Origin of the sequence: uncultured Sphingomonas sp. (genome assembly GCF_913062585.1) — a bacterium.
In the GTDB taxonomy this organism is placed as follows: domain Bacteria; phylum Pseudomonadota; class Alphaproteobacteria; order Sphingomonadales; family Sphingomonadaceae; genus Sphingomonas.
The window spans coordinates 1-54,692 of the sequence record NZ_CAJXWX010000019.1 but is presented as its reverse complement, the minus strand read 5'-3'; the positions used below and the strand labels follow the sequence as shown (position 1 = coordinate 54,692).

Below are 54,692 nucleotides of genomic sequence, written 5' to 3'. Positions count from 1 at the left end.
CGAATCGCGGTGGCCGATCGCGCCGTCGAACAGATAGGTGACGGTCGCCAGGTTGATATGCGGATGCGGCCGCACGTCGATGCCGGAGCCGGGCTGCAGCTGCGCCGGGCCCATCTGGTCGAAGAACAGGAAGGGGCCGACCATCGTCCGCTCCTTGTTGGGCAGCGTCCGGTGCACCTTGAACCCGCCCAGGTCATGGGTGGAGGGCTGCAGGGTGCGCAGCAGGAAATCGTCAAACATACCGTTGCTCCATGGGGGTGGGCTCCGTGGCGTCGAGCAGCTCGATCAGGTCGGTCGGGAAATAGGGTTCGGCATGCGCGGCCAGCTCGTCGCGGGTGAACCAGCGCCAGCTTTGCATGACGCGCTGTTCCAGCACGGTGTGGCCCGCGCCGTTCACCTCATGCGCGTCGATGTCGACGCGGAAATAGCGTTCGTCGGCCTCGACCTCGACCCCCTCGATGGTGCGGAATTCGACCTGCCGCCGCGCCACCTGCGGCCCGCAATCGCGGTCGAGCCCGGTTTCCTCCCACAGCTCGCGGCGGGCGGCATCCTCGTAGCTTTCGCCCGGATCGACCGCGCCGCCGGGCGTGCACCAGAAGGGCGGGCGGTCATCGGGGGTGAAGCGGAACATCAGGGTCCGCCCGGCCGCATCGACCAGCAAGATGCGGGCGGCAGGGCGGGGTATACGGGTCATGCGGCATCAAGCTCCGGGTAATGGCGGAAAATTCCGTCTTCGTTGAACGCCTGTCGGCGGTCGCTGTCCAGATAGGCGGCGATGCCGGGCAGCGTCTTTACCCGGTGGTGCAAGCCGATCAGCCCGGGATAATCCCCCTCGACCGCCGCCATCCGCTTGGGGAACATGTAGCGCAGGCCCGCCACCAGCTGGAACAGCGAGGTATCGACCGGCGACCAGCGCCCGCCTACCATCCAGTCGCGGTTCCCAAGCGCATCCTCGAAATAGCCTAGGAATTTGGGGAGCCGCTCCTCGCGGAACTGCGCGGCGGCGCGGGCGGCCTCGGGCTTCTGCTCGTGATAATAGGCGCCGGTCGCGACCGGGTGATGGACGTTGTGGACCTCGGCCACCATGTCGGTGATCGTCAGTTGCAGCTGGTGGAGCCAGACGCGCTCGCCCTCGGGCGCCAGGTCGTGCCGCTCGGTCAGCCAGTGGAGGATATTGGCGACCTGCGCGATCGCCTGTCCCCCGGCGCGCAAATAAGGCGGCGCGAAGGGCGGGCGGCTGCCCTTGCGCATGTCGGTGAGCAGTGCCTCCGCCCCCTCCTCCACGCCCCGGTCACGGTAAGGCAGACCTGCGGCCTCCAGCACCAGCCGGACGAACTCGCCGCGTCCCGGCAGGCCGGGCCAGTACCAGAGGTCATAGGGCATGGGCTTATTCTCCGGGCGCCTTCGCGCTGATCGCCAGCGCGTGGATACGCTCCGACAACAGATCGGCGAGCGCGTGGTTCACCATGCGCTGGCGGGCGACGCGCGACTGACCGGCGAAAGCGGGCGATTCGACGATCACGCGGAAATGGCTCTCGCCGGTGCCGTCATCGCCCAGATGCCCCCGGTGCATCGCGCTTTCGTTGATGACGTCGAGATGGGTGGGCGACAACGCCGCGGTCAGGCGGGCGGCGATCTGGTCGGCGATCGGGGCGGTGGTGATATCGGTCATGCCCCCTATATAGACGGTTTTTCGGGACAAGCGGATACAGTGACTCGTCGGTCGAGCAGCGACACCTCCAAGGACAAGCCCGGCGCGCGTTTCCATGGCCGCGTCGAGAATACGGGCCGCGCTTGCGATCATGCCGGGTGCGCCGAGGCGGGCGAGTTCCGCGCGCCCCCGCCCGAAGGGGCGCGCAGCGGCGACGGGCCGGGCCAGTTCCGCTGGTTCTGCCTGGAACATGTCCGCGCGTTCAACAGCCGCTATAATTTCTTCGACGGCATGAGCGCGGACGAGATCCACCGCGCCCAACGCCCCTATGCGGGCTGGGAGCGCGAGACGCGGGCCTTTGCGCAAGGCGGCACCGATCCGGGTCCGCGCTGGGCCGATTTCTCCGATCCCCTCGACGCGATCGCCGCCCGCTATCGCCGCGAGGCCGCGCCGGAGCGTTCGGATGGCAAGCCGCTGTCGGGGCAGGATCGCGAAAGCCTGAAGGTGCTGGGGCTGGAGGCGAACGCCGATCGCGGCGCGCTGCGGCGGCGCTATAGCGAACTGGTGCGGCGCTATCACCCTGACCGCAATGGCGGCGACCGGAGCCAGGAGGTGCGGCTACAGAAGGTGATCGCGGCGTATCAGCAACTGCGTCAGGCGCCGGCATTTGCGTAACTCCCATTCCTCCCCTGCAAGGGGAGGAATCTGGTTACTTCCGCGGACCCACCAATCCGAATCGCGCACCCTGCGGGTCCAGCGCCGACAGCGAGTAGTCGCCGCCTGGAATTTCCATCGGCCCGAACTCGACCGTGCCGCCATGCTCGGCCACCCGCGCCGCCGCCACGTCGATGTCATCCACCGCGAAATAGAAGCGCCACCCCGGCGTTCCCCCCGGCGGACAGCCCATCAGCGCGCCCAGCACCACCGGACCATCGGCCAGGAAGCGATATTCGCCCAGCTCGCCCATCGGCATGCCGCCCTGATGCGCCCAGCCGAAATGCCGCCCGAAAAAGGCCAGCGCGCGGTCGGGATCGCTGGCGATCCGCTCGTTCCACACGACATGGCCGACCGCGGTGCCGGTGCCATGCTCGACAAAGGCGCGCGACGGCTGGTCGCCCTCCGTCGCCATGATGTAGAAGGGCGCGCCCGGCGGATCGGTGACCAGCGCCATCCGCCCCACCCCTTCCACGCTCCAGGCGGGCATCAGGACCGATCCGCCATCCTCGACGATGGTGGCGATCGATTCGTCGACATCGACGACCGGCAGATAGCCGAGCCAGACCGGCCCGCCCGGCGAGCCCTCGGGCCGCTGGATCAGGCCGCCGATCGTCTCGCCTTCCGGAGTCGCCAGGATGCGATAGTCGATGCCGGGCATCCCGCTGTCGCCGATCTGCCAGCCAATCAGCCGCGCGTAAAAATCCTGCGCCGCCACGGCATCGTCGGTCAGCAATTCATACCAGATGAAATTCGCCATGTCGCCCATCCCCCGTGACGCGGCGCGGCCGTTCAGGGCGGGGGACCGCCTCTTGCCCACCGATTCGCAACGGGCAGGATGACCCCGAAACACGGCCGCCGCAATCGCGTGAACCGATGCTTCCTGACGATCACCGCCATTGAGTAGGGAGCCGCGCTTGGCTTAAGGCGTTGAGCGACGAGACGAGGGCCTGATGACCAACATCCCGAATACGCTTCCCGACAGCCGCGACACGACGATTCTCGATGCACCCGACAAGATGGTGTCGGTGCGCGACCTGTTCGGCATCGACACCGATATGGAGGTGCCCGCCTTCTCCGAAGCCGATGAGCGCGTCCCCGATCTCGATCCCGCCTATGTGTTCGATCCCGACACGACGCTGGCGATCCTGGCCGGTTTCGCGCACAACCGCCGCGTGATGGTGCAGGGCTATCACGGCACCGGCAAGTCGAGCCATATCGAACAGGTGGCCGCGCGGCTGAACTGGCCGTGCATCCGCATCAACCTGGACGCGCATATCAGCCGGATCGACCTGATCGGCCGCGACGCGATCGTCCTGAAGGACGGGCAGCAGGTGACCGAGTTCCGCGAGGGGCTCCTGCCCTGGGCGCTGCAGACGCCGACCGCGCTGGTCTTCGACGAATATGATGCGGGTCGCCCCGACGTGATGTTCGTGATCCAGCGCGTGCTGGAGACTGAGGGCAAGCTGACCCTGCTCGACCAGAATCGCGTCATCCGCCCGAACAAGTGGTTCCGCCTGTTCGCTACCGCCAACACGGTGGGTCTCGGCGACACGAGCGGGCTGTATCATGGCACGCAGCAGATCAACCAGGGCCAGATGGACCGCTGGAACATCGTGGTCACGCTCAACTATCTGCCCGCCGCGACCGAGGCGCAGATCGTGCTCGCCAAGTCGGGCGAGTATGACAAGCCCGACGGCAAGCAACTGGTCGAGAACATGGTCCGCGTCGCCGACATGACCCGCAAGGGTTTCATCAACGGCGACATCTCGACCGTCATGAGCCCGCGCACGGTCATCACCTGGGCGCAGAACACGCTGATCTTCAACAACGATCCGGGCTTCGCCTTCCGCCTGTCGTTCCTCAACAAGTGCGACGAGAATGAGCGCGCGCTGGTCGCGGAATATTATCAGCGCGTGTTCGGCAAGGACCTGCCCGAAAGCGTCGTCGGCCGCGCCTGATCCCGATGGCGAACGACACACCCCTCGACCGGTTCAAGGCGGTTCTCGGCGGCACGGCGCGCACCATCGCGCAGGAGCCGGAGGTGGAGCTGGCCTTCACCGCCGATGCGCCCGCGCAATCGGGCAAGCATATCCGCGTGCCGATGCCCGGCCGCGCGCTGCCGCCCGAGCAGGTGGCGGAGGCGCGCGGCTTTGCCGACGCCTTCGCGCTGCGGCTGAAGCTGCACGACACCGCGCTCCATGCGAAGGCCGCGCCGGTCGAGGCAGTGGCGCGTGCCGTGTACGACGCGGTCGAGACGGCGCGGATCGAGGCGCTAGGCGCGCGCGGCTATGCCGGGATCGGCGACAATCTGGCCCATGCGCTCGACGTCCGGCTGCGCTCCGACCCGTTGACGCGGGCGCGCAACCGGGACGAGGTACCGTTGTCGACCGCGCTCGGCCTGATCCTGCGCGAGCGGATGACGGGACGTCCCTCGCCTGCCGAAACCGCGCCCGCCTTGGCGCTGGTCCGCGACTGGCTGGAGGGCGCGACCGATCTCGACGCGCTGGCGGGCGCAATGGACGACCAGAAGACGTTCCAGTCGCTGACCGCCAAGATGCTCGCCGATCTCGAACTCGCCGAGCCCCCCGCCGAACCCGATCAGGCCGATGAGGGCGGCGACGATGAGCAGGGCGAGGACGAGCAGCAGCAGGACGAGAGCGACGAGGATAACGACGAACAGGGCCAGGGCGAAGGCGAGGTCGAGGCGCGCGCCGAGAAGCGCGACTCGGACAATGAGGACGGCGAGTCGCAGGAGCAGAGCCAGGAAGCCTTTGACGATCTCGACGGCGAACCCGGCGAGGATGGCGACGAGGGCAGCCAGCCGACCCGCCCCAACCGCCAGCTGAACGATCTGGCATCGCAATTCGACTATAAGCCCTGGACCACCCAGTTCGATGAAGTCGTCGCCGCGGGCGAGCTGTGCGACGCGGACGAACTGGCGCGGCTTCGCGGCTATCTCGACCAGCAGCTCGCGCATCTGCAATCGGCGGTGTCGAAGCTCGCCAACCGGCTGCAACGCCGGCTGATGGCGCAGCAGTCGCGTTCCTGGGACTTCGACCAGGAAGAGGGCATTCTCGACGCCGCAAGGCTGGCGCGCGTGGTGGTCAATCCCGGCCTGTCGCTGTCCTACAAGATCGAGCGGGACACCGATTTCCGCGATACCGTCGTCACCCTTCTGATCGACAATTCGGGGTCGATGCGCGGGCGGCCGATCGGGATCGCGGCCATCTCCGCCGACATCCTCGCCCGCACGCTGGAGCGGTGCGGGGTGAAGACCGAGATCCTGGGCTTCACCACCCGCGCCTGGAAGGGCGGGCAGAGCCGCGAAACCTGGCTCGCCGCCGGACGCCCGCCGCAGCCCGGACGGCTGAACGACATCCGCCATATCGTCTATAAACAGGCCGACGAGCCGTGGCGGCGCGCGCGCAACAATCTCGGCCTGATGATGCGCGAAGGGCTGCTCAAGGAGAATATCGACGGCGAGGCGCTGATGTGGGCGCATAGCCGGTTGATCGCGCGGCCCGAGGAGCGGCGCATCCTGATGGTCATCTCCGACGGCGCGCCGGTCGACGATTCCACCCTGTCGGTCAATTCGGGCAGCTATCTGGAACGGCACCTGCGCCAGGTGATCGGCTGGATCGAGAGCAAGAGCCCGGTCGAGCTGATCGCGATCGGCATCGGCCATGACGTGACGCGCTATTATGCCCGCGCGGTGACGATCATGGATGCCGAGCAGCTGGGCGGCACGATCATCGAGCAGCTGGCCAGCCTGTTCGACACCGAATGAGCCGGATCGCGGCCCCGGCGGAGGGCTTTGTCGGCCCGGTCAAACGGTCGATCACGATCGCGGGCCATGCGACCTCGATCAGCCTGGAGCCGGTATTCTGGACCGCGCTGGAGGATGCGGCGGTGGCGCACGCCCTGCCGCTGTCGGCGCTGGTGGCGGAGATCGACGCGCTACGGATCGTGGCGGAGGATCCGCCCAATCTGGCGAGTGCGATCCGGTCCTGGCTGTTCCTGCGGCGCTAACTGCGGTTGCGCAGAGGCGCGTACAAGTCACCTCCCCCCCCCTCCGTTCAGCCTGAGCGCAGTCGAAGGCCAAGGGATGACTATTGTCCTTGGGGCGAAGGCAGGGCGTGGGCTTCGACTTCGCTCAGCCTGAACGGAGGGGGGGCAAGACGCCCCTCCCCGATTGACGCCGCCGCCCAGCTCCGGCACGGCACCCCGTCTGTTCGGGGTTTGTGTGGCCGGAATTTCGCATCGCGACCGGGGATTGCGGGTCCATCGCTGGCTGGGGCTGGCGATCGGGCTGTTCGCCGTCCTGCTGGCGCTGTCGGGCATGATCCTCGCCTGTGCGCCGCTGATCGAGCGGATCGCCGCTCCGGCGCGCTACCGGGTCAGCGGCGATGGCAGGATCGCCGCGAGCGCCTATGTCGAGGCCGCGCATCGCCGCCTGCGCCCCGGCGAGCGGATCGCGACGCTCTCGCTGGAGCAAGGCGCGTCGCCCGTCATGGTCACGCTGGACCGTGGCGGCGATCATGCCCGGCGACTGTTGTTCCTGGACCCGCCGACCGCCCGCGTGCTGGCGAGCGGATGGCGTGACGGCGGCGTGATCGGCGCGGTCCGGCGGGTGCATGACGGGCTGTTTCTGGGCGGACACGGCCGCTGGATCGTCGGCGTCGCAGGACTGGGCGTGATGCTCGCCAGCCTGACCGGGTTCTGGCCGCTTATGAAGCGCCGACCTCCCAAGGCCAAAACCAGGCGTCCCACGCACAAGGGGGAGCGAGCGGCGACATGGCATCGGCGCGTCGGGCTGTGGTCCGCCATTCCGGTGCTGGCGATGATGGGGAGTGGCGTGGCGCTGGCCTTTTCCGGCGGCCCGACAATCACCGCCGCCGCCCCGCCGCTTGCCCGGCCCGCCCTGTCGGTGGAGCGCGTCGTGACCAGTGCACGCCCCTGGTCGCGCGGCACGCTGATGGTGATCGACTGGCCGACCGAGCGGTCGCCCGACTGGACGCTGCACTATAGGGGCGCGAACCCGATGCTGGTGAAGGTCGCCGACGACAGCGCCACCGCACTCGCAGCACCCGGTCAGGCTGCGCCGGCGATGCTCTCCTGGGCCCGGCGCCTGCATGACGGGCCGGCCATCACTGGGCCCTGGCGGGTGCTTGTCGGGCTGATCGGTCTGCTGGCGCTATGGACGGCGGGCGGCGGGCTGATCGCTTACGCTGTCCGCCCGGCGGTCAGACGCGCTCGGCGTTGAGCAGATCGGCCGCGTCCAGGCCCAGCAGGTCGATATGGTCGCGGATGCGCGGCCACTGCGCCGTCAGGAACGTCTCCCGCTCGGCCGCGCGCAGGCGATCGGCGGCGCCCGGCATCACGAACATGCCGACCCCGCGCCGCACCTCGACATAGCCATCGTCCTGAAAGCTCTGATAGGCCTTGGCGACGGTCAGCGGGTTCGCGCCCTGCTCGGCGGCTAGCGCGCGGACCGAGGGCAGCTGGTCCCCCGTCCGATAGGTGCCGTTGAGGATGCCGGCCGCGATCGTGCCGCGCAGGCGGATGTAAACCGGGCTGTCGTCGCCGCTAAGAGCTGTCATGCCGAGTTAATACAGCATGGGCAGCGCGATGTCGAGCCGCTATCGCGATAACGTTTGCAGCATTGTCGCGCGCAACGCTCGCCTCATCCGTTCCAGGTCGACACGATCCGATCCATATCGGGACGCGGCCGCTCGTCGAGCGGACGGCCGGGCGTGCCGAGGAAGACGAAGCCCACGATCCGCTCCGGCGCGGCGCCGAACGCGTCGCGCACGGCATCCGAAAAGGCGGGCCAGCCGGTCAGCCAGCCGCCCGCATAGCCCATCGCATGGGCGGCATGGAGCAGGTTCATGCACGCCGCGCCCGCCGACAATTCCTGTTCCCACAGCGGAATATGGCTGTCGGTGCGGGGGGAAGACAGGACGACGACCAGCGACGGCGCCTGATGCGCGAACTGCTCCAGCGCGGCGATCTCGGTGGCACCCGCCTGCGGCCGCTCGGCGCGGTAGGCGGTGGTGATGACCTCCGCCAGTCGGCCGCGTGCCTCGGCGGACACGATCACGAAGCGCCACGGGGCCAGCTTGCCATGGTCGGGCGTACGCGCTGCGATCGTCAGCATCTCCGCCAGTTCGGCGGCATCCGGGCCCGGCGCGATCAGGTCGCGCGGCTTGCCCGAACGGCGGGTCGTCAGCAGCGAAAGCGGGGTCGAGCGGTCGTTGAAAGCCATGTCGGTCATGGCTTCGATCCTTACGTCGTCGCGCATGATATTTACAGTCGCGGCTTTGGCGTTAGGTTACTGAACCATTACGCCCCCGCGTGCGCCGTCCGGTCGCACCGGGGGCGATCCCGATGGAGTGAACGCCAATATGGCGAGTGCGTATGAGGCCGCCGCGCGCGGCAAGACGGTTTTGGGGCATCCCCGAGGCCTGTTCCTGTTGTTCTTCACCGAGATGTGGGAGCGTTTTTCCTTCTATGGAATGCGCGCCATCCTGGTCTTCTACCTGACCAAGCATTTCCTGTTCACCGACGAACCGGCCTTCGGCATCTACGCCGCCTATATGTCGCTGGTGTATTTCACACCGGTGATCGGCGGCTATCTGGCCGATCGTTATCTGGGGGCAAGGCGCGCGGTGCTGGCGGGCGGGGTCTTCATCGCCTTCGGCCATTTGCTGATTGCCGCGATGGAAGGGCCGAAGGGCACGCAAGGTGTCTACCTCGAAGGCTTCTATCTCGCACTGGCCGCGATCGTAATCGGCACCGGCTTTTTGAAGGCTAATATCTCGGTACTGGTGGGACAGCTTTACGCGCGCGACGACATGCGCCGCGATCCCGCCTTCTCAATCTTCTACATGGGGATCAACGGCGGCGGCGCGCTGGGTCCGATCGTGTGCGGCGTGCTGGGGGAAACCGTCGGCTGGGCCTACGGCTTCGGCGCGGCGGGCGTCGGCATGTTGCTCGGTCTGGTCGCCTTTATCGGGCTGAAGCGCGAACTGCACGGAGCCGGCGAAGCGCCCTCGCTGCCCGCCCTGCGCGCGCCGGTCGTGGCCGGTCTGTCGCGCGAATGGCTCATTTATCTGGGCGGAATCGCCGCGACGCTCGTGACGTGGCAGCTGATCCGGTATCAGGACGCGGTCGGCACGCTGTTGATCGTGTTCGGCATTGGCACCGTGGGCTTCATCCTGTGGCGCGCGGTCTTCACGCTGGAGAAGGTCGACCGGGATCGCATTCTGGCCGCCCTCTTCCTGATCGCGCTCTGCCCGCTCTTCTGGGCCTTGTTCGAGCAGGCGGGTTCGTCGCTCAACGTCTATACCGACCGTTCGGTCGACCGCAGCCTGCTGGGCTGGACGATCCCGGCCTCGGCATTCCAGTCGGTGAATTCGATCTTCATCATCGCGCTGGCACCCGTCTTCGCCGCCGTCTGGACCTTCCTGGCCAAGCGCGGCTGGGAACCGAGTGCGCCGTTCAAGTTCGGCATCGGCCTGGTCGGCGTGGGCGCGGGCTTCCTCGTGCTGGTCGCGGGTGCCGCCCTTTACGCCGGGGCGCCGACGCCGGTGATCTTCGTCATCCTCGTCTATCTGATCCACACCATGGCCGAACTGTGCTTCTCGCCGGTCGGCCTGTCGGCGATGACGCGGCTGTCGCTGCCCAGCATGACGGGCCTCATGATGGGCACCTGGTTCCTGGCGACGGCGGCGGGCAATTTCATCGCCGGGCTGATCGCACAGGCGACCGGCGGCGAGGGCGCGGGGCCGGAAAAGGTGCTCGACGTCTATACCCGGATCGGCTGGTTCTCGATCGGGATCGGCGTGGTCGTGCTGGTTGTGTCGCCCTTCATCGCCAAGCTGATGCATCTCGACCTGCTGAAGGCGGATGCGGCGCTGGCGGGGACCAAGGAACTTGCCGAACCGGCGGCCGCGGGGGTCGATACCCGGCTGGAGCAGAAGCCGCTTTGATGAGTGTGGGGCGGCTGGGAAAATTCCCAACCGCCCCCATCTCCCACCGCCGTTCAGGCTGAGCGAAGTAGAAGCCCACGCCTCAACCTATCCGCGAGCGGAATCCCGTGCACTTCGACTTCGCTCAGTGCGAACGGAGGGTGGGAGTGCGGAAGCCCTCAGAGCCGCGTCATCGCCATCGCCCGCTCGCCGTAACGCGGCCCGGCCGTACCACCGAGCGGGGCGGCTTCGTCCAGCTTGGCCAGTTCCTCCGCCGACAGCGTCAATTCCGCCGCCTTCATCGAATCCTCCAGCGTCGCGCGCCGCTTGGAGCCGGGGATCGGCACGATGTCGTCGCCTTGCGCCAACAGCCAGGCCAGCGCGACCTGCGCCGCGCTGGCCCCATGCGCGGCGGCGATGGTCTTCACTACCTCGACCAGCTTCATATTGCGGTCGAAATTCTCCTCCGAGTAGCGGGGATCGTTCAGCCGATAATCCCCCTCGGGCAGGTCGTCGCGCGAGGTGATCTGCCCGGTCAGGAACCCGCGCCCCAGCGGGCTGTAGGGCACGAAGCCGATGCCCAGCTCGCGTACCACCGGCAGGATGTCCGCCTCGACATCGCGTTCCCACAGCGAATATTCGGACTGGACGGCCGCGATCGGATGGACGGCGGCGGCGCGACGGATCGTCTCGGCGCTCGCCTCCGACAGGCCGAGCCGCCGGACCTTGCCTTGTTCGACCAGGCGGCCCATCGCGCCGATCGTCTCCTCGATCGGCACATTGGGATCGACGCGGTGCTGATAGAAGAGGTCGATCGTCTCGACGCCCAGCCGCTTGAGCGAGCCTTCGCACGAACGCTGGACATTGGCGGGGGTGGAATCGACGCCCGTCATGCCGTTCTCGTCATAACGAAAGCCGAATTTGGTCGCGATGACGACGGCGTCGCGCTTGCCGCGAATGGCGCGGCCGACCAGTTCCTCATTGACCAGCGGGCCATAGATTTCCGCGGTGTCGAACAGGGTCACGCCCAGCTCGATCGCGCGGTGGATGGTCGCGATGCTCTCCGCCTCGTCCGCCTGGCCGTACATGTTCCGGCCGACGCCCGCCATCGGCATACAGCCCAGGCCCAGCGCGGAGACCTCGAATGCGGGGCCGAGAGTGCGATATTTCATGGGATGTCCTTGTCGATCGTGCCGCTCCACCGCGAAACGGTCGCCGTCGCGGCAAGGTCCATGCTGACATTGCCCAGCGTCCGGAAAATGTCCGGAATCGTCTCGACCGCGATGAGCAGCCCCAAAGGCGCGGCGGGCACGCCCAACGCGACGCACACCGGCGCGATCGAGGCGAAGAAGGTGATCTGCGCCGGCAGGCTGGCCGAGCCCAGCGAACACAGGATCGCCGCCACCATCGCCGCGACCACCGCCGCCGGGCCGGGCACGATCCCGAACCAGTCGGCGATATAGAGCGACACGGCCACGTTCATCGCGGGCTGGGTGGCGCGGAACATGGCGACCGCCATGGGCAGGACGAGGCTGGACGTGGCGGGGTCGACGCGCAGGGTTTTTGCCCCCTCGACCATGGCGGGCAGGCTGGCGAGCGAGCTTTGCGTCGAGATGGCGACCGCCTGGGCCGGGGCGAGCGCGCGGGCGAAGCGCGCCAGCGGCACCCGCGCGACCAGCCCGGCCATGGCATAGGCCATCAGCATGACGAGGAAGCCGATGCTGGCGATCGTCACGATATAATGGACCAGCGCGCCGAACGCCGACCCGCCCGCGCTCGCCCCGACGACGAAGGCGAGCGCGAAGACGCCGATCGGGGCCAGCCACAGGACCCAGCCGATCAGGATCAGCATCGCATCGCGAATCGCCGCGAAGAAGCCCAGCAGCTGCGCCCGCCCTGCGTCCTCGATCCGGGTCATGGCAAAGGCGAAGGCCAGGGTGAACAGGATCAGCGACAACAGCGCGTTGTTGGTCGCGGCGGCGAAGATGTTGGTCGGGACGATCCCCGCCAGGCTCTCGCCGATCGGCGGGGTCGGCCCGACCGGCGCGGCATGGGCGAGCGCGGTCTTCAGCGCCTCGGCCGCGCCGCGCGGGATCGGCACGGCATGAAGCAGCACGGGCGTGACGAACGCCGCCATGGTCGCGGTGAGCGTAACGATGGTCAGGAAGGTCGCGATCGCCCGCCCCGCGATCCGCCCGGCCTGCGCCGCCTCCGCGGTCGCCACCACGCCGGTGATCAGCAGCGTGACGACCAGCGGGATGACCGTCATCTGCAACCCGTTCAGCCACAGGGTTCCGACCGGCGCCGCCACCCCGATCCCCCATCCGGCCGCCTGCGGCGACACCGCCGCCACACCGACACCGGCCAGCAGACCGGCGGCCAGACACAATAGGATCAGGGTGGCGCGCGACATGGAAGTTCTTTCGAGCGTTTTGAGCTTTATGAAAGGTCGCGCTAAACGGGGCGCGATCACAAGCGATTTCCGCTTCTAGACCGGCAGGGACTGGGCCGTATGGCAAGAAAATATTTCGGCACCGATGGCATTCGCGGCGCCACCAACGGCGCGGTCATGACGGCCGAGATGGCGATGAAGGTCGGCATGGCCGCCGGCGCCTATTTCCAGCGCGGCGACCACCGCCACCGCGTGGTGATCGGCAAGGATACGCGCCTGTCGGGCTATATGCTCGAATCGGCGCTGGTCGCCGGCTTTACCAGCGTGGGCATGGACGTGGTGATGCTCGGGCCGCTGCCCACGCCCGCGGTCGCGATGCTGACCCATTCGATGCGCGCCGATATCGGCGTGATGATCTCGGCCAGCCACAATCCCTTTGCCGATAACGGCATCAAGCTGTTCGGCCCGGACGGCTACAAGCTGTCCGACGAGGCGGAGGAGTCGATCGAAGCGCTGATCGAGCAGGATGTGCCGCTCGTCCCCTCAGGGAAAATCGGGCGCGCGCGGCGGGTCGACGACGCGGCGGGCCGTTACATCCACTTCGCCAAGTCGACCTTCCCGCAGGCGCTGCGCCTGGACGGCCTGCGCGTCGTGATCGACTGCGCCAACGGGGCCGCCTACAAGGTCGCGCCTGCCGCGCTGTGGGAATTGGGCGCGGACGTGGTCGCGATCGGCGTGACCCCCAACGGCACCAACATCAATGACGGCGTCGGCTCGACCGCGCCGCAGACGCTGGCCGAGACGGTGGTGGCGAGCGGTGCGGACATCGGCATCGCGCTGGACGGCGATGCCGACCGCCTAATCATCGTCGACGAAACCGGCCAGATCGTCGATGGCGACCAGCTGATGGCGATGATCGCGACCAGCTATGCTCGCGAAGGGCGGCTGGCGGGCGGTGGCCTGGTCGCCACCGTCATGTCCAATCTGGGGCTGGAGCGGCATCTGGCCGCGCAAGGGCTTGGCCTGATCCGCACCAAGGTCGGCGACCGCCATGTGCTGGAGGCGATGCGGACGCGCGGTTACAATGTCGGCGGCGAGCAGTCGGGCCATATCATCCTGTCCGACTATGCGCGCACCGGCGACGGGCTGGTCGCCGCCCTCCAGGTGCTGGCCGAGCTGAAGCGCGCGGGCGCCCCCGCCAGCGAGGTGCTGCACCGGTTCGATCCGCTGCCCCAGCTGCTGAAGAATGTCCGCTTCGCAGGCGGCAAGCCGCTGGAGCATGAAAAGGTACAGGGCGTCATCGCCGCCGCCGAGGCGGAACTCGCCGGGCGCGGTCGCCTGGTCATCCGCCCCTCGGGCACCGAGCCGGTGATCCGCGTGATGGCCGAGGGCGAGGACAAGCGCCAGGTCGAAACCCTGGTCGACCGCATCTGCGACGTGGTGCGCGAGGTGGCCGCCTGATGCTGGAGATGCGCCCCGATTGCGAGCGCTGCGGCGCGGACCTGCCGCCGTCACAGGGCGGCGCGTTCATCTGCTCGCTGGAGACGACCTTCTGCGCCGAATGCGCCGACGAACTGGACGAGATCTGCCCCGATTGCGGCGGCGAGCTGCTCGACCGGCCGACCCGCATGGGCCGCGTGCTGAAGGCCAATCCCGCCTCGACGCAAGGCCGTTTTCGCGGCTGATCTCGACCCCGCGTGCCCGCCGCTCTATGCGGGCATCATCACTTTGAAGGAGTTTCCATGCCCCAGCTCGTCCTGATCCGCCACGGCCAGTCCGCCTGGAATCTCGAGAACCGCTTCACCGGCTGGTGGGATGTCGACGTCACCGCGCAGGGCGCGGCCGAGGCGCGCGCGGCGGGTGCGATGATGGCCGAGAAGGGCCTCGACTTCGATCTGACCTTCACCAGCCTTCAGACCCGCGCGATCAAGACGCTGAACCTGGCGCTGGAGACGATGGGCCGCCTCTGGCTGCCGACCGAGAAGCACTGGCGGCTGAACGAGCGCCATTATGGCGGGCTGACCGGCCTGGACAAGGCCGAGACGGCGGCCAAGCATGGCGACGAGCAGGTCAAGATCTGGCGCCGCAGCTTCGACGTGCCCCCGCCCCCGGCGGACGCGGGCGGCGAGTTCGACGTGTCGGGCGACCGCCGCTATGCGGGTATCGACGTGCCCCGGACCGAGAGCCTGAAGGACACGATCGCGCGCGTCCTGCCCTATTGGGAAGAGCGCATCGCCCCCGCGCTGCGCGACGGCAACCGCGTGCTGATCTCGGCGCACGGCAACTCGCTGCGCGCGCTGGTCAAGCATCTGTCGAACATCCCCGACGACGAGATCACGAGCCTGGAAATCCCGACCGCGCAGCCGATCGTCTACGAACTGGCCGACGACCTGACGCCGACGGATCGCTACTATCTGTCGGAACGCTGATGGGGTCTCGGGGTGGTCGGACGCACGGCCACCCCGGGTTTTGCTGCACGCGAAGCGTGTCGCCGTGCTGGGCAGACGTCATCCCTTGGCCTTCGACTTCGCTCAGGCTGAACGGGGTTGGGTGGTTTTGCTCGTTTCCAACCTCCGCGCGTGCTTTCAAATGCGCACAAGTCATTCCCAACGTCCGTTCGGGCTGAGCGAAGTCGAAGCCCACGCCCCACGCTTCGCCAAAAATCGCACAGCCCCTGCCCGAACGCATACGGAAACTTGCCCCCCTCGCCCCGTCCCGCTAGTCACCCGCTTCCCCAAGGCACCGGGGCCAGAGGGGCGAAGGCGGAACAGCGGATATGATGTCGGTCGGGATCATCATGGGGTCCACATCGGACTGGGAAACCATGCGGCACGCCGCCGAGACACTGGAGGCGCTGGGCGTCGCGCACGAAACCCGTGTCGTCTCCGCGCATCGCACGCCGCAGCGTCTGTATGATTATGCCACCACCGCCGCCGATCGCGGGATCAAGGTCATCATCGCGGGCGCGGGCGGGGCGGCGCATCTGCCGGGCATGGCCGCGTCGATGACGCATCTGCCGGTGCTGGGCGTGCCGGTCGAATCCAAGGCGCTGAAGGGCATGGATAGCCTGCTCTCGATCGTCCAGATGCCCGGCGGCATCCCGGTCGGCACGCTCGCCATCGGCAAGGCGGGTGCGATCAATGCCGGTCTTCTCGCCGCGTCGATCCTGTCGCTGTCCGACGAAGACCTCGCCGAGCGGCTGAAGGCGTGGCGCCAGCGCCAGACCGACAGCGTCGCCAACGATCCGCAAGGGTAAGACCAGAATGCTGAAGCCGGGTTCGACGATCGGGATTTTGGGTGGCGGCCAGCTGGGCCGGATGCTGGCGGTGGCCGCCGCGCAGCTGGGCTATCGCACCCATGTGCTGGCCCCCGATGAAGAGAGCGTGGCGGCGCAGACCGCCTCCTCGCTGACCCGTGCCGATTATCACAACACGGTCGTGCTCGCCGATTTCGCCGCCGCCTGCGACGTGGTGACGTACGAGTTCGAGAATGTCGACGTGACGCCGGTCGAATGGTTGGCGGAGCGCCTGCCGGTCCACCCCGCGCCCACCGCCTTGCGCGTCGCGCAGGACCGGATCGCCGAGAAGAGCTTTGTCGAGAAGGTCGGTGGCCGCCCCGCCCCCTGGGCGTCGGTGAACTGCGCCGCCGACCTGACCGCCGCGCTGGAGCGGATCGGCTGCCCCGCGATCCTGAAGACCACCCGCTTCGGCTATGACGGCAAGGGTCAGGCGCTGATCCGCGACATGGCCGACGCGCCCGCCGCCTGGGAGGCGATCGGGGGCCCGGCGGTGTTGGAGGGCTTCATCCATTTCAGCCACGAATTCTCGATCCTGGTGGCGCGCGGGATCGACGGGACGACGGTCCGCTACGACCCGCCGCACAATGTCCACCGCGACGCGATCCTGCGCACCTCCACCCTGCCCGCGCCCGCCGAGATCGCTACCCAGGCCGAGGAGGCGACCGCGCTCGCCATCCGCATCGCCGAGGAGCTGGGCTATGTCGGCGTGCTGGCCTGCGAGTTCTTCGCGACCGAGAACGGCCCCGTCTTCAACGAGATGGCACCCCGCGTCCATAATTCGGGGCATTGGACGATCGAGGGCGCCGAAACCTCGCAGTTCGAGAATCATATCCGCGCGATCTGCGGTCTGCCGCTCGGCGACACGTCGCTGACTGGCGCGCGGGTCGCGATGGAGAACCTGATCGGCGACGACGTCTGGGAAGGCGCGCTGACCGAAAAGGGAACGCACCTCCATCTGTACGGCAAGGCGGAGTCGCGGCCCGGCCGCAAGATGGGGCACATCACGCGGGTGGTGCGCTGATCGGCTGATCCGCGCACCCCGGCCGGACCGTCACGCCCGCGCCCATTCCTCACCTACCCGGCGCAGCACGTCGAGCGGTACGCGGCCGTGGCGCAGGACGGCGGTGTGGAACGCCTTCAGGTCGAACGCCGCGCCCTTCTGCTTCTTCGCCAGATCGCGAATGCCGACGAACACCGAGTGGCCCAGCTTGTAGCTGGCCGCCTGGCCGGGATTGACGCAGTAACGCTCCACCTCGCGCGTGGCGAAGCCCTCCGCCTCGCCCTCGGCCTCGGCGAAATGGCGGATCGCCTGTTCGCGGGTCCAGCGCAGATGGTGGATGCCGGTATCGACGACGCAGCGATTGGCGCGGAACAGCAGGAACTTCAGATAACCCAGCTGCCCGAGCGGATCGTCGTCATACATGCCGATCTCGTCCGCCAACTGCTCGGCATAGAGCGCCCAGCCCTCGCCATAGCCCGAAAAGCCGTTAATCTTGCGGATGAGCGGCAGCCGCGTGTTGGACAGCGCCAGCCCGCCCTCCAGCTGATGGCCCGGCAGCCCTTCGTGATAGACGGTCGTCGCGAGGCAAAATTTGGGCCAGTCGGCGCTGTCCTTCAGGTTGAAATAGACGAGACCCGGACGCGAGCCGTCGATCGCGGGCCCCTGCGCAAAGGCCGCCGCCGCGCCCGCCTCGGTCTGTGGGGGCACGCGGCGCACCTCGAAGCTATAGGGTGGTGTCCGCTCGAACACCTGGGGCAGGCGGGTGCGGATCGCATCCAGCCGTGCATTGCAATAGGCGATGGCGGCGCGCTTGCCCTCGTCGGTATTGGGATAGAGCTGGTCCGGGTTCTTGTAGAGCGCGGCCATGCGCTCGCCCACCGTCCCCCTGCTATATCCCTGTTTCTTCAGCAGCGCGTCGAGCCGCGCGGACAGCATCGCCGCCTGTTCGCGGCCGAAGCGGTGCACTTCGTCGGGCGAGAAGCTGGTGGTCGTGTTCGCCTTCAACGCGACCGGATAATATGCCGGGCCCTGGGGCAGTTTCCACACGCCCGCGTCATGCGTGGCCTTGCTCCGCAGCGTCTTGGCATAGGCGATCTGGCGGTCGAGTGCGGGCAGTATCTCCGCTTCGTAGATCGTCGCCGCTTGCCGAGCATAGCGATCGCCGAGCCGCTTGTCCTTGGTACGGCGGGCAATCGACTGGACGACCAGCGCCTGATCGGCGGGCTGGCGGGTGTTGACCATCTGTTCGAGTGCGAGGTCGAGGATGAAGTCGGGTGGCACCACGCCCTGCCCCGCGTCATGGCGCATCCGGTCGGTCTGCGCGTCCATCTGGCTGGCGAAGGCGCGCAGCCGCATCAGATAGGCATCGGCGTTCCCGGCGGTCGCGATCTTGTGCTTGGTGTCGAGAAAGTCGGGAACCGACTGGTACGCGCCCGACAGCTGCGACACGACATAGGGGCTGGGACCATAGGAACTGCCGCCAAAATCGAACGCCTGCACGGCCTCGGCCGAGCGACGGGTGTAGAGTACCGATTCCAGGTCGATCCGCTCTTCGGGCGACAGGGTCGCGGGGTCGATCGCCGCCAATCGGGTCAGATCGGCCTTGGTCGCCGCCTTCGCCGCGGCGATTCCCGCTGGCGACTGGTCGGAAAGCTTGCTGCGCAGATCGGCATTGGCGCCGGTGTCGAGGCCGAGATTGGTCGCCGCCTCGGGACTGCGGCGGAGCTGTTCCTGGACCAGCGTGTCGAACAGCGCGGTCAGGCGGGTCGCGGGCGTGTTCTGGGCGACGACGCCCTCGCTGCCCGCCGCCACGGCGAGCGCGGCCGAGCCTCCCAGGAAATGCCGCCGGTCAATCATGCTGGTCCCCTTTTTCGGTTTTCGGGGGGCAGCGTAACGGAATCGGACGGGAATTGAAGCGGTTATGTCGTGGGGTTCAGCCCTTGGGCTTCGACTTCGCTCAGCCTGAACGGCGGTTGGGGTGTGGGGCATTTCACCACAGCCGTTCAGGCTGAGCGAAGTCGAAGCCCACGCCTCCCCCCCACGAAAAAGGGCGGTCCGCCATTCGACGCACCGCCCTTCTCCAAACGCACAGCGGGAAATTACCCCGCCCGCGTCCCCGACAACGGGAAGCTGCCGAACGCCCCCGCGCCGACCGAACCGGTCAGTGCGTCGCCATCGGCGGTCGCCTCGCAGTCCAGCGTCATCGGCATGGGCGAGGAGATCGACATCTTCCAGCTGATCGTGTTGCCGGATACGTCGCCTTCGATCTCCATCGACCCCATCTGGCCGCCGCCCGAACCGGTGAAGCGATCGCCCTCGGTCGTGACGGTCAGCGTCATCTCCTGATCGCCCAGCGGCGACTTCACGATGCAGTTCCAGGTCCCGTCGATATCGGCCATCGTCACTCTCCCTTACTGTGCCGCCGGGGCGGGTGCGACGACCGCCGCCGGTTCGATCACCTCGACGGGCAGGCCCAGCGTATCCAGCTGCGGCTTGACCGTCTTGGCATCGCCGACCACCACCCAGACGAACTGCTTCGGGTTCAACGCCGCCTGGATCGACTTGTTCAGCTCCGGCAGGGTCATCGCCTGATAACGCCGGGTGATCGTCGCATAGTAATTGTCCGGACGGTGCAGCAGGTCGTTGGTCTGCATCGCCGACAGGACCGCGTCAGAGGTCTCGAAATTGCCCGACAGCGAACGGATCGCACCGGTGATCGCACGGTCGAACTCGACCTGATCCATCGGCTTGGCGGTCAGGAATTCGGTCACGTCGCTGCGCAGCGCGTCGATCGACGGGCCGGTCTTGTCCGCCTGCACCGGCGCCGACATGATATAGGGCGCCGCGAATTCGGACGTCTGGAACCCGCCGCGCACGCCGTAGGACCAGTGCTTGGTTTCGCGGATGTCGGTGTTGATCCGGCTGAGGAAGCTGCCGCCCAGCGCGTCGTTGGCGGTGTTGACCAGCAACATGTCGTCGGTGCCCTTCAGCGGCGTCGGGGCGCCCGCCATGATCATCGACTGCGGGCTGTCCGGCCGGTCGACCAGCACGATCTTCGGCGCGGACGGCTGGCCCGCGGCGAAATTCTTCACGCCCGCGGTGCCGGTCCCCTTCCAGTCGCCGAAGACGCGGTCGAGCGCCGCCTTCACCTCGGCCAGCGGACGGTCCGAGGTGACAAAGATCTTCGCCTTGTCGGGGCGCAGCCACGCCTGCTGGAATGCGACCAGCTGGTCGCGGGTCATCGCCGCCACCGCATTCGGATCCCCCGCGCCTTGCGCCTTCGCATAAGGGCTGGTCGGACCATAGACGAGCGGCGGCAGGACGCGACCCGCCAGCCCCTGCGGGCTGGTCAGTTCCTGCTTGATGCCCGCCAGCGTCTGCGTCTTCACCCGCGCCAGTTCGGGATCGGGGAAGGCCGGATTACGGACGATATCGGCATAGAGGTCGAGCGCGGGGGCCAGATTGGCGCTGGGCACGTCCAGCCCGACGACCGTGCGGTCGTTCGTCGCGCTCGACCCGATCGAGGCGCCCAGCCGCTCCTGCTCCTCGGCGATCGCGATGGTGTTGCGGTGGGTCGTGCCCTCGTCCAGCATCGACAGGGTCATGCGCTGCGTGCCCAACTTGCCGGGCACGTCGGCGGCGACACCGGCGTCGAACGACATCGCGATCTGCGTCACGGGCACGGCGGTGCGCTGCGCGTAGACCAGCTCGATGCCATTGGCCAGGCGGCTGCGCGCGACGGTCGGGAAGCTCAGCAGCTTGACCTGCCCGACCTCGGGCAGCGCCCCGCGCGTGCCCTTGGCGGGCTGGTCGGGGGCGGCGGGCACGGCGGCGCGCGGCGGCACCTTGGCCTCTTCATAGGCATCGCGCGCACCCGGCACGACGGTCAGCGTATAGGTCGGGCGCGACAGCCACTTGTCGGCCGCCGCCTTCACGGTTGCGGGCGTCTGGGCCGCGATCGCCTCCAGCTGCTTCTTATACTTGCCCGGATCGTTCGAGTAGAGCGCGCCCTCGGCCAGGGCGACGGCCTTGCCGCCGAAGCCGCCGACCGATTCCAGCCCCTGGACGCGGCTCGACACGAAGCGGGTCACGGCACGCTGCACTTCGTCGGCGGTCGGGCCGTTCTTCAGGAAGTCGGCCAGGATCTCCTGCATCCGCTTGTCGACCACCGCCGGGTCGACGCCGGGACGCACGATCGCCATCATGTTGAACATGCCGACCTGCGAGAAGGGCCGGTCGCCCGCCGACACCTGCACCGCCAGCTTCTCCTGCTTGACCAGGATATTGTCGAGCCGCGACGAGGCGAGGCCACCCAGGATCGAGCCCGCCACGACCAGCGAGGCGCTTTCGGGATCGTTCAGCCCGGGCACCGCCCAGTTGCGGCTGATCATGACGGCGGCGACGCGGTCCTTCATCACCTCGTTCACCGGCGCCGGCAGGGTCGGGATGGTGACGGTCGGCAGGAGGCTCTTCGGCCCCGGCTTGATCGCGCCGAAATACTTCTCGACGAGCGGCTTGGCGGTGGCGGCGTCGATGTCGCCCGCCAGCACCAGCACGGCGTTGTTCGGGCCGTAATGGCTCCGGAACCAGTCCTTCACCGTGTCGAGCGACGCGGCGTCCAGATCGGCCATCGAACCGATCGTGGTGTGGCCATAGGGGTGATCGGCCGGGAACAGGCCCTGGATGACCTTATACTGGGTCAGACCGTAAGGCTGGTTGTCGCCCTGGCGCTTCTCGTTCTGGACGACGCCACGCTGTTCATCCAGAACGCCTTGCGTCACCGCGCCGAGCAGATAGCCCATGCGGTCCGACTCCAGGAACAGCGCGCGGTCGAGCGCGGCGGTCGGCACCGTCTCGAAATAATTGGTCCGGTCGAAATAGGTGGTGCCGTTATAGTCGGTCGCACCCACCGACTTGAGCGGCGCGAAGAAGTCGCCCGGCGCATTCTCCGATCCGTTGAACATCAGATGTTCGAAGAGGTGCGCGAAACCGGTCTTGCCCTTGGGCTCATGCTTCGACCCGACATCGTACCACACGCTGACCGCGACGACCGGCGCCTTGCGGTCGGTATGGACGACGACGCGCAGGCCGTTCTTCAGGGTGAAGGTCTGATAGGGGATGTCGACCGCCTTCACGAGGGTCGATACGGGCGCGGGCTTGGCCTGAGAGCTTTGGGGGGCCTTCGGAGCTGCCTGGGCCCAAAGCGCCTGCCCCGGCGCGACGACCGCAAGGGCGGCGGCGCCGGTCAGCGCCACGGACTTGATACGCATATCTCTTGAGTCTCCCCACTCGGTGTATCGCCGGACCATAGCGGGCGCGCGGCGGACTGCAATCCGCGATGACGAACGGAATTCACTCGAAAAATCGCCGAACCCTTTCGCTATCGAAACAGCCATCCCATGTTGCGGATACGAAATTCTACCAGCACCTTGTGTTGCCGAAATGCAACACCATCTGACCTGGAAAGCGACAGGAACCCCAGATGAACCTCGAAAAATTCACCGACCGCGCCAAAGGCTTTCTGCAAGCCGCGCAGACCGTGGCCATCCGCAACAGCCATCAGCGTATCGCCCCCGAACATCTCCTCAAGGCGCTGATCGAGGACGATCAGGGCATGGCGGCCGGCCTGATCCAGGCGGCGGGCGGCGACGCCAAGCGTGTCGAGCGTGAAACCGATACGGCCTTGGCCAAAATCCCGGCCGTCTCCGGCTCGGGCGCGCAGAGCTCGCCCGGCCTCGACAATGATCTGGTCCGCGTGCTCGATCAGGCCGAACAAGTCGCACAGAAAGCGGGCGACAGCTTCGTCACCGTCGAACGTCTGCTGCTCGCCCTCACCCTGGCCTCGACCAATGCGGCGGGCAAGGCGCTGGCGGCGGGCGGTGTGACCCCGCAAGCGCTCAACGGCGCGATCGAGCAACTGCGTCAGGGCCGCACCGCCGATACGGCGGGGGCGGAGGACCGATACGACGCGCTCAAGAAATTCGCCCGCGACCTGACCCAGGTGGCGCGCGACGGCAAGCTCGACCCCGTGATCGGCCGCGACGAGGAAATCCGCCGCACCATCCAGATCCTCGCGCGTCGGACCAAGAACAACCCCGCACTGATCGGTGAGCCCGGCGTCGGCAAGACCGCGATCGCCGAAGGCCTGGCGCTGCGCATCGCCAATGGCGACGTGCCCGACACGCTGAAGGACCGCAAGCTGATGGCGCTCGACATGGGCGCGCTGATCGCAGGTGCGAAATATCGCGGCGAGTTCGAGGAGCGGCTGAAGGGCGTGCTCGACGAGGTGAAGGCCGCCGAGGGCGACATCATCCTGTTCATCGACGAGATGCACACGCTGATCGGCGCAGGGAAAGGCGACGGGGCGATGGACGCCTCCAACCTGCTAAAGCCTGCCCTGGCCCGCGGCGAGTTGCACTGCGTCGGCGCGACCACGCTCGACGAGTATCGCAAGTACGTCGAAAAGGATCCCGCCCTCCAGCGGCGGTTCCAGCCGGTGTTCGTCGGCGAGCCGACGGTCGAGGACACCATCTCGATCCTGCGTGGCCTCAAGGAAAAGTACGAACTCCATCACGGCGTGCGCATCACCGACGGCGCGCTGGTGGCGGCGGCGACCCTGTCGAACCGCTACATCACCGACCGCTTCCTGCCCGACAAGGCGATCGACCTGATGGACGAGGCCGCCAGCCGCATCCGCATGGAGGTGGAGTCCAAGCCCGAGGAGATCGAGACGCTCGACCGCCGCATCCTGCGCCTGAAGATCGAGCGCGAGGGGCTGCGCCGTGAGAGCGACGCCGCCAGCATCGACCGGCTGGAGCATCTGGAGGAGGAACTCGCCAATCTGGAGGAGCAGTCGCACGCGCTGACCCAGCGCTGGCAGGCCGAGAAGGACAAGATCGCGGGCGAGGCCCGCTTAAAGGAACAACTCGACCAGGCGCGGATCGAACTCGACCAGGCGCAGCGTAGCGGTGACCTCGCCAAGGCGGGTGAGCTGTCCTACGGCCGCATCCCGCAGTTGGAGAAGCAACTGGCCGAAGCCCAGTCCGCGACCGAGGGCGCGATGCTGCGCGAGGAAGTCACCGCCGACGATATCGCGGGCGTGGTCAGCCGCTGGACCGGCGTGCCCGTCGACCGGATGATGCAGGGCGAGCGCGAAAAGCTGCTCCGCATGGAGGAGGTGATCGGCAAGCGCGTCATCGGACAGGAGGATGCGGTCCGCGCCGTCTCCACCGCCGTCCGCCGCGCGCGGGCGGGGCTACAGGATCCGAACCGGCCGCTCGGGTCGTTCCTGTTCCTCGGGCCGACGGGTGTGGGCAAGACCGAGTTGACCAAGGCGCTCGCCGAATTCCTGTTCGACGATCCCTCCGCCATGGTGCGCATCGACATGAGCGAGTTCATGGAGAAGCACAGCGTCGCCCGGCTGATCGGCGCCCCTCCCGGCTATGTCGGCTATGAGGAAGGCGGCGTCCTGACCGAGGCGGTGCGGCGGCGGCCCTATCAGGTCGTGCTGTTCGACGAGGTCGAGAAGGCGCATGGCGACGTGTTCAACGTGCTGCTCCAGGTGCTGGACGACGGTCGCCTAACCGATGGCCAGGGGCGGACGGTCGACTTCTCAAACACGCTGATCATCCTGACCTCGAACCTGGGCAGCCAGTATCTGGCCAATGTCGAGGACGGGCAGAGCGTCGAGAGTGTCGAGCCACAGGTGATGGAGATCGTACGCGGCCATTTCCGCCCCGAATTCCTCAACCGGCTGGACGAGATCATCCTGTTCCACCGGCTGGGCCAGAGCCATATGGGGCCGATCGTCGACATCCAGGTCGACCGCGTCGCCAAGCTGCTCAGCGATCGCAAGATCACCCTACACCTGACCGAGGCGGCACGCGAGTGGCTGGGCCGGGTGGGGTACGACCCGGTCTATGGCGCGCGTCCCTTGCGCCGCGCGGTGCAACGCCACCTGCAGGATCCGCTGGCCGAGGAAATCCTGCGCGGGCATGTGAAGGACGGGTCGACCGTCACCGTGGACGAAGGCGACGGCAAGCTGGCGCTGTCGGTCTCCTAACGCCCCCCCTTCCCTCTCCCCTCATGGAGGGGAGAGGGTTGCGCAGACTTGGTCTTTGCAAAAGCAAAGACTTAGTCGGAGCTGGGTGAGGGGTGGGCGCGCGAAGCGCGCGCGAGCCCTTGGGCTCGCTCGCCCCCTCACCCAAGCTGCGCTAGCCAGCAAGCTGGCAAGCTGGCAAGCTGGCAAGCTGGCAAGCTGGCAAGCTGGCAAGCTCCGCTAACCCTCTCCCCTATCCAAGGGAGAGGGAAAGAATAAGCCATCATGAATAGCGATGGGGCGAACGCGACCACGCAGTCTTCGGACATGAAAAAACGGCGGGCATCGCTGCCCGCCGTTTCTTTCGTGTCTGCAACCAGCCTTACAGGTCGATGGTGAAGCTGGTGAAGATATACCGCCCCGCCGCATCATAGATGCCCGGATAGGTGTTGCCGTTGCCGAACGAACCGATCGGCGCAGCCGTCGAGCTGAGGATCGGCGGCGTCTTGTCGAGCAGGTTGTTGGCACCGATGCGCAGCGTGTACTTGTTCTCGATCCGCGCCGAGACGGCGAGGTCGAAATAGTTCTGCGCGGGCACGCGGGCGTCGCGGGCGTAGAAGGAGCCCGCCAGGTCGCTGTCGCCGCTGGTCCGCTCGAAGCGGGTCGGCGACAGGTGACGCCAGGTGCCGGAGATGCCGATACCGTTCGAGTTGTTCCACGACAGCACGGCGCGGTGACGCCACTTGGACTGCGGGAAACCGCACTGCGCGCCGTAGAGACCGGCGCAGTCGAACTCCGCACCGACCTTCGAGGAGGTCAGTTCGTCGACATAGGTGCCGCTGATGCCCGCGCTGAACGTGCCCGCCGTGGCGGTGCGCAGCGTGTAGTTCGCCGACACGTCGATACCGCGGGTCTTGAGCGTCCCGGCATTGACGTTGGTGTCGACGACATAGCCCTGCGGCGTCTGCCACAGCGTGCCGTTGGCGTCGCGACGGATCGCACCGCACAGCGTCGGGTTGCCGGTCTGCAGGCACTGGTTGAGGATCGTGTCGGCACCGATGACGCCGATGATGTCCTTCACCTTGATGCTGAACAAATCGACCGTGGCGGTGAAGCCGCGCAGGAAGCTCGGCTGGAGCACCGCACCGACGGTGAAGGTGTCGGCCGTTTCCGGACGCAGGTTCGGGTTGCCGCCGACCAGGCCGTTATACTGTTCCGACGGATTCGCCGAGATCAGGCCGAAGCGGTTGGCGGGCACGCCGATACGGGCGCACTGGGCGGCGGTGTTGCCGTTGACCAGCCCGTTGACCGCCGCGCCTGCGCAGGGGTCGGTGGCGCCGTCGATCTGGACCGACTGGGCGACGAACAGTTCCTGGATGTTCGGCGCGCGGACGGCGCGGTTGTAACCGCCGCGGAAGGTCAGGTCGCGCACCGGCGCCCAGGTCAGCTGGCCCTTATACGAGCTGACCGAACCGGCCGTGCTGTAGTGCGAGAAGCGATAGCCGCCCTCAAGCGTCAGTTCGTGGAAGAACGGACGATCGGTGACCAGCGGGATCTGGATTTCGCCGAACACTTCCTTGACGTCATACTGACCCGAATTGGGCAGGGTCGGACCGCCCTGACCGGCCAGGTCGCCGCTCTGGAAGGCCTGATCGACTTCGAGGCTCAGCTGCTCCTTGCGATATTCCGCGCCGATCGACAGGCCGATGCCCTCGTCCGACCAGGGCGACTGGATGCCATATTCGCCGCCACGGAAGTTGACCGCGCCGCTGACCACGGTTTCCTTGGTCTGGCCCTGCTGGAAGCCCGCCTGCTGCACATAGTTCAGCGCGGCGGCCGTGATGGGCTGCGCACCGAAGATGTTGAGCGGCACGCAATTGGGGTCCGAACCATCGACCACCGAACGGCAGACCGGGTTGGCGGCCGTGCCGATCACGTCGAGCGCGCGGGTCGTCTTCGACACCGAGAACTCGTTGCGATAGATCAGGTTGTACTTGGTCGTGCCATATTGGCCGTAAGCGTCGTACGAGATGCCGCGATCCAGGTCGCCGCGCACGCCCAGCACGAAGCGGTACGACGTGTGCGTGATGTCCGCCTGGCGACCGCCGCCCTCGACGTTGCGGCGCCCGATCAGGACATTGGCCTTGTTATAGGTCGTGCCGTCCGGGTTGGTGAACGCGATCGGGTTGCCGTTCGCATCCGACACCAGGTTGGTCGCGCGACAGAAGGTCGCGACCTGCAGCGCCGACAGCAACGGGTTGTTGCAGTTCAGCGTCTGGGTGTTGCTGAAGTCGCCCGACGGCGCGATCTGGGCGACCGTGCGGTCGTCCATGAAGTTGAACTCGGCATAGGGCTTCAGCGCGTCGCTGACGTCGTAATGCGCCATGAACCCGGCGGTGAAGCGCTTGTCCGGCCGCTGGTAATAGTTGAGCGGGTTGGCGTTGTAGAGCGTGGTGCCCGGAACCAGCTGGCCTGCCGAGTTCAGCGTGTAGCTGGTCGGCGGTCCGCCCTGGACGGCATCGCCCAGCGTGAAGTTCGCAGGCGCAGCGGTCGCCGAACCGCCGCAGCGATAATCGGCGCCGGTGTTGCCGGCGGGCGCGTTCAGGCTGCAGGCGCTATAGTCGCGGCGGCCCTGGGTGATCGCCTGGATCTCGCGATAGCCCATGTAACCGACGATATGGCCCTTGCCGTCTTCGGTGCCGGTGCCGAGCTTCAGGTTGACGTCGAACTGCTGGCCGTCGGCCACCACGCCGCTGGGCGAGGGATAGCCCGCCGCCGCCGCCAGGCCCTGGAACCGGGCGCTGTCGTTATTGTGGTTGTACAGGCCATAGGACGAGGTGAGGCTGAGGCCCTTATAGTCCGTGTCGAGCACGAAGTTCACGACGCCCGCGACGGCGTCCGAACCATAGACCGACGAGGCACCGCCGGTCAGCACGTCGACGCGCTTGATCAGCGCCTGCGGGATGACGTTGACGTCGGCGGCCGAGCTCTTCGACACCGGATCGCCCGGCATCAGGCGACGGCCGTTGACCAGGACCAGGGTGCGCTGGTCGCCCAGGTTGCGCAGGTTCAGCGTCGCCGTACCGGTCGAGCCGTTCGACACCGACGAGGTCTGGGTCGCGAAGGACTGCGGCAGGGTGTTCAGCACGTCCTCGATACGCGATCCGCCGCGGATCTGGATGTCCTCGGCGGTGACGACCGAGATCGGGCTGGCCGAGGTCAGGTTGGGGTTGGAGATGCGCGAACCGGTGACGACGATGTCGCCGCCCGCGCTGGCCGGCGCCGCGCTCTGGTCGGCGGCCTGATCGGCACCCTGGGTCGCGGGCACGGTGGTCCCGGCATTCTGGTTGGCGGTCGTCTGGTCCTGCGCGAGCGCGGGCGCGCTCAGCAGCATCGACAGCGGCGCCACGGTCGCCATCAAGGCGACACGGCGCTGGCCGATCCACGAATTGGTCATGAACATTACCCCTTTTCCATCTTCCGTGCAGCACGTGGGCCGAACGGGACTCCGTGATCATGAAACATTTTTGTGTTTCATTCCGGAATGTTGCCTGATTGGGGCGAACAGGGACCACTGTAAAGACAGGAAAAACCCTAAAACCCACGACAGGTGCACACCTGTCGCAAAAATGACACTATGTTCAACATATCGGGTTACGAAGTGCCAAAATCACGGCCAGTGACAGGAACCATCATAGGTTATAAACACAACAAATGACATTGTTGCTGTCACAATCGAGTTCACTGCAAGATTGTTACAAGCGCCGTTGGTCCGCACCGCTCGCCGCATGAGAGACCGGGATCTTGATCTCCATTATAAGTGCGCGATGGGACGACCCGCGACGAATTCGATCGGATCGTGCCCGGTCGGCCAGGGGACGTGCCGCTCGGGTATTGACGGAAACCGGGCCGCGATCGCCCGGCAAGGTTTAGGGCATCGGCCCCGTCACCAGCAGCGGGTCGAGCTTGCGCCCACGCCATTGCAGGCTCCAGTGGAGATGCGGCCCCGTCGCGCGGCCGGTGGCGCCGACCGCGCCGATCGGCTGGCCCTGGCGGACATGGTCGCCGACGCGGACGTCGATGCGCGACAGATGCAGGAAGGCGCTGTTCAGCCCCTGCCCATGGTCGAGCATCAGCAAATGGCCTTCCAGCGTGAAGGGGGTTTCGGCCGCCAGGATCACGACGCCATCGGCGGGCGCGCGGACGATGGTACCGGTCGCAGCGGCGATGTCGGTGCCCGAATGATAGCTGCCCGGCTCGCCGCGATAGATACGCTGCGCGCCGAACAGGCCCGAGATGCGGCCCGTCACCGGCCATGTCGGCGCCTGACGCCAGCCGGTCGCATCGGTCGTTAGCGCGCGGGCGGCGCGGATCTGCTCCAGCTCGGATGGGCGCAACCGCTGGAACTCGGGGTCGGGCACGGGATATTTGGGCAGCCGGTCCAGCCGCTCGATCCGCCAGGCGCGCAGCGCGATGGTCAGCAGTTGGCGAAACCGACGGCCATCGGCGAAATTCGCCACCAGTTCGGCCGAGGGCCCGGCATCGCGATCGAACCCGGCAAGAAAGCTGCCGTCCGGGGCCAGCGGCAATGCCTCTCCGTCCAGCGTCACCGACACCGCGCCGGTCGGGGCCTGCCCCCGGATCAATCCGCCCTGGCTCAGCTGGCCGGTCCAGCGAAAGGACGAGGATGGTGGCGCGACCGGCGCTTGAAGGGGAAGCGTCGCCTGTCCGACGGACGAGGCGCAGAGGGTCAGCAGTAGCGCGACGCCGCCCCCGACCCTCATTGCGGGCTCAGCACCTGCGCGGTGGCTTGGGCATCGACATAGGCTTCCTGCCGCTCGGCGCTCCAATATTTCAGGTCTTCCAGCGGAATGCGCCGTCCGGTCACCGCACAGACGACATGATCGCCCGGCGACAGGACGCGAAAACCATTGGCCAGATAATGAAGCCGCGCGGGGCGATCGGTGTTCGTCATCAACATGGGTCTGCCTTGGATGAAAGAAGCCTGGGGATCAAAGAAGCGTGGGCTGGTTCGGCGTGCCCGATTTGGGCTGGGACTGGTCGGCCTTGGGCTCCCGCTTGGGCTTGTCATAGGTTTTGGCGGCGGGGCGCTCAAGTCCACCTCCGTCCACCGCCACGTCCACGGTCCCGTCGCGGAAACGCAGGGTCAGCGTGTCGGCCGCTCGTGCCGCCTCCGCTGAAGACAGCGTCTCGCCGCCCGGCCGTGCGGTGATCCGAGCATAGCCGCGCTCCAGGATACGGTCGGGGTTGAGCGACTGGACCAGCCGCCAGGTCGAGGCCAGCCGGTCGCGCCCACGCTCCACCTGCCGCTCCAGGATGGCGGGGCGCAGCGCGGCGCCTGCGCGGTCCAGCCCGCCGCGCGCCAGCGTCACCCGCCGCTCCAGTCCCCGATCGAGCCGCGCCCCCGCCTCGTCCGCGCGCTGGCGCTGCGGGCCCAGCAGCTGGTCGCGCTTGGGCAGCAGCCGCGCCATGGCGTCCAGCCGCTCGCGCCCGCGCTCGACATAGCGCCGCGCGCAGCGTTCGGCGCGCTGGCCATGCGCGGCGACGGTCAGGCGGATATCGGCGAGCACCGGCACCGCGATCTCGGCCGCCGCCGTGGGGGTGGGGGCGCGGAGGTCGGCGGCATAGTCGCACAAAGTCGTATCGGTCTCATGCCCCACCGCCGAGATGATCGGGATCGAGCATTCGGCCACCGCGCGGACGACGATCTCCTCGTTGAACGACCAGAGATCCTCGATCGAGCCGCCGCCACGTGCGACGATCACCAGATCGGGGCGCGGCACCGGGCCGCCGGGCTGGATCGCATCGAAGCCCCGGATCGCGGCCGCGACCTCCTTCGCTGAGCCCTCGCCCTGCACCTTGACCGGCCAGACGATGACATGGGTGGGGCAGCGATCCTCCAGCCGGTGCAGAATGTCGCGGATCACCGCGCCCGTGGGCGAGGTAACGACGCCGATCACCGGCGGCATGAAGGGCAGTGGCTTCTTGCGATCCCGGTCGAACAACCCCTCGCCCGCCAGTTTCGCCTTCAGCTTTTCGAGCAGCGCCATCAGCGCGCCCGCGCCCGCCAGCTCCATCCGCTCGACGACGATCTGGTATTTGGACCGGCCGGGGAAGGTGGTCAGGCGGCCGGTGGCGATCACCTCCACCCCGTCCTGCGGCTGGAACGGCAAGCTGTTCGCCGCCCCCTTCCACATCACCGCGTCGATGACGGCATTCTCGTCCTTCAGGCTCATATAGACATGGCCCGAGGTGGCGCGCTTATAGCCCGAAATCTCGCCACGCAGGCGGACATGACCGAACTCGCCCTCCACCATCCGCTTCAGCTTCAGGCTGAGTTCGCCGACCGATAGCGCGAGCGCGTTGTCGCCGGCGATCTCCTCGGCTACCAGCCTTGCACTTTCGTCATAGGGATAAGGATCGGGCATGAACGTCCTGCTGCTGGGATCGGGTGGCCGCGAACATGCGCTGGCATGGAAGCTGGCACAGTCGAACGGGTTAGATACGCTCTACGCCGCGCCCGGCAACCCCGGTATCGCGCAGCATGCGACCTGCGTCGCGCTGAACGCGACCGATCACGCCGCCGTGGTGGCGTTCGTGAAGGAGCATGGCATCGGCCTGGTCGTGGTCGGCCCGGAAGCGCCGTTGGTCGACGGCCTGGCCGATTCGCTGCGTGCGGCGGGCGTGCCGGTGTTCGGGCCGAGCAAGGCCGCCGCGCAGCTGGAGGGGTCGAAGGGCTTCACCAAGGATCTGTGCCGCCGCGCCGACATCCCGACCGCCGGCTATGTCCGGGTGAACACGCTGGCTGAGGCGCAAGCCGCGCTCGCCACGACCTTCGGCCTGCCGGTCGTCATCAAGGCCGATGGCCTGGCGGCGGGCAAGGGCGTGACCGTCGCCTTCACCAAGGCCGAGGCCGAGGGCGCGATCACCGACCTGTTCTCGGTGCCCGGCGCCGAAGTGGTGATCGAGGAATTTCTGGAGGGCGAGGAGGCCAGCCTCTTCGTCCTGACCGATGGCGAGGCTTTGCTCCCCTTCGGCTCGGCGCAGGATCACAAGCGCGTCGGCGACGGCGATACCGGCCCCAATACCGGCGGCATGGGCGCCTATAGCCCCGCGCGGGTCCTGACGCCCGAACTGGAGCAACAGGCGATCGACCGGATCGTGCGGCCCACCGTCGATACGCTGCGCGCGGAGGGGACGCCCTTTTCGGGCGTGCTCTATGCCGGGCTGATGCTGACCGAGCAGGGGCCCAAGCTGATCGAATATAATGCCCGTTTCGGCGATCCAGAGTGCCAGGTGCTGATGCTGCGCTTCCAGGGCGATCTGCTGGCGGTGATGCTGGCGGTGGCCGAAGGGCGGCTGGCCGAGCTGCCCGCGCCAGCCTTCTCGGCCGATCCCGCGCTGACCGTGGTGATGGCGGCGTCCGGCTATCCCGGCACGCCCAAGGCGGGCGGCGCGATCGAGGCGATCGACGCGGCCGAGGCGACCGGCGCATTGGTGTTTCAGGCGGGCACGAAGATGGACGGCGAGCAGCTGGTCGCGAGCGGCGGCCGCGTACTTGCCGTCACCGCCAGCGCCCCTACGGTCGGCGAGGCGCAGGCCGCCGCATACCGCGCGGTCGATGCGATCCGCTTCCCCGATGGCTTTTGCCGCCGTGACATCGGCTGGCGCGAGGTCGCGCGCGAAGCCGACGCTACGGGAACCGGGCAGTAACTCCGTCGATTGGGGCCCGACAGTTACGGGCGATCACGGGCAAGGGACAATAGGGTGAAGCGATGAACGATACGACGGCCGCACCGGCGACAAGCCTGATCCCCGATGGCGTGGCGGCGATCACGACCATCCATTTCGTCCTGATCGCCATCGTGGCGATCGCCGCGATCGCGATGATCGTGATCGGCATCGGCCTGAAGCGCCGCCGCACCCATGCCGCCCGGCGGGTGGAGGAGAATGCGCAGGAAGCCGGGATGGCGGTGCGCGAACCCGATGCGGCACCAATCGGCGAGGCGGCGCTGACCGAACCCAAGCCAGCACCCGCCCCGACTCCCGCGCCGAGCCCGGCCCCGACGCCCGTCCCGGCCCCCGTGATGCCGACACCCACGGCGCCCGAGGCGCCGGTCGTCACCGACGAGCCCCTGAACGACGAACCCGTCGCCGCCGCTGCACCGATGACCGCCAGCCCGGCGGCCGAAGCCTCGGCCGCGCCGGTCGATACCGCCCGGCCGGAAGACCAGCCGATCACGCTGCTCAAGGGCCTGGGGCCCAAGCTGACCCAAAAGCTGGCCGAGCATGGCATCACCACGGTCGGTGACCTGGCGGGGTTGAGCGACGCGCAAGCCCAGGCGCTGGATGCGCAGCTCGGGGCCTTTTCGGGCCGCATGGCGCGCGACCGCTGGCTGGAACAGGCGCGGCTCCTGGCGGCGGGGGACCGTGCTGGGTTCGAGGCGGTGTTCGGGCGGCTCTGAGGGAACGCCCGGTCCGCTGGCCGGTTGACGCGGCATGACGACGCTCGATCCCCGAACCACCGCGCTGATCCTGATCGACCTGCAACGGGGTATCCTGCCCTATGCCGGTGGCCCACGCTCGGGCGAAGAGGTGGTCGCGACGGCCAAGACACTGGCCGACCGCTTCCGCGCAAGCGGCGCGCCGGTGGTGCTGGTCCATGTCGGCTTCACGCCGGAGACGATGCCCAGCCAGACTGTCGACCGCCCCAGCCTGCCGGCCGAGGGCACGCCGCCCGCATTCAGCGAACTGGTCCCCGACCTGCGCCAGCCGGGCGATATCGTCGTGCTGAAACATCATTGGGGCGCCTTCACCGGAACCGACATGGACCTGCAACTGCGCCGGCGCGGTGTACGCACCGTGGTGATCGCGGGCATCTCGACCAATATGGGCGTCGAATCGACCGCGCGTTCGGCCTGGGAGTTGTCCTACGACGTGGTCATCGCCGAGGACGCCTGCGCCTCGCGCTCGACCGAGCTGCACGCCTTTGCGATCGAACACATCTTCCCGCTGTTTTCGCGGGTCGTGGCGTCGGGGGATATCGAACTGCCGGCTTGAGTTTACTCACCGCGCCATTCCAGGATCGATAGACATGCCTGCGCGCCCTTCCCTCTCCCCTGGAAAGGGGAGAGGGTTAGCGGAGCTAGCCAGCTCGCTGGCTAGCGTAGCTTGGGTGAGGGGTTGAGCGAGCCGAACGGCTCGCGCGCCCGCAAACGCGGGCGCTTCACCCCTCACCCAGCTTCGACTTGGCCTTTGCTTTCGCAAAGACCAAGTCTGCGCAACCCTCTTCCCTCTATGAGGGGCGAGGGAGGGAAAAGTGTATGCCTCAATATCGCTCGGCCCTATCCTCGCTCCCATCACGATGAAGTCGAGGGCGGCGTGGAGTTCCTATTCGAAGTCCTGATCCAATACGGTGGCGAACTTCTACTACAATTGCTGTTTGAAACGGCGGCCGAAGCGGGCTTGCACAGCATGGCCGAAACGTTCCAGCGGCCCAAAAATCCGCTGATCGCCACCATCGGATTCGCCTTTTGGGGCCTGGTCGCTGGCGGGATCAGCCTGTTGCTATTACCGCATTCGCCCATCGCCGATCCGCAATGGAGGCGCATCAATCTGATCGTCACGCCGATCGTCGCGGCTGGCGCCATGGCCGTGATTGGCTATGTCCGGCGGCGCAAGGGAAGCCGCCTCGTCCGGCTCGACCGGTTTGGCTATGCCTATGTCTTCGCACTCGTCATGGCGCTGGTCCGGTATCGCTGGGCGGGATAACGCTCCCGCCTCGGCCTCAAGCCTCGCTGACCAACAGCTTGTCGATCCGCCGCCCGTCGAGGTCGACCACCTCGAAGCGCCAGCCCTGTTCGACGAAGCTCTCGCCCTCGCCCGGCAGGTGGCGGAACACCGCCAGCGCGAGCCCTGCGACGGTCGCGTAGTCGCGGTCGTCCGGCAGGTCGATGCCCAGCCGATCGGCCAGCGCGTCCGCCGCCATGGTGCCCGCCACCAGCAGCGAGCCGTCGTCGCGCTCGACGACCGAGGGCGCCTCGCCGGGATCGGCGTCGGAGGCGAATTCGCCCGCGATCGCGGCCAGCAGGTCGGCCGGGGTCACGATCCCCTCGAAATGGCCATATTCGTCATGGATCAGCGCCATCGGCACCTCGGCCTGGCGCAGCGCCAGCAACACGTCCATCGCGTCGATCCGGTCGATCACGACGGGGGCCTTGCGCATCAGATGCTTCAGGTCGAGCGGCTCGCCCCGGAACAGCGCCATGGCGATGTCGCGCGCCTGAACTACGCCGACCACCGCATCGATCGAGCCCTCCCCCACCGGCAGGCGGGTGCGCGGGCTTTCCAGCAGCTTGGCGCGGATCGCTTCGTCGTCCAGCGTGCAGTCGAGCCAGTCGATCTCGGTGCGCGGCGTCATCACCTCGCGCACCGGCCGGTCGGCCAGCCGCACGACGCCCGAGATGATCGAGCGTTCATGCTCCTCGATCACGCCCGACTTCGACGCCTCGGCGACGATCAGGTGCAGTTCCTCGGCCGTCACCTGATCCTCATTGTCGCGGTTCAGGCCGAGCAGCTTGAAGATCACGCCGCTGGTCGAATCGAGCACCCAGACGATGGGCGCCGTGCCGATCGCCAGCCAGCGCATCGGCACCGCGACGAACGCCGCGATCGGCTCGGGCTTGCGCAGCGCGAATTGCTTGGGCACCAGTTCGCCCAGGATCAGCGAGGCATAGGTGGTCAGGCCTATGACCAGCGCGAAGCCGAGCGTCGCGGCGGTCGAGGACGAGACGCCCAGCGCCTCCAGCCGCGCCGCCGTCGGCGTGCCCAAGCTGGCGCCCGAATAGGCCCCCGCGATGATGCCGGTCAGGGTGATGCCGATCTGGACGGTCGACAGGAACTTGCCGGGATCGGCGGCGAGGGTCAGCGCGGCCTGCGCGCCCTTGCGCCCGCTGCGCGCCATCGCCTCCAGCCGGGCCCGCCGGGACGACACGATCGCCAGCTCGCTCATCGCGAACGCCCCGTTCAACGCGACGAGCGCGAGGATGATGAGGACGTCGATCCACGGAAAGGGGGGCAGCGTTGCCATCGTTGTGCGGTGCTCATAGCGGGGCGGGAGGGCCTTCGACAACTCCCGTCGTCATCTTCCGTTCAGATCGCTTGCGGAACAAGCGCCATCGGGTTCGCGTTTCGGGGTGTGAGACGCGACAATTTAACAAGGGTTATGTCCATGACGATGTCCGCCAAGTTCCTCGCCGCCGCCGCGCTATCCGCGCTGGTCGCCACCTCGGCCTGCACCACCGATCCCGAAACCGGGCAGCAGCGCCTGTCCAAGGCGGCGATCGGCGGCATCGGCGGCGCGGTCGGCGGCTATCTGCTGGGCGACCTGGTCGGCGGACGGCATGACCGGACCGAGAAGATCCTGGGCGCGGGCATTGGCGGCCTCGCGGGGGCTGGCATCGGCGCGTATATGGACAAGCAGGAGCGCGACCTGCGCGCACGCACCGCGGGCACCGATGTGCAGGTGGTCCGCCAGGGCGACGACCTGTTGCTGAACCTGCCCTCGGGCATCACCTTCGCCTATAATTCGGCGACGGTGCAGCCGCAGTTCCGCCAGACGCTGGATCAGGTCGCCGACATCCTGTCGCAGTATAAGCAGACCTATATCGACGTGTATGGCCACACCGATTCGACCGGCAGCGACGCGTATAACCAGCGCCTGTCCGAACAGCGCGCGGTGTCGGTGGCCGACTATCTGGCCTCGCGCGGGGTGCAGCCCGCCCGCATCGGCACCCGCGGCTTCGGCAAGACCCAGCCGATCGCCTCGAACGACACCGAGGAAGGCCGCGCCGCCAACCGCCGCGTCGAGATCAAGATCGTGCCGATCCGCGAGGGCGACCTGCGCTGATCATAGTATCGAGCAAGGCTATCCTGACCTTCCCTCTCCCAATGGAGAGGGAGGGTCGTTGCCTCCCCCCTTGCCACTGAATCAGTCCGTCACGGGCTCCGCGCGGTATTTGCTATGGGGCAGCACCGCCGCGAAGACCGGCTCCATGCAGGGCCGGACCTCCTCGACTTTCTGCACCTTTGCCGCGCAGTCCAGCATCCCCGCACAGATATAGTCGTCGAGCTGCGCATCACCGCTGCGCCGCTTGAAGATGCAGCGACGGATGCCGGTCTTGCGGTCGGTCTTGGTCATGATCCGCAACGCCTTTAATCGCCGTCCGGTGACGACGACATCGTCCGACGCGGGCGGAGCTGGCGTCGCCTGCACCGGCACCATTGCGGCGAGCAACAGTGCCAGCATCACCGTCCCAGCGTCCGAACCAGTCGAATCCCCAGATTGTCGATCCCGGGATTCTGCTCGGAAAACCATTGGTGGTGGCTGTAATGCTCCCAGGCCAGTTCCGCTGCCCAGCGCCGGTTCAACCGCACGCCGATCGACGCATTGGGGTTGAGCTGGAAACGCGATCCGAACGCGGTCCGGTTGCGATAGATGTCATAGCGCCGCCACGCCTCCGCATCGGAAATGCCGGGCGCGAATGGATCGGGGGTATAGCGATAGCCGTCATGGACGGTCAGGCCGATACCGATCTGACCATAGACCCGGTCGTGGAACGCATGTTGACGCCACTCCGCCCCGATACTGAAAAAGCTGGTCCGCCCGGCGGTGTTGACCTGCGCCTTGGCCGCGATCCGGGGCTTCAGCGCCCAGCGGATCGGCAGCGGCGCGGTGCGATAGGCGAGCTGGACGTCGACCGTGCCATCCTCTTCCATCCCCTCATAGAACATTCCAGGCGGCGGATCGGGAAAGACCAGCCGGCTGCCCAGCGGGTGGAAATTCGAACCATGCTCGAACACTCCGACCGCCACTTCCGAATCCGTCCAGCGCGATCGCCCCGCTCCGGTCGGCGCACTATCCTGCGCCATCGCCGATGCGGAGACGAACGCCATCGCCACGCCAAGCGCGTGTTTCTTCCATCCCATGATCCCACCCCTGACAGAACCGGCCGTCGCATGGCCGATGATTATCGCGTATGATGGCAAGAAATTTCTGTCAAACAGAAAGAAAATGGTGAAAGACGAATATTCTCTGCCGCCTCGTAAGTCGTTGATCTGTCGATGGACGGGTACGATCTTCCTGTTGTGCGCCGCAGCGCTGGGCATCGGCACATTGTTGTCGGGCGTCTTTCCGGGACCGAAATCGCATTGCGGCGAATCGGGATGCACATGGTCGCTGCGCCCCTCGATGCTGCTGGAGGAAGAGGCGATGAAGGCTGTTCAGGCCTCCCCCGCCACCGAGCGTCGGTTCGACGCCTATGCGGCCCGGCCGCTGGTCCGCGCCGGGATCGCGGGCGTGACCGCGCTGGACGATGGACCGTTCGCGTTGATCCTGCTCTGCGTCGGCCTGGCCCTGCGCCGCCTGGGGGGCAAAGATGGCGAGCCGCTGGCGGCGGCGCTGCCGTGGCTGCGGCGGGCGGCGCTCATGGCGGTGATCTGGGCGATCGGGCGGCCGGTGTCGGACAGCCTGATGGTCATGCTATTGTCGCCGGGCACACCCGAGGGCGGGCAATGGGCGATCACCATCGACCTGCTCGACATCGGCAGCGCGCTGATGCTGGGCATCGCCGCCTTCGCCACCGTCTGGGCAATCGAGGCGGGGCTGAAGGCGCAGCGCGATCTGGACCGGTTCGTCTGATGCCGGTGATCGTCCATCTCGACGTGATGCTGGCCAGGCGAAAGGTCCGCTCGAAGGAATTGGCCGAGGCGATCGGCATCACCGAATCGAACCTGTCGCTGCTGAAATCGGGCAAGGTGAAGGGCGTGCGTTTCGCGACGCTGGCGGCAATCTGCCGCTATCTGGAGTGCGAGCCGGGCGACCTGCTCGGCTATGAGCCCTCGGACGACGATCTGCACCCGGACGCCGACTGAGCCCCCTATCGCCGGGCCGCAAAGAAATCCCGGAGCAGAGTCGCCGCCTCGCCTTCGCCGATGCCGGTATAGACCTCCGGCCGGTGGTGGCAGGTCGGTTGCGCGAAGAAGCGGGGGCCGTGTTCCACCGCGCCGCCCTTCGGGTCGCTCGCGCCGTAATAGAGCCGGGCGATGCGGGCATGGGCGATGGCGCCCGCGCACATGGCGCAGGGCTCCAGCGTGACCCACAGGTCGCAATCCTCCAGCCGGTCGCGCCCCAGCACGGACGCGGCGGCGCGAATCGCCTGGATTTCGGCATGGGCGGTGGGGTCGTGCAGGCGGCGCGGCGCGTTGGCGCCGGTGGCGATGATGGCCCCGCCCTGCACGATCACCGCACCGACCGGCACCTCGCCCCCCCGCCCTGCTTCGGCAGCGGCATCGAGCGCGGCGCGCATGGGGGCGGGGAGCGGGAACATCGCCCCTCCCTGCCCCGCGTCGCCAGCGGGGGCAAGAGGGACGGATCGGGGCGTTTACTGGGCGTTGTCGGCGGGCTTCTCGACCGTCACCGTCGGCACCTCGACCGTCTTCTGCGTCGTGCCGACCGACACTTTGGGTCCTTCGGCGCGGAAGGCCGGGGCCTGGACCACGGCGGCGCGGGTCTGGTCGATATTGATCCAGCCCATCGCCATGGCGCCCGCCGCCAGCAGAAGGACGATGCCGAGTAGGACGAGAAAGGCGCGCATGGCTCTGGCTCCCAAAGGTTCGTTGCCGTAACAACGCCGCAGGCGGGAGCCGGGTTGCACGTCCCGGAACCGGCCCGAACCGGGAATCGGTTGACGCAGGCGCCAGTACGGGTTATCCGCGCGGCCTTTCCGGGCATTGCCTGAAACCAGGATAACGATCATGTCGCGCATTTGCGAGCTGACCGGCAAGGGCCGGCAGGTGGGTAACAACGTTTCCCACGCCAACAACAAGACCAAGCGCACGTTCCTGCCGAACCTGCAGAACGTCACGCTGATTTCCGATTCGCTGGAGAAGAGCGTGCGTCTGCGCGTCTCGACCCACGGCCTGCGTTCGGTCGAGCACAATGGCGGCCTCGACAACTGGCTGGTCAAGACCTCGGACGACCAGCTGTCGCTGCGCGTGCGTCGCCTGAAGCGCGACGTCGTGAAGAAGCTGGCCGCCGCCAAGACCGAAGCCGCCGCCGCGTAATCACGCGAAGGTCGGTTGACGGGTTGAAGCCCGCCGCTCCCCGGAGTGGCGGGTTTTCGTCGTTGGGGCTTATCGCGTGGCCTTTGACTTCGCTCAGGCCGAGCGGGGTTCAGTACAACGCTCCGTTCAGCCTGAGCGAAGTCGAAGGCCACGCCCCACCCACGCGAATCACCGGTCCAGCCGGAACTTCAGCAGATAGCTGTGCTGCAGCCACATCTGGTTGTCGTCGGACACCAGCCACAGGATCGTCGCCCCGGCTTCCCGGGTGATCGCGACCCCTTCGAAATTGTCGTGGATCAGCGGCGAGTCCAGCTCGGCGAGCAACCGTCCCCGCGCCACGCGACCGGGGGCGACCTCGGCCGCGGGGACCAGCATGATCCGATTCGAGAAATGATAGGGCAGGCGGAATCGCCGCTCGACCACGATCAGCGACCCGTCGGGCAGCGCGGCGATGTCGGCGACGTCGTGATCGGGTGACGTCCGATAGGCGAAATGCCGGGGTCGCATCCGCAGCGGATCGCCCGCAAAGATCAGGCCCTGGCGGCTGTCCTGCCGCGACTCCGCGCTGCCGCGCCACCGTGCGCGCGACACCATCGCCTGTTCCGAGACGGTGACGAACCGACCGTCCGGCAACCGCGCAAGCGATTCGGGTCCGCCATTGACCGGCCATTCCTTCATGGCGGGGGGCGCGACATGCCCCTCGACCCGCGCGAAGTCGGGCGCATAGCGCCAGATCTGGTTATAGCTTTCGAAGCCGACCCAGATATGCCCGGTCCAGGGATCGACCGCCATCGATTCGCTATCACGATCGGACTTGAGCCACCCCGTGCCGGGACCCGCGGGCAGATTGTCGAAGCGAAGGCCATGCGGCCGCCAGTCCGCGTCCATGGCGAAGCGGATGAGCGTCCCACCATCGCTCAGCAGGGTAAACCGATCCCCCGCGACCGACAGCGACGAATAGCCGCCAAAGGCCGGGTCGCTGCTGGTCAGCGCGATCCCGCCGAGATAGGTGAGCGCCCCGACCCGGCGGCGCGCCGGATCATGCGGGTCAAGCGGCACCGCCCGCACCTCCATCCGCGCCGGCCCATCGAACAGCGCCAGCCGTTCGCGCCCCGCCCATCCCGGCACAAGCGCCAGCATCAGCAGCGATAACAGAAGGACGCGACGCATGGCGCCCTCATAGGCGCTGCGGCGCAACACGACAGCCTTATTCGCGGGCGAGGGCCTTGGCCCGGGTTCCGGATTCGGACAGGAAGGCAGCATGACGCGCCGCCTGTCCCGGACCGCCCTGCTGGTGGCGGATTATGACGAAGCCATCGCCTTCTTCGTCGACATGCTGGGCTTCGTGCTGTGCGAGGATACGCGTCTGCCGGAGGACAAGCGATGGGTGGTCGTGGCGCCCGACGCCACGTCCTCGGGGCTGCTGCTGGCGCGCGCGATCGACGGGCGACAGGTTGATGCGATCGGCAACCAGAGCGGCGGCCGGGTCTTCCTGTTCCTCGAAACCGATGACTTCGCCCGCGATCACCGGCTCTACACAGAGCGCGGCGTACGCTTCGTCGAACCGCCGCGCCACGAACCCTATGGCATCGTCGCGGTGTTCGAGGATCTGTACGGCAATCGCTGGGACCTGATCCAGCCCCGCACCTGAACGGCGGATAACCGCGACATTCAGGAAAGGCTCAATCCGAATCGCGCAGAAGCGGGTCAACGACGACGGACGGGACCGTCGATCGCGATGAATTCGGGAGTGAGACCATGATGAAGACCCTGACCCTGGCGACCACGGCCCTGGCGATGCTCGGCGGCGCCGTCCTGCCCGCCAGCGCGGCCGATGCGCATCGCTATCGCCGGGCCTATCATTCCGATCGCTATTACCGGGGCTATTCGGACGGCGCACGCGCCGAATATCAGGCGAGCAAGTGCCGCCGCTCGGGCACGACCGGCACCATCGTCGGCGCGGTGGCGGGCGGCCTGCTGGGCCGGACCATCGACACCGATGGCGACCGCACGCTGGGCACGCTGATCGGCGGCGGCGCGGGTGCGCTGGCCGGCCGCGCGATCGAGCGCTCGGGCCGCCCCGGCTATTGCCGCTAAACACAGTTTGGGCGGACGGGCCTGTATCCTGCCCATCCGCCCCAGTTTTCCTCGCGTAGCGTATCGAGGACGGAACGCCGATCTCCCCCACCGGAGGTCGGCGTTCTTGCTTCATCACCTATTCCTCCCCTGCAAGGGGAGGGGGACCATCCGAAGGATGGTGGAGGGGTGTCCCCCTATCGAGAGCGCGACACCCCTCCGTCAGCGCTGCGCGCTGCCACCTCCCCTGCAAGGGGAGGAAAGCAGGCCCGCCTCAATACATATGCTGGCCGCCGTTGATCGACAGGGTCGAGCCCGTCACGAAGCCCGCCTCGTCCGAGCAGAGGAAGGCGACGCCGCGCGCGATCTCATGTGCCTGGCCCAGGCGGCCGACCGGGATCTTGGCGACGATCTTCTCCAGCACGTCGGCGGGGACCGCGGCGACCATGTCGGTGTCGATATAGCCCGGTGCGATCGCGTTGACGGTCACGCCGAACCGCGCGCCTTCCTGCGCCAGCGCCTTGGTGAAGCCATGGATGCCCGACTTGGCAGCGGCATAGTTGACTTGGCCATATTGACCGGCCTGGCCGTTGATCGAACCGATATTGACGATACGGCCCCATTTCCGGTCGCGCATGCCGGGGAACACCGCCTTGGCCATGTTGAAGCAACCGCCGAGGTTGGTGTCCATGACCTCCTTCCACATCTGGTAGGTCATCTTGAGCAGCGTGCCGTCGCGGGTGATGCCCGCATTGTTGACGACGATGTCGACCGGGCCCAGCTCTTCGGCGACCTGCGCGACGCCCGCCTGGACCGCGTCATAGTCGGCGACGTCCCACTTATACGCCTTGATCCCGGTCCGCTCGGAGAATTCGCGGGCGCGCTCGTCATTGCCCGCATAATTGGCGGCGACGGTCACGCCCGCCTCTTTCAGCGCCAGGCTGATCGCCTCGCCAATACCGCGCGTACCACCCGTCACAATCGCGACCCGTGCCATTCAACCTCTCCCATTTGAGATTGTGGCTTAAAAGGGGCACGCGCCATCCGCAATGGCGAAGACGGCGGGCAACGCAATATTACGCTACGGCAACCAGCCCTGAAGCTCGCGTTCGATCAAACCACGCAACATCGCGATCCCGATCTCCCCGTCATTAAGGCACGGAAGATAGGCGAAATGGGTGCCGCCCGCGCCCTCGAAACTCTCGCGCCCGCGGATCGCCAGTTCCTCCAGCGTCTCGATGCAGTCCGCCGAGAAACCGGGCGCCAGGATCGCCACCTTGTGGATGCCGCGCCCCGGCAGCGCCTCCAGCACGGTGTCGGTGGCGGGCTCCAGCCACTTGGCGCGGCCGAATCGCGACTGGAACGCGACGAGCAGCTCGCGGCCCGCCAGCGTGTCCTTCATCGCCTCGGCCAGCAGCCGCGCGGTCTTGCGGCAATGACAGTGATAGGGATCGCCCAGTTCCAGCGTCCGCTGCGGCATGCCGTGGAAGCTCGCGAGGATCGCCTCGGGCTCGAAATCCAGCGCGGCGAGCTGGGCCTCCAGCTGGGTCTTCAGCGCGTCGATATAGAGCGCATCGTCATAATAAGGCGGCAGGGTGCGGATCGCGGGTTGCCAGCGCATCGTCGCCAGATGCGCGAACGCCTTGTCATTGGCGGTGGCGGTCGTCGCTGCGCAATATTGCGGATAGAGCGGCGCCAGCAGGATACGCTCGCACCCGGCATCCTTCATCGCCTGTATCTGGTCGGCGATGGCGGGGCGACCATAGCGCATTGCCCAGTCGACCATGACGCCGGGCCCGAACGCGTCCTTCAACGCCACTGCCTGCGCCTTGGTGATCGCGGCCAGCGGCGAGCCGTCGTCGCGCCAGACCAGCGAATAGGCATGGGCCGATTTCTTCGGCCGGGTGTTCAGGATGATGCCGCGCAGGATCGGCTGCCACAGCAGCGCGGGGATTTCGATGACGCGGCGATCCGACAGGAATTCGCCCAGATAGCGCTTCACCGACTTCGCGTCGGGGGCGTCGGGGGTGCCCAGGTTCATCAGGAGCACGCCGATCTTGGGGCGCGGGACGGGGGGATGGTCGGGCGGCAGCATCAGGCGGACAACTCCATCGGCAGGCTTCGTATCCGTGGGAAGCCGGGCAGGGTGGCAAGCGCATTGGCGATGGCGGGTGCGACCGGCGGCACCGCCAGCTCGCCCACGCCGCCGGGATCCTCGTCGGATCGGATCAGCTCGACCGTGATGTCGGGCGTATCGGCCAGGCGCGGCAGGTTCAGCGCGCCCAGCCGCGACGGCATGGCCCAGCCGTCCTGGAACCCGACCGCACCGCCGCGCAGGGCCGCGAGCCCGAAGATCAGCCCACCCTCCACCTGCTGGCGCACGATGTCGGGGTTCATCACGCGACCGCAATCGACGGCGGCGACCAGCCGGTCGACGATCGGTCGCCCGGCTTCGTCGCGGTGCGCCTCCGCCATGACCGCGACATAGCTACCGCGAAAGCCGTGCGCCGCGACGCCCTGCCCGCTATTCGCGCCGCCGCCTTCCCAACCGCCGAGCGACGCGGCGGTCGAGAGGCAGCGTGCCAGCCGGGGCGCCTCCCCCAGCATCCGGATCCGCCAGGCCAGCGGATCGACACCCGCTGCGCGGGCGCACTCGTCCAGGAAGGACTCGCCGATGAAGCAATTGGCGACATGCGCTCCGCCCCGGACATGACCGGTCGGGATTGGCAGGTCGGCGACATGGTGATGCAGCGCCAGCGCCGGGATCGCATAGGGCGGCACCGCGCCGCCCATCGCATAGGCATCGCCCTTGCCCTCGCCGCGCAGGTCGAAGCGGACCAGCCCGGCGGGCATGACCCGTTCGGCCAGCGCCCGGCCGGTCGCGGGCGTGGCGATCCGCGCGTGCCAGGCGGTCAGCACCGCCTTGTCGAGACGCGCGGTCATCCGGGCCAGCGCGGGCGCGCGGTAAGCGTCGCGGCGCAGATCCTCAGTGCGCGACCATAGCAGATTGACCGGCCGCTTCAGCGCTGCCGCGATCGTCGCGGCCTGCACCACCGCGTCCGCCTCCAGGCCGATGCCGAAGCCGCCGCCGATCGGCATGGGATGGACGACCACCCGGTCGACCGACATGCCCGCCGCCTTCGCCGCCACGCCACGCGCATTGTCCGGCACCAGGGTCGGCAGCCAGAGTTCGAGGCCATCGTCCCGCCATGCCGCCACCGCCGCGCTCGGCTCGATCGCGGCATGGACGCCGACGCCGACGCGATATTCGGCCTCGACCAGTCCCGATCCTTCGAGCGGGGCGAGGTCGCCGCGGCGGAGGACCGTGCGCCCTTCGTCCTTCAGCGCGGCATCCAGCGCCTGGGCGATGTTCCCGCTGTTCGGCAGCACTCCGGCGGTCGCGGCACGCGGAGCCAGCGCGTCGAGCCCCTTCTGCGCGATCCACCAGCTGGCGGCGGCGACCGCGACCCAGTCGCCGCCCTCGATCACCTCGACCACGCCCGGCACCTTCATCGCCGCCGCGCGGTCGATCCGGATCGCGTGCACTTCGCCCAGCGGCGCGTGGCGGACGGCGACATGGACCATGTCGGGCAGGCGGATATCGGCGGTGAAATTGGCCGAGCCATCGACCTTGGCGGGCGAATCGAGCCGGGCCACGTCCGTCCCCGCCAGCTTGCCCGCCCCGCCGCTGCCCAGCGGCAGGGGTTCGGGCACCGTCTCGCCCGCCGCCGCCTCGGCCAGTTCGGCGAAGCGCAGCCGCCGGTCGCCATGGGTGATGAAGCCGTCCTTGGCCTCGCACTGGCTCCAATCGACGCCCCAGCGCCGGGCGGCGGCCTGCGCCATCAGTGCGCGGGCGGTCGCGGCGGCGGCGCGCGCGGGCCCCTCGAACATGCGCAGCGAACTGGACCCGGCGGTCAGCATCACCCGGTCGCGGCGCAGCCATTCGTCGCGCGCGCCCTGTGGCAGCCGGTCGAACGCGCCCTCGAACAGCGAATCGACCGCGATCGGGTTGGCGTAGAGCGGGCTCAGGGGAGCGGGCTCGACCGCAATCGTCCGCCAGTCCGCGCCCAGTTCGTCGGCGACCACCTGGGCCAGCGCGGTCACGATCCCCTGGCCATGCTCGGCCTGCGGCACCGCGACGGTGACGATGCCGTCCCGCCCGATCTTCAGCCACGCGCCGAACGCCTGCTCGCCCGGCCCGACGGTTAGATTGGGTGCATAGACACGCGGCCACAGGCCCCAGGCGACCAGTAACCCGGCCCCCGCGCCCCCGCCGATAAGGATGTTGCGCCTGCTGAACTCCATCCCGACCGAGCCTTACCGGACACGCACGGGCAGGCAAGTCGGGGGTTTCGCTGTCTCAAAGCGACGCTGTCGATTGTTCGTGCGAAGGCGTGAATCCCTTGGGGCTCGCGCTGTAGCATGGCCTTCGACTTCGCTCAGGCAGAACGGGCGTTTGAAGCGCATCCCAACCTTCGTTCTGCCTGAGCGAAGTCGAAGGCCACGCCCCGCCATCCGCCACAGCCCTCATGGCACCCAACCCATGGTCTTGGTGTTGTCCCACGACCGCTCTATGGAAGCGGACCAGAAAGGGAAACGCGCTTGATCCTCTCCATGCTTGCCGCCGCGAGTGGCCATATCCGGTTCGAGGATCTGGGGCTGCACCCGGACATCTTCTCGATCGGCTTCTTCACGCTGCGCTGGTACAGCCTGGCCTATATCGCGGGCATCCTGTTCGGCTGGTGGTATCTGGGCAAGATGCTCGACCGCCCCGGCGCGCCGATGTCGCGGGCCCATGCCGACGATCTGGTCTTCTATGCGACGCTGGGCATCATCGTTGGCGGGCGGCTGGGCTATGTGATCTTCTACGCGCCCGAGATGTTCCTGCATCCGCTGCGCCTGCTCCAGCTATGGGAAGGCGGGATGAGCTTTCACGGCGGCGCGGTGGGCACCGGGATCGGCGTCATCCTGTTCGCGCGCAAGCACAAGCTCAGCTGGCTGCGTATCCTGGACTATCTGGTCTGCACCGCGCCGGTCGGGCTGTTCCTGGGCCGCCTGGCCAATTTCGTGAACGGCGAGCTGTGGGGCAAGCCGTCCGACGTGCCCTGGGCGATCGTCTTTCCGCGCACCGTGCCCTTCGGCCTGGTCGATCCGGCACGCCACCCCAGCCAGCTCTACGAAGCGGGTCTGGAGGGGCTGGTCCTGTTCGCGCTGATGAGCTTCGCCTTCTGGCGGACCAAGGCACGCTATGATCCGGGCAAGCTGTCGGGCCTGTTCCTGCTCGGCTATGGCATTGCGCGCTTCATCGTCGAGTTCTTCCGCGAACCCGACCAGCAGCTGCGCGCCTTTGCGCAGGTCACGGGTCTGCACATGGGCCAGTGGCTGTGCGTGCCGATGATCCTGGGCGGGCTGTACCTGATGACCTCCGCCAAGGCGCGCCGCGTCCGGGTCGAGCCGATCGCCGGGCCCGACAGCGTTTCCTGATCCCCTTGCGGGCGAGCGTGCCGGGCGGCAGAGCGGGGGCATGACCAACCCGCTGATCCCGCCCGCCGATCACAAGCCCGCGCCCGAGGACGCACTGCCCGAGCGGCTCGCCCGCGCCATCGCGCTCGCCGGGCCGATCCCGGTGGCGCAGTTCATGGCCGCCGCCAATGCGCAGTATTACGGCACCCGCGATCCGCTGGGCGCGGGCGGCGATTTCACCACCAGTCCCGAGATCAGCCAGATGTTCGGCGAGCTGGTCGGCCTGTGGTGCGCCGACCTGTGGCACCGCGCCGGACGGCCCGAGGCGCACTGGGTCGAACTGGGGCCGGGGCGCGGCACGCTGGCCGCCGACGCCAGGCGGGCGATGGCCAAGGCGGGCTTTTCGCCGACCATCCATTTCGTCGAGACCAGCGCCACCCTCCGCATCGCGCAAGGCGAGCGCGTGGCCGATGCGCAGTGGCACGACACGGTCGACACGCTGCCGACCGACCGGCCGCTGATCGTCGTCGCCAACGAGTTCTTCGACGCGCTGCCCATCCGCCAGCTGGTCCGCCGGGGCGATGGCTGGCACGAGCGGCTGGTCGCGGCGCAGGATCTGCTCTTCCTGCCGATCGCCGGGCCACCGGTGCCGGGCGAGATCATCCCCGAGCCGCTGCGCGAGGCGGAAGCCGGTTCGGTCATCGAGGTTTCCCCCGCCAGCGTCGCGGTGATGCGCGCGCTGTCCGCCCGGATCGCCGCGCAGGGCGGGGCCGCGCTGATCGTCGATTATGGCTATGAAGGCCCGGCCATCGCCGACACGCTGCAGGCGGTGCGCGGCCATGCCTATGCCAACCCCTTCGAGCGACCGGGCGAACAGGATCTGAGCGCGCATGTCGATTTCACGACGCTCGCCGCCGCCGCGCAAAGTACGGGCCTCGCCGCCTTCGGCCCCGTTACCCAGCGCGATCTGCTGGGCGCGCTGGGCATCGACCAGCGGACCGCATCGCTCGCCCGCGCCCACCCTGAGCGCGCCGACGCGCTGCTCGCCGACCGCAACCGGTTGATGCAGGATATGGGCACGCTGTTCCGCGCGCTGGCGGTGGCGCGGCCCGACTGGCCGGTGCCTGCGGGATATGGCGAATGATCGTCTATCGCGACGCGAAGGCCGACGACGGTGAGAAGCTGGCCGCGATGGCGAAGGCGGCCTTTACCGAGACCTTCGGCCATCTCTATCCGGCCGCCGACCTGAACGCCTTTCTGGACGAGGCGTTCGGACCGGAGGGCCTGCCCGCCCAGATCGGCGATCCCGCCTTCACCATCCTGGTCGCGACCGAGCATGACGCCATCATCGGCTTCGCCAAGCTCGGCCCGGTCGGCTTTCCGGGCGAATGGCCCGAGGATGCGGTCGAACTCTATCAGCTCTACGTCCTGTCGAGCCATCTGGGCGCCGGGATCGGCCCCGCGCTGATGGACTGGGCGATCGCCACCGCCCGCGCGGGCGGCGCGAGCCAGCTGATCCTCTCGGTCTATGTCGACAATCACCGGGCCAAGGCCTTTTACGCGCGCTATGGCTTTGTCGATGTCGGCCGCTACGACTTTCCCGTCGGCGACACGATCGACGAGGACCGGATCATGAGACTGTCGCTATGACCATCGAAACGCTGCGCACGCCCCTGCTCGACCCCATCGCGCACGGCTTTCTCGGGCGGCGCGGCGGCGTGTCGGCGGGGATTCACGGCGGACTGAATGTCGGGCTGGGCTCGGAGGACGATCGCGATTCGGTCGCGGAGAATCGCCGCCGCGCGCGCGGCGCGGTGCTGCCGGGTGCGCAGCTCGTCACCTGCTACCAGATTCACTCGGCCGAAGCGGTGACGGTGCTCGTCCCGCCCGAGGAGGGCGTGCGCCCGCATGGCGATGCGCTGGTCACGAACCAGCCGGGGTTGCTGCTCGGCATCCTGACCGCCGACTGCGCGCCGGTGCTGTTCGCCGATGCCGAGGCCGGGGTGATCGGCGCCGCCCATGCCGGATGGAAGGGCGCGTTCGGCGGCATCACCGACGCCACGCTGCTCGCCATGGAGGCGCTGGGCGCCCGCCGCGACCGTATCGCCGCCGCGATCGGCCCGTGCATCGCGCGCGCCAGCTACGAGGTCGACGCCGCCTTCCTGCGCCGCTTCGTCGCGCAGGCGCCCGAAAACGAACGATTCTTCGCAGACGGCACCCGGCCCGACCATTATCAGTTCGACCTGGAGGCCTATGTCGCCCATCGCCTCGCCGCCGCCGGGGTCGCCCGCGTTGCCGCGCTGGGCGAGGACACCTATGGGCAGGAGGACCGCTTCTTCAGCTTCCGCCGCGCCACCCATCGCGGCGAACCCTCTTATGGTCGCCAGATTTCGCTGATCGGGCTCCCGCTCTGAACTTCCTCCCCTGCAAGGGGAGGATGATGCTCCCCCTCGCCAAAGCCGTTCGCCACGCTATCCTGGGGACAGAGCCGCCGAGAGAGCGGCCGATCCTGTCCCCGAGGAGATTAGCATGCCGACCGAATCCGATCTGACCGGCGTTCCGCCCCAGATCCCGACGGTGCCCCAGGCCGAGCGCAAGAGCGATGCGACGAGCATCGGCGACCGCAAGCTCAGCCCCGCGACCCTGATGATGGGCTATGGCTTCGACCCCGTCCTGTCCGAAGGGTCGCTGAAGCCGCCGATCTTCCTGACCTCGACCTTCGTCTTCCCCAATGCGGCGGCGGGTAAGCGCCATTTTGAGGGCGTGACCGGCAAGCGCCCCGGCGGCGCCGATGGCCTGGTCTATTCGCGCTTCAACGGCCCCAACCAGGAAATCCTGGAGGACCGCCTGGCCATCTGGGACGAGGCGGAGGATGCGCTGACCTTCTCCAGCGGCATGGCGGCGATCGCCACCCTGTTCCTGTCGATGGTCCAGCCGGGCGACGTGATCGTCCATTCCGGCCCGCTCTATGCCGCGACCGAGACGCTGATCGGCCGCATCCTGGGCCGGTTCGGGGTCAAGTGGCTCGACTTCCCCGCCGGCGCCACCCGCGAAGAGATCGACGCGGTGCTGGCCAAGGCGGCGACGACCGGCCGGGTCGCACTGATCTATCTCGAAAGCCCCGCCAACCCGACCAATGCGCTGGTCGATATAGAGGCGGTGGCGGCGGCGCGCGACGCGGCCTTTGCCGATGCGGCCGAAAAGCCGCCCATCGCGATCGACAACACCTTCCTCGGCCCGCTCTGGCAGCGCCCCCTGAAGCATGGTGCCGACCTGGTCGTCTATTCGCTGACCAAATATGCGGGCGGCCATTCGGACCTGGTCGCGGGCGGCGTGCTGGGGTCGAAGGCGCATATCGCCACCATCCGCTCGATGCGGAACACCATCGGCACCATCTGCGACCCCAATACGGCGTGGATGCTGCTCCGCTCGCTGGAGACGCTGGAACTGCGCATGAGCCGCGCCGGGGAAAACGCCGCCAAGGTCTGCGCTTACTTGCGCGATCATCCCAAGGTCGAACGGGTCGGCTATCTCGGCTTCCTGGCGGACACGCCGGGGATGGAGCGCCAGGCCGATATCTATCGCCGCCACTGCACGGGCGGGGGCTCGACCTTCTCGCTGTATCTGAAGGGCGGCGAGGCGGAATCCTTTCGTTTCCTCGACGCCCTGCGCATCGCCAAGCTGGCGGTCAGCCTGGGCGGGACCGAGACGCTGGCCAGCCATCCCGCCGCGATGACGCATCTGTCGGTGCCCGATGCGCGCAAGCAGGCGCTCGGCATCACCGACAATCTGGTCCGCATCTCGATCGGTGTCGAGGATGCGGGCGACCTGATCGCCGATTGCGAACAGGCGCTAGCCGCGATCTGACCGAGTGCAGCAGGGGGACGGCGAGCCGTCCCCCTCACACCGCCGCGAGCGCAGTATAGAGCCGCGCGGTCAGCCGCCCCAGCGTCGCGCGGAACAGGGATGGATCTGCCAGCGCGCGCGACAGGGTGATCGCGCCCTGAATCCCGCTGACCACATCCTGCGCCAGCGTGGTCGCATGTTCGCCGTTCACCCCGCCCCGCTCCAGCGCATCCGCCAGCGCCGCGATCCAGCGCTGGAAATAGCCCGCAATCGCCGGCCCGAACGGATCGCGCGTCGCGCCCAGCCCCCAGGCACCGAACAGGCAGGCCTGTTGCCCGGAGCGGAAATAGCGGTCGACCGCGACCATCATCGCGTCGATGCCCGCGCGCGGGTCGTCCGCTTGGGCAAATGGCGCGAACACCGCCTGCTCGAACCAGCCATGGATATCGGCCAGCACCGCCTCGGCCATCTCGCGCTTTCCGCCGGGGAAGAAGTGATAGAGGCTGCCCCGCCCCAGCCCGGTCGCCGCGCCGATCAGCGACAGGCTCGCCCCGGCATAGCCATGGTCGCGAAACACCTCGGCCAGTCCGGGCAGCGCATCCGCCCGCTCTGCGATCAGTCGTGCCATGAGGGATCATGTCCGGGACATAGCGGCAATGGCAGGATCGTCAGCGTGCTTCTCCTTCCGGGCGACCAGACCCTATGATTCTGTGACGAACGGTACAGAGCCTGGCGGCGTCCAACAAGCGTGTCTGGCCATCCCGCGGATGGGATGTCGCCCCCACGGCGCGCCAAGGTCAATACAATTCAGTGTTATTACAATATCTTATAACCTTGAACTTGCTTTAAGATAATTTTTCCCGTTAGCCGCTACAGTGTCGCGAACCGAGGTGGCCATTTGTTGGACGACATGACTCTCGATACGGCATTGAAGAGACGTGGCGTCTCGCTCGACCCGCGTGGCGAGCTGGAACAAGGCTATGACGAATATGTGGTGCCGACCGCCCGGCGCCAGATCGTCTTCATCCTGGTCACGATCATCCTGCTGAGCGTTGCTGGTTTGCTGGCCGATGCGCATGACAACATCCTGTCCGGAACGCTGCACTGGAAGATCGCCTGCCAGGTCATGATACCGGCGGTGGCGCTGTGGATGGTACACCAGCGGTGGTTGGCCCCACGGTATTTGTGGATCGCCGGTGCCGCGCCGTTGACGCTGGACATCACATGCCTGACCCTGCTCGCGATACTGTTCCCGCCTCAGTTCAGCGATCGTTTCGTGATGTCGGCCGGGCTGGCCATGATCGCCGCCAATCTGGTCCTGCCGATCCGGTTTCGCGTCGCCGTGCCGATGACGCTTTTGAACATCGCCCTATATGTCGGCGTCCCGCTCGCCCTGGACGGGCGGTCGCATGTCCTGTCCTATTGGGGCTTCCTGCTATTCGCCAGCGCCGCGGCGTGCCTCGCCACCGCCGTCGCCTTTCATCGCGAGCGGGTGCAAAGGAAAGCCTTTCTTCTGCACCTGGCCAATGAGCGCCACACCAGGGAACTGATGACCCTGGTCAGCGAACTGAGCCAAATCTCCTATCGCGACCCGCTGACCGGGGCCGGCAATCGGCGCAGTTTCGACATGCGCTTCTCCGCCATGTGGCGCACGGCGGCGCTGCGGGGCGAGGCGATCGCGCTCATCATGATCGATGTGGATTATTTCAAGCTGTTCAACGACGCCGTCGGCCATGCGGCGGGTGACGAGTGCCTGAGGGCAGTGGCCGGGGCGATCGCCGCGGGGGCGGGATGCCCGATCGAGATGGTGTCACGCTATGGTGGCGAGGAGTTCGCGCTGATCGTCCCATCCACCGGGGGAACGACCGCCGAGTCGATTCGCGCCAGCGTCAAGGCGCTGCAACTGCCGCATCCGGGCCGGCCACCGGGAAACGTCGTCACGGTCAGTGTCGGCAAGGCGTTCACCTATCCCGGCCGTACGGCCTCGCATCAGGAAGCGTTGATCCGCGCGGCGGACGAGGCGCTCTATACCGCCAAGCGGCTCGGGCGGGATCGCGTCGCGATCGAGGAACAGGGCCTGATGACGGTCGCGTAACCGATACGCGCTGGTGCCGCGGCAATTTCGGCAGTTACCGGCCGACAGGCGCAGGACCGCGCGCTGGTACACCCATTTCCGCTACGCTCGGATCGCGCACTGCCCGGGTCCACGCGCTGTTGTAACGATGCTTGTACGTCGGCGCCGGATGGCCGTGATTCGGGTTGGGGGCGTGGCCGCTGCCATGCCCAGGTCAGTCCGGGCGTCCCGCATCCCCCAGGCCAGCACGCCGCCCAAAACGAAAAGGCCCGGCGTCGCATCGCTGCAACGCCGGGCCCTGTCGCCCGAAAAGGGAGGCTTATTCAGCCGAGGGGGATCAGCCCTCGTTCTGCAGGTTGACGGCCGCGTACTTGCCGCGACGATCGACCTCGATCTCGAACTGCAGGCGATCGCCCTCGTTCAGCGAGCCCATGCCGGCGCGCTCGACGGCCGAGATGTGCACGAACGCGTCGGGCTGGCCGTCGTCGCGCTGAATGAAGCCGAAGCCCTTCATCGCGTTGAAGAACTTGACCGTGCCGGTCGCCTTCTCGCCGGTCAGCTGACGCTGCGGGGCACCGCCGAAACCGCCGGCCGCACCGCTGCGGGGACCGCGATCACGGTCGCCGCCGAAGCCGCCTTCACGCGGTTCGCGGGGCGCGCGATCCTGGACCGGAAGCGGCTCGCCTTCGATCTTCAGCTCGGTGGCCGAGATGCGGCCGCCGCGATCGACGAGGGTGAAGCCGAGCGGCTGGCCTTCCGCCAGACCGGTCAGGCCGGCCTGCTCGACCGCCGAGATGTGCACGAACACGTCTTCGCCGCCGTCATCGCGCACGACGAAGCCGAAACCCTTCTGCGCGTTGAAGAACTTTACGACGCCGGTGCCCTCGCCAACGACCTGGGGAGGCATGCCGCCGCCGCCACGACCGCCGCCGAAGCCGCCACCGCCGCCGCCACGGAAACCGCCGCCGCCGCCGCCGAAGCGATCACCGCCGCCGAAGCCGCCACCAAAGCCGCCTTCATCGC

General features: G+C 67.7%; 55 protein-coding genes (1 of these 55 running past the window's edge). 28 read left to right on the top strand and 27 right to left on the bottom strand.

What is annotated here, in order from left to right; genetic code table 11:
• The 4 genes in view from QZ546_RS13040 to QZ546_RS13025 are tightly spaced (at most 4 nt apart) and all read right to left on the bottom strand, a layout consistent with a single transcriptional unit that may run on beyond the window.
• Positions 1–240: the 5' end (the start) of a pirin family protein gene (locus QZ546_RS13040; RefSeq protein ID WP_294238236.1), read on the bottom strand. The gene continues 660 nt to the left of window position 1, outside the view; only the first 240 of its 900 coding nucleotides appear in the window; the start codon lies at positions 238–240; the stop codon falls past the left edge of the window.
• On the bottom strand, positions 233–694 hold the full coding sequence (locus tag QZ546_RS13035) for an NUDIX domain-containing protein (RefSeq protein ID WP_294238233.1): 462 nt from the start codon (positions 692–694) through the stop codon (positions 233–235). Before QZ546_RS13035 ends, QZ546_RS13040 begins: the two co-directional genes overlap by 8 nt.
• On the bottom strand, positions 691–1,383 hold the full coding sequence (locus QZ546_RS13030) for a glutathione S-transferase (RefSeq protein WP_294238231.1): 693 nt from the start codon (positions 1,381–1,383) through the stop codon (positions 691–693). The genes QZ546_RS13035 and QZ546_RS13030 overlap by 4 nt, the downstream gene beginning before the upstream one ends.
• 4 nt (positions 1,384–1,387) lie before the next feature.
• Entirely contained in the window at positions 1,388–1,672 is a 285-nt protein-coding gene (locus tag QZ546_RS13025; protein WP_294238229.1) for a BolA family transcriptional regulator, read from the bottom strand.
• 39 nt (positions 1,673–1,711) lie between these two features.
• Here QZ546_RS13025 and QZ546_RS13020 point away from each other — a divergent pair, with 39 nt between their 5' ends.
• Positions 1,712–2,326: a J domain-containing protein gene (locus QZ546_RS13020; RefSeq protein ID WP_294238226.1), complete on the top strand. Its 615-nt coding sequence runs from the start codon at positions 1,712–1,714 to the stop codon at positions 2,324–2,326.
• 34 nt (positions 2,327–2,360) lie between these two features.
• Here QZ546_RS13020 and QZ546_RS13015 read toward each other — a convergent pair whose 3' ends face one another.
• The gene (locus QZ546_RS13015; RefSeq protein WP_294238223.1) at positions 2,361–3,125 is read right to left on the bottom strand and encodes a VOC family protein; all 765 of its coding nucleotides are present in this window, start codon (positions 3,123–3,125) and stop codon (positions 2,361–2,363) included.
• 193 nt (positions 3,126–3,318) lie between these two features.
• On the opposite strand from QZ546_RS13015, the gene cobS reads away from it, so the two are divergent.
• From cobS to QZ546_RS12995, 4 genes are all read left to right on the top strand, one after another.
• Positions 3,319–4,326, top strand: coding sequence for a cobaltochelatase subunit CobS (gene cobS / locus QZ546_RS13010; protein WP_294238221.1), 1,008 nt, complete (start codon positions 3,319–3,321; stop codon positions 4,324–4,326).
• Between the two features lie 5 nt (positions 4,327–4,331).
• Complete coding sequence (gene cobT / locus QZ546_RS13005; RefSeq protein WP_294238218.1) at positions 4,332–6,155, top strand: cobaltochelatase subunit CobT; 1,824 nt, start codon at positions 4,332–4,334, stop codon at positions 6,153–6,155.
• Positions 6,152–6,397: a ribbon-helix-helix domain-containing protein gene (locus QZ546_RS13000; protein ID WP_294238215.1), complete on the top strand. Its 246-nt coding sequence runs from the start codon at positions 6,152–6,154 to the stop codon at positions 6,395–6,397. Before cobT ends, QZ546_RS13000 begins: the two co-directional genes overlap by 4 nt.
• Positions 6,398–6,611: 214 nt before the next feature.
• Positions 6,612–7,631: a PepSY domain-containing protein gene (locus tag QZ546_RS12995; RefSeq protein ID WP_294238214.1), complete on the top strand. Its 1,020-nt coding sequence runs from the start codon at positions 6,612–6,614 to the stop codon at positions 7,629–7,631.
• On the opposite strand, the gene QZ546_RS12990 is transcribed toward QZ546_RS12995, so the two are convergent.
• Entirely contained in the window at positions 7,612–7,968 is a 357-nt protein-coding gene (locus tag QZ546_RS12990) for a GntR family transcriptional regulator (RefSeq protein ID WP_294238213.1), read from the bottom strand. The two genes, QZ546_RS12995 and QZ546_RS12990, sit on opposite strands and share 20 nt — an antisense overlap.
• 83 nt (positions 7,969–8,051) lie before the next feature.
• The gene (locus QZ546_RS12985; protein ID WP_294238212.1) at positions 8,052–8,642 is read right to left on the bottom strand and encodes a nitroreductase; all 591 of its coding nucleotides are present in this window, start codon (positions 8,640–8,642) and stop codon (positions 8,052–8,054) included.
• Between the two features lie 130 nt (positions 8,643–8,772).
• Between QZ546_RS12985 and QZ546_RS12980 the strand changes: the two genes are divergently transcribed.
• On the top strand, positions 8,773–10,359 hold the full coding sequence (locus QZ546_RS12980) for a peptide MFS transporter (protein ID WP_294238210.1): 1,587 nt from the start codon (positions 8,773–8,775) through the stop codon (positions 10,357–10,359).
• A gap of 158 nt (positions 10,360–10,517) precedes the next feature.
• On the opposite strand, the gene QZ546_RS12975 is transcribed toward QZ546_RS12980, so the two are convergent.
• Both QZ546_RS12975 and QZ546_RS12970 read right to left on the bottom strand, forming a co-directional pair.
• Positions 10,518–11,510: an aldo/keto reductase gene (locus tag QZ546_RS12975; protein ID WP_294238208.1), complete on the bottom strand. Its 993-nt coding sequence runs from the start codon at positions 11,508–11,510 to the stop codon at positions 10,518–10,520.
• Positions 11,507–12,751 (bottom strand): cation:dicarboxylase symporter family transporter, encoded by a 1,245-nt coding sequence (locus QZ546_RS12970; RefSeq protein ID WP_294238203.1) that lies wholly within the window; start codon positions 12,749–12,751, stop codon positions 11,507–11,509. The genes QZ546_RS12975 and QZ546_RS12970 overlap by 4 nt, the downstream gene beginning before the upstream one ends.
• 99 nt (positions 12,752–12,850) lie before the next feature.
• On the opposite strand from QZ546_RS12970, the gene glmM reads away from it, so the two are divergent.
• The 5 genes from glmM to QZ546_RS12945 all read left to right on the top strand — a co-directional run bounded on the left by glmM (position 12,851) and on the right by QZ546_RS12945 (position 17,049).
• Positions 12,851–14,191, top strand: a complete 1,341-nt coding sequence (glmM, locus tag QZ546_RS12965) for a phosphoglucosamine mutase (protein ID WP_294238200.1) — start codon at positions 12,851–12,853, stop codon at positions 14,189–14,191.
• Positions 14,191–14,415: a DUF1272 domain-containing protein gene (locus QZ546_RS12960; RefSeq protein ID WP_294238197.1), complete on the top strand. Its 225-nt coding sequence runs from the start codon at positions 14,191–14,193 to the stop codon at positions 14,413–14,415. The genes glmM and QZ546_RS12960 overlap by 1 nt, the downstream gene beginning before the upstream one ends.
• Before the next feature lie 57 nt (positions 14,416–14,472).
• The gene (gpmA, locus tag QZ546_RS12955) at positions 14,473–15,159 is read left to right on the top strand and encodes a 2,3-diphosphoglycerate-dependent phosphoglycerate mutase (protein WP_294238194.1); all 687 of its coding nucleotides are present in this window, start codon (positions 14,473–14,475) and stop codon (positions 15,157–15,159) included.
• A 368-nt stretch (positions 15,160–15,527) separates the two neighbouring features.
• On the top strand, positions 15,528–15,986 hold the full coding sequence (gene purE, locus QZ546_RS12950; protein ID WP_294238190.1) for a 5-(carboxyamino)imidazole ribonucleotide mutase: 459 nt from the start codon (positions 15,528–15,530) through the stop codon (positions 15,984–15,986).
• A 7-nt stretch (positions 15,987–15,993) separates the two neighbouring features.
• Entirely contained in the window at positions 15,994–17,049 is a 1,056-nt protein-coding gene (locus QZ546_RS12945) for a 5-(carboxyamino)imidazole ribonucleotide synthase (RefSeq protein WP_294238187.1), read from the top strand.
• 30 nt (positions 17,050–17,079) lie between these two features.
• Here QZ546_RS12945 and QZ546_RS12940 read toward each other — a convergent pair whose 3' ends face one another.
• From QZ546_RS12940 to QZ546_RS12930, 3 genes are all read right to left on the bottom strand, one after another.
• Complete coding sequence (locus tag QZ546_RS12940; RefSeq protein ID WP_294238186.1) at positions 17,080–18,885, bottom strand: DUF885 family protein; 1,806 nt, start codon at positions 18,883–18,885, stop codon at positions 17,080–17,082.
• A gap of 242 nt (positions 18,886–19,127) precedes the next feature.
• Positions 19,128–19,427, bottom strand: coding sequence for a hypothetical protein (locus QZ546_RS12935; protein ID WP_294238181.1), 300 nt, complete (start codon positions 19,425–19,427; stop codon positions 19,128–19,130).
• A gap of 12 nt (positions 19,428–19,439) precedes the next feature.
• Positions 19,440–22,298 (bottom strand): pitrilysin family protein, encoded by a 2,859-nt coding sequence (locus tag QZ546_RS12930; protein WP_294238180.1) that lies wholly within the window; start codon positions 22,296–22,298, stop codon positions 19,440–19,442.
• 212 nt (positions 22,299–22,510) lie between these two features.
• On the opposite strand from QZ546_RS12930, the gene clpB reads away from it, so the two are divergent.
• Positions 22,511–25,090: an ATP-dependent chaperone ClpB gene (clpB, locus tag QZ546_RS12925; protein ID WP_294238179.1), complete on the top strand. Its 2,580-nt coding sequence runs from the start codon at positions 22,511–22,513 to the stop codon at positions 25,088–25,090.
• 358 nt (positions 25,091–25,448) lie between these two features.
• Here the strand turns inward: clpB and QZ546_RS12920 are convergent, their stop codons facing one another.
• The 4 genes from QZ546_RS12920 to xseA form a co-directional block, all read right to left on the bottom strand.
• On the bottom strand, positions 25,449–28,523 hold the full coding sequence (locus tag QZ546_RS12920; RefSeq protein ID WP_294238177.1) for a TonB-dependent receptor: 3,075 nt from the start codon (positions 28,521–28,523) through the stop codon (positions 25,449–25,451).
• A 472-nt stretch (positions 28,524–28,995) separates the two neighbouring features.
• Complete coding sequence (locus QZ546_RS12915) at positions 28,996–29,850, bottom strand: M23 family metallopeptidase (protein WP_294238174.1); 855 nt, start codon at positions 29,848–29,850, stop codon at positions 28,996–28,998.
• On the bottom strand, positions 29,847–30,047 hold the full coding sequence (locus tag QZ546_RS12910) for a DUF2093 domain-containing protein (RefSeq protein WP_294238172.1): 201 nt from the start codon (positions 30,045–30,047) through the stop codon (positions 29,847–29,849). The genes QZ546_RS12915 and QZ546_RS12910 overlap by 4 nt, the downstream gene beginning before the upstream one ends.
• Before the next feature lie 31 nt (positions 30,048–30,078).
• Positions 30,079–31,515, bottom strand: a complete 1,437-nt coding sequence (gene xseA / locus QZ546_RS12905) for an exodeoxyribonuclease VII large subunit (protein WP_294238169.1) — start codon at positions 31,513–31,515, stop codon at positions 30,079–30,081.
• Between xseA and purD the strand changes: the two genes are divergently transcribed.
• The 4 genes from purD to QZ546_RS12885 all read left to right on the top strand — a co-directional run bounded on the left by purD (position 31,514) and on the right by QZ546_RS12885 (position 34,858).
• On the top strand, positions 31,514–32,800 hold the full coding sequence (gene purD, locus QZ546_RS12900; protein WP_294238167.1) for a phosphoribosylamine--glycine ligase: 1,287 nt from the start codon (positions 31,514–31,516) through the stop codon (positions 32,798–32,800). The genes xseA and purD overlap by 2 nt on opposite strands.
• 62 nt (positions 32,801–32,862) lie before the next feature.
• Entirely contained in the window at positions 32,863–33,552 is a 690-nt protein-coding gene (locus QZ546_RS12895) for a hypothetical protein (protein WP_294238165.1), read from the top strand.
• Between the two features lie 34 nt (positions 33,553–33,586).
• Entirely contained in the window at positions 33,587–34,147 is a 561-nt protein-coding gene (locus QZ546_RS12890) for a hydrolase (protein WP_294238164.1), read from the top strand.
• Between the two features lie 414 nt (positions 34,148–34,561).
• The gene (locus QZ546_RS12885; protein ID WP_294238162.1) at positions 34,562–34,858 is read left to right on the top strand and encodes a hypothetical protein; all 297 of its coding nucleotides are present in this window, start codon (positions 34,562–34,564) and stop codon (positions 34,856–34,858) included.
• Between the two features lie 16 nt (positions 34,859–34,874).
• Here QZ546_RS12885 and QZ546_RS12880 read toward each other — a convergent pair whose 3' ends face one another.
• A complete protein-coding gene (locus QZ546_RS12880; RefSeq protein ID WP_294238160.1) occupies positions 34,875–36,176 on the bottom strand; it encodes a hemolysin family protein in 1,302 nt (433 codons plus the stop codon).
• 141 nt (positions 36,177–36,317) lie between these two features.
• Here QZ546_RS12880 and QZ546_RS12875 point away from each other — a divergent pair, with 141 nt between their 5' ends.
• On the top strand, positions 36,318–36,995 hold the full coding sequence (locus QZ546_RS12875) for an OmpA family protein (protein WP_294238157.1): 678 nt from the start codon (positions 36,318–36,320) through the stop codon (positions 36,993–36,995).
• 81 nt (positions 36,996–37,076) lie between these two features.
• On the opposite strand, the gene QZ546_RS12870 is transcribed toward QZ546_RS12875, so the two are convergent.
• Complete coding sequence (locus tag QZ546_RS12870) at positions 37,077–37,394, bottom strand: hypothetical protein (protein WP_294238154.1); 318 nt, start codon at positions 37,392–37,394, stop codon at positions 37,077–37,079.
• Positions 37,394–38,074 (bottom strand): acyloxyacyl hydrolase, encoded by a 681-nt coding sequence (locus QZ546_RS12865; protein WP_294238150.1) that lies wholly within the window; start codon positions 38,072–38,074, stop codon positions 37,394–37,396. The genes QZ546_RS12870 and QZ546_RS12865 overlap by 1 nt, the downstream gene beginning before the upstream one ends.
• A gap of 85 nt (positions 38,075–38,159) precedes the next feature.
• Here QZ546_RS12865 and QZ546_RS12860 point away from each other — a divergent pair, with 85 nt between their 5' ends.
• On the top strand, positions 38,160–38,786 hold the full coding sequence (locus tag QZ546_RS12860; protein WP_294238149.1) for a hypothetical protein: 627 nt from the start codon (positions 38,160–38,162) through the stop codon (positions 38,784–38,786).
• The gene (locus tag QZ546_RS12855; RefSeq protein ID WP_294238147.1) at positions 38,786–39,019 is read left to right on the top strand and encodes a helix-turn-helix transcriptional regulator; all 234 of its coding nucleotides are present in this window, start codon (positions 38,786–38,788) and stop codon (positions 39,017–39,019) included. The genes QZ546_RS12860 and QZ546_RS12855 overlap by 1 nt, the downstream gene beginning before the upstream one ends.
• Before the next feature lie 5 nt (positions 39,020–39,024).
• Here QZ546_RS12855 and QZ546_RS12850 read toward each other — a convergent pair whose 3' ends face one another.
• Together QZ546_RS12850 and QZ546_RS12845 are read right to left on the bottom strand one after the other, a co-directional pair.
• Complete coding sequence (locus tag QZ546_RS12850; RefSeq protein WP_294238288.1) at positions 39,025–39,453, bottom strand: nucleoside deaminase; 429 nt, start codon at positions 39,451–39,453, stop codon at positions 39,025–39,027.
• Positions 39,454–39,528: 75 nt separating this feature from the next.
• Positions 39,529–39,741: a hypothetical protein gene (locus QZ546_RS12845; protein ID WP_294238144.1), complete on the bottom strand. Its 213-nt coding sequence runs from the start codon at positions 39,739–39,741 to the stop codon at positions 39,529–39,531.
• Between the two features lie 160 nt (positions 39,742–39,901).
• Between QZ546_RS12845 and rpmB the strand changes: the two genes are divergently transcribed.
• Positions 39,902–40,210, top strand: a complete 309-nt coding sequence (gene rpmB, locus QZ546_RS12840) for a 50S ribosomal protein L28 (RefSeq protein WP_056432158.1) — start codon at positions 39,902–39,904, stop codon at positions 40,208–40,210.
• A gap of 168 nt (positions 40,211–40,378) precedes the next feature.
• Here the strand turns inward: rpmB and QZ546_RS12835 are convergent, their stop codons facing one another.
• Entirely contained in the window at positions 40,379–41,380 is a 1,002-nt protein-coding gene (locus tag QZ546_RS12835; RefSeq protein WP_294238138.1) for an esterase-like activity of phytase family protein, read from the bottom strand.
• A 91-nt stretch (positions 41,381–41,471) separates the two neighbouring features.
• On the opposite strand from QZ546_RS12835, the gene QZ546_RS12830 reads away from it, so the two are divergent.
• A complete protein-coding gene (locus QZ546_RS12830; RefSeq protein ID WP_294238136.1) occupies positions 41,472–41,861 on the top strand; it encodes a VOC family protein in 390 nt (129 codons plus the stop codon).
• Between the two features lie 107 nt (positions 41,862–41,968).
• Positions 41,969–42,307 carry a glycine zipper 2TM domain-containing protein gene (locus tag QZ546_RS12825; protein ID WP_294238133.1) on the top strand — a complete coding sequence of 113 codons (339 nt, stop codon included), beginning with the start codon at positions 41,969–41,971 and terminating at the stop codon, positions 42,305–42,307.
• Positions 42,308–42,560: 253 nt separating this feature from the next.
• On the opposite strand, the gene phbB is transcribed toward QZ546_RS12825, so the two are convergent.
• The 3 genes from phbB to QZ546_RS12810 all read right to left on the bottom strand — a co-directional run bounded on the left by phbB (position 42,561) and on the right by QZ546_RS12810 (position 46,591).
• Positions 42,561–43,283 (bottom strand): acetoacetyl-CoA reductase, encoded by a 723-nt coding sequence (gene phbB / locus QZ546_RS12820; protein ID WP_294238130.1) that lies wholly within the window; start codon positions 43,281–43,283, stop codon positions 42,561–42,563.
• An 84-nt stretch (positions 43,284–43,367) separates the two neighbouring features.
• Positions 43,368–44,381: a ferrochelatase gene (gene hemH / locus QZ546_RS12815; RefSeq protein ID WP_294238127.1), complete on the bottom strand. Its 1,014-nt coding sequence runs from the start codon at positions 44,379–44,381 to the stop codon at positions 43,368–43,370.
• Positions 44,381–46,591, bottom strand: coding sequence for a molybdopterin cofactor-binding domain-containing protein (locus QZ546_RS12810; RefSeq protein ID WP_294238125.1), 2,211 nt, complete (start codon positions 46,589–46,591; stop codon positions 44,381–44,383). The genes hemH and QZ546_RS12810 overlap by 1 nt, the downstream gene beginning before the upstream one ends.
• A gap of 309 nt (positions 46,592–46,900) precedes the next feature.
• Here QZ546_RS12810 and lgt point away from each other — a divergent pair, with 309 nt between their 5' ends.
• The 5 genes from lgt (at position 46,901) to QZ546_RS12785 (ending at position 51,616) form a co-directional block, all read left to right on the top strand.
• The gene (gene lgt, locus QZ546_RS12805; RefSeq protein WP_367113532.1) at positions 46,901–47,770 is read left to right on the top strand and encodes a prolipoprotein diacylglyceryl transferase; all 870 of its coding nucleotides are present in this window, start codon (positions 46,901–46,903) and stop codon (positions 47,768–47,770) included.
• A 40-nt stretch (positions 47,771–47,810) separates the two neighbouring features.
• On the top strand, positions 47,811–48,893 hold the full coding sequence (locus QZ546_RS12800) for an SAM-dependent methyltransferase (RefSeq protein WP_294238120.1): 1,083 nt from the start codon (positions 47,811–47,813) through the stop codon (positions 48,891–48,893).
• Positions 48,890–49,399 carry a GNAT family N-acetyltransferase gene (locus QZ546_RS12795; protein WP_294238118.1) on the top strand — a complete coding sequence of 170 codons (510 nt, stop codon included), beginning with the start codon at positions 48,890–48,892 and terminating at the stop codon, positions 49,397–49,399. Before QZ546_RS12800 ends, QZ546_RS12795 begins: the two co-directional genes overlap by 4 nt.
• Positions 49,396–50,163 carry a peptidoglycan editing factor PgeF gene (gene pgeF / locus QZ546_RS12790; RefSeq protein ID WP_294238114.1) on the top strand — a complete coding sequence of 256 codons (768 nt, stop codon included), beginning with the start codon at positions 49,396–49,398 and terminating at the stop codon, positions 50,161–50,163. Before QZ546_RS12795 ends, pgeF begins: the two co-directional genes overlap by 4 nt.
• A gap of 115 nt (positions 50,164–50,278) precedes the next feature.
• On the top strand, positions 50,279–51,616 hold the full coding sequence (locus QZ546_RS12785; protein ID WP_294238111.1) for a cystathionine gamma-synthase family protein: 1,338 nt from the start codon (positions 50,279–50,281) through the stop codon (positions 51,614–51,616).
• Between the two features lie 34 nt (positions 51,617–51,650).
• Here QZ546_RS12785 and QZ546_RS12780 read toward each other — a convergent pair whose 3' ends face one another.
• Positions 51,651–52,223: a TetR/AcrR family transcriptional regulator gene (locus QZ546_RS12780; RefSeq protein WP_294238108.1), complete on the bottom strand. Its 573-nt coding sequence runs from the start codon at positions 52,221–52,223 to the stop codon at positions 51,651–51,653.
• 282 nt (positions 52,224–52,505) lie between these two features.
• Here QZ546_RS12780 and QZ546_RS12775 point away from each other — a divergent pair, with 282 nt between their 5' ends.
• Entirely contained in the window at positions 52,506–53,690 is a 1,185-nt protein-coding gene (locus QZ546_RS12775; RefSeq protein WP_294238105.1) for a GGDEF domain-containing protein, read from the top strand.
• Positions 53,691–54,006: 316 nt separating this feature from the next.
• On the opposite strand, the gene QZ546_RS12770 is transcribed toward QZ546_RS12775, so the two are convergent.
• Positions 54,007–54,692: cold-shock protein (locus QZ546_RS12770; protein WP_294238103.1), on the bottom strand; the 686-nt coding region annotated here is incomplete at its 5' end.

What these genes read in the sequence shown, in the direction of transcription:
- QZ546_RS13035 (WP_294238233.1), bottom strand. Translation starts at nt 694, where the DNA reads ATGACCCGTATACCCCGCCCTGCCGCCCGCATCTTGCTGGTCGATGCG.
- QZ546_RS13030 (WP_294238231.1), bottom strand. Translation starts at nt 1,383, where the DNA reads ATGCCCTATGACCTCTGGTACTGGCCCGGCCTGCCGGGACGCGGCGAG.
- QZ546_RS13025 (WP_294238229.1), bottom strand. Translation starts at nt 1,672, where the DNA reads ATGACCGATATCACCACCGCCCCGATCGCCGACCAGATCGCCGCCCGC.
- QZ546_RS13015 (WP_294238223.1), bottom strand. Translation starts at nt 3,125, where the DNA reads ATGGCGAATTTCATCTGGTATGAATTGCTGACCGACGATGCCGTGGCG.
- cobS (WP_294238221.1), top strand. Translation starts at nt 3,319, where the DNA reads ATGACCAACATCCCGAATACGCTTCCCGACAGCCGCGACACGACGATT.
- cobT (WP_294238218.1), top strand. Translation starts at nt 4,332, where the DNA reads ATGGCGAACGACACACCCCTCGACCGGTTCAAGGCGGTTCTCGGCGGC.
- QZ546_RS13000 (WP_294238215.1), top strand. Translation starts at nt 6,152, where the DNA reads ATGAGCCGGATCGCGGCCCCGGCGGAGGGCTTTGTCGGCCCGGTCAAA.
- QZ546_RS12990 (WP_294238213.1), bottom strand. Translation starts at nt 7,968, where the DNA reads ATGACAGCTCTTAGCGGCGACGACAGCCCGGTTTACATCCGCCTGCGC.
- QZ546_RS12985 (WP_294238212.1), bottom strand. Translation starts at nt 8,642, where the DNA reads ATGACCGACATGGCTTTCAACGACCGCTCGACCCCGCTTTCGCTGCTG.
- QZ546_RS12980 (WP_294238210.1), top strand. Translation starts at nt 8,773, where the DNA reads ATGGCGAGTGCGTATGAGGCCGCCGCGCGCGGCAAGACGGTTTTGGGG.
- QZ546_RS12975 (WP_294238208.1), bottom strand. Translation starts at nt 11,510, where the DNA reads ATGAAATATCGCACTCTCGGCCCCGCATTCGAGGTCTCCGCGCTGGGC.
- QZ546_RS12970 (WP_294238203.1), bottom strand. Translation starts at nt 12,751, where the DNA reads ATGTCGCGCGCCACCCTGATCCTATTGTGTCTGGCCGCCGGTCTGCTG.
- glmM (WP_294238200.1), top strand. Translation starts at nt 12,851, where the DNA reads ATGGCAAGAAAATATTTCGGCACCGATGGCATTCGCGGCGCCACCAAC.
- QZ546_RS12960 (WP_294238197.1), top strand. Translation starts at nt 14,191, where the DNA reads ATGCTGGAGATGCGCCCCGATTGCGAGCGCTGCGGCGCGGACCTGCCG.
- gpmA (WP_294238194.1), top strand. Translation starts at nt 14,473, where the DNA reads ATGCCCCAGCTCGTCCTGATCCGCCACGGCCAGTCCGCCTGGAATCTC.
- purE (WP_294238190.1), top strand. Translation starts at nt 15,528, where the DNA reads ATGGGGTCCACATCGGACTGGGAAACCATGCGGCACGCCGCCGAGACA.
- QZ546_RS12945 (WP_294238187.1), top strand. Translation starts at nt 15,994, where the DNA reads ATGCTGAAGCCGGGTTCGACGATCGGGATTTTGGGTGGCGGCCAGCTG.
- QZ546_RS12940 (WP_294238186.1), bottom strand. Translation starts at nt 18,885, where the DNA reads ATGATTGACCGGCGGCATTTCCTGGGAGGCTCGGCCGCGCTCGCCGTG.
- QZ546_RS12935 (WP_294238181.1), bottom strand. Translation starts at nt 19,427, where the DNA reads ATGGCCGATATCGACGGGACCTGGAACTGCATCGTGAAGTCGCCGCTG.
- QZ546_RS12930 (WP_294238180.1), bottom strand. Translation starts at nt 22,298, where the DNA reads ATGCGTATCAAGTCCGTGGCGCTGACCGGCGCCGCCGCCCTTGCGGTC.
- clpB (WP_294238179.1), top strand. Translation starts at nt 22,511, where the DNA reads ATGAACCTCGAAAAATTCACCGACCGCGCCAAAGGCTTTCTGCAAGCC.
- QZ546_RS12920 (WP_294238177.1), bottom strand. Translation starts at nt 28,523, where the DNA reads ATGACCAATTCGTGGATCGGCCAGCGCCGTGTCGCCTTGATGGCGACC.
- QZ546_RS12915 (WP_294238174.1), bottom strand. Translation starts at nt 29,850, where the DNA reads ATGAGGGTCGGGGGCGGCGTCGCGCTACTGCTGACCCTCTGCGCCTCG.
- QZ546_RS12910 (WP_294238172.1), bottom strand. Translation starts at nt 30,047, where the DNA reads ATGTTGATGACGAACACCGATCGCCCCGCGCGGCTTCATTATCTGGCC.
- purD (WP_294238167.1), top strand. Translation starts at nt 31,514, where the DNA reads ATGAACGTCCTGCTGCTGGGATCGGGTGGCCGCGAACATGCGCTGGCA.
- xseA (WP_294238169.1), bottom strand. Translation starts at nt 31,515, where the DNA reads ATGCCCGATCCTTATCCCTATGACGAAAGTGCAAGGCTGGTAGCCGAG.
- QZ546_RS12895 (WP_294238165.1), top strand. Translation starts at nt 32,863, where the DNA reads ATGAACGATACGACGGCCGCACCGGCGACAAGCCTGATCCCCGATGGC.
- QZ546_RS12890 (WP_294238164.1), top strand. Translation starts at nt 33,587, where the DNA reads ATGACGACGCTCGATCCCCGAACCACCGCGCTGATCCTGATCGACCTG.
- QZ546_RS12885 (WP_294238162.1), top strand. Translation starts at nt 34,562, where the DNA reads ATGGCCGAAACGTTCCAGCGGCCCAAAAATCCGCTGATCGCCACCATC.
- QZ546_RS12880 (WP_294238160.1), bottom strand. Translation starts at nt 36,176, where the DNA reads ATGGCAACGCTGCCCCCCTTTCCGTGGATCGACGTCCTCATCATCCTC.
- QZ546_RS12875 (WP_294238157.1), top strand. Translation starts at nt 36,318, where the DNA reads ATGACGATGTCCGCCAAGTTCCTCGCCGCCGCCGCGCTATCCGCGCTG.
- QZ546_RS12870 (WP_294238154.1), bottom strand. Translation starts at nt 37,394, where the DNA reads ATGCTGGCACTGTTGCTCGCCGCAATGGTGCCGGTGCAGGCGACGCCA.
- QZ546_RS12865 (WP_294238150.1), bottom strand. Translation starts at nt 38,074, where the DNA reads ATGGGATGGAAGAAACACGCGCTTGGCGTGGCGATGGCGTTCGTCTCC.
- QZ546_RS12860 (WP_294238149.1), top strand. Translation starts at nt 38,160, where the DNA reads ATGGTGAAAGACGAATATTCTCTGCCGCCTCGTAAGTCGTTGATCTGT.
- QZ546_RS12855 (WP_294238147.1), top strand. Translation starts at nt 38,786, where the DNA reads ATGCCGGTGATCGTCCATCTCGACGTGATGCTGGCCAGGCGAAAGGTC.
- QZ546_RS12850 (WP_294238288.1), bottom strand. Translation starts at nt 39,453, where the DNA reads ATGCGCGCCGCGCTCGATGCCGCTGCCGAAGCAGGGCGGGGGGGCGAG.
- QZ546_RS12845 (WP_294238144.1), bottom strand. Translation starts at nt 39,741, where the DNA reads ATGCGCGCCTTTCTCGTCCTACTCGGCATCGTCCTTCTGCTGGCGGCG.
- rpmB (WP_056432158.1), top strand. Translation starts at nt 39,902, where the DNA reads ATGTCGCGCATTTGCGAGCTGACCGGCAAGGGCCGGCAGGTGGGTAAC.
- QZ546_RS12835 (WP_294238138.1), bottom strand. Translation starts at nt 41,380, where the DNA reads ATGCGTCGCGTCCTTCTGTTATCGCTGCTGATGCTGGCGCTTGTGCCG.
- QZ546_RS12830 (WP_294238136.1), top strand. Translation starts at nt 41,472, where the DNA reads ATGACGCGCCGCCTGTCCCGGACCGCCCTGCTGGTGGCGGATTATGAC.
- QZ546_RS12825 (WP_294238133.1), top strand. Translation starts at nt 41,969, where the DNA reads ATGATGAAGACCCTGACCCTGGCGACCACGGCCCTGGCGATGCTCGGC.
- phbB (WP_294238130.1), bottom strand. Translation starts at nt 43,283, where the DNA reads ATGGCACGGGTCGCGATTGTGACGGGTGGTACGCGCGGTATTGGCGAG.
- hemH (WP_294238127.1), bottom strand. Translation starts at nt 44,381, where the DNA reads ATGCTGCCGCCCGACCATCCCCCCGTCCCGCGCCCCAAGATCGGCGTG.
- QZ546_RS12810 (WP_294238125.1), bottom strand. Translation starts at nt 46,591, where the DNA reads ATGGAGTTCAGCAGGCGCAACATCCTTATCGGCGGGGGCGCGGGGGCC.
- lgt (WP_367113532.1), top strand. Translation starts at nt 46,901, where the DNA reads ATGCTTGCCGCCGCGAGTGGCCATATCCGGTTCGAGGATCTGGGGCTG.
- QZ546_RS12800 (WP_294238120.1), top strand. Translation starts at nt 47,811, where the DNA reads ATGACCAACCCGCTGATCCCGCCCGCCGATCACAAGCCCGCGCCCGAG.
- QZ546_RS12795 (WP_294238118.1), top strand. Translation starts at nt 48,890, where the DNA reads ATGATCGTCTATCGCGACGCGAAGGCCGACGACGGTGAGAAGCTGGCC.
- pgeF (WP_294238114.1), top strand. Translation starts at nt 49,396, where the DNA reads ATGACCATCGAAACGCTGCGCACGCCCCTGCTCGACCCCATCGCGCAC.
- QZ546_RS12785 (WP_294238111.1), top strand. Translation starts at nt 50,279, where the DNA reads ATGCCGACCGAATCCGATCTGACCGGCGTTCCGCCCCAGATCCCGACG.
- QZ546_RS12780 (WP_294238108.1), bottom strand. Translation starts at nt 52,223, where the DNA reads ATGGCACGACTGATCGCAGAGCGGGCGGATGCGCTGCCCGGACTGGCC.
- QZ546_RS12775 (WP_294238105.1), top strand. Translation starts at nt 52,506, where the DNA reads ATGACTCTCGATACGGCATTGAAGAGACGTGGCGTCTCGCTCGACCCG.